This window comes from Clostridium beijerinckii (assembly GCF_036699995.1).
GTDB classification, from domain to species: Bacteria; Bacillota; Clostridia; order Clostridiales; family Clostridiaceae; genus Clostridium; species Clostridium helianthi.
In genome coordinates this window covers 4,165,001-4,222,671 of the sequence record NZ_CP144906.1, presented here as the reverse complement: position 1 = coordinate 4,222,671, position 57,671 = coordinate 4,165,001, and the positions used below count along the sequence as shown (strand labels likewise).

The following is a 57,671-nucleotide window of genomic DNA, read 5'->3' as shown; positions in this document are numbered from 1 at the left end:
TGCAATGGCAAATCCAACACCGGAAATTATGCCAGATGAAGCAAAAGCAGCTGGAGCTAGAGTTATAGGAACAGGACGTTCAGATTTTCCAAATCAAGTGAACAATGTTCTAGCTTTCCCAGGTATTTTTAGAGGTGCCTTAGATGTTAGAGCAAAAGAAATAAATGAGGAAATGAAACTTGCTGCAGCATATGCCATAGCTGGATACATTAGAGATGAAGATTTAAATGAAAATAATGTAATTCCAAGTGCTTTAGATAAAAATGTTGCTACAAAGGTAGCAGAAGCAATTGCAAATGCTGCAAGAGAAAGTGGGGTCGCAAGAAAATAAGATAATTCAATTTGTACATGTTGCTAAAAGGTAAGAAATCAGAATTAATGCATTTGTGACATGTACAAATTATAAGTAAAACATAATTATAAATAATTGTATCCCACAAGATTATAAATTAGAGTTGTTTATATAAAAATTTACTATGAGAAATATGTAAATGTTTAAAAATAAAAAAACAAGATTTTAGGAGGTATATATATGCAAATCCCAATTAAGAAAACACTCGATAAAATACCGGGTGGTATGATGCTTGTTCCACTTTTTTTAGGAGTACTAGTTAATACTTTTTGTCCGCAATTTCTTAAAATTGGTGGATATACAACAGCACTATTTAGTTCGACGGCATCATCAACAATTCTGGCTTGCTTTATGTTTTTAATTGGCTCGCAAATTAATTTCAAATTAGCACCTAAAGCACTAAAAAAAGGTGCACTATTAATATCTGGAAAATTTATAGTGGGTGCTGGTATCGGTATAATTGTAGGAAAAGTTTTTGGACCAGCTGGGGTATTAGGTTTATCACCACTAGCGATTCTTTCAGCACTAACAAATTGCAACGGTGGATTATATGCATCTCTAGCTTCACAATATGGCGATGAAACAGATGTAGGTGCTTATGCTTTATTATCTTTAAAAGATGGTCCATTTTTCACTTTGGTTGCATTAGGTGCATCGGGGCTTGCTCAAATTCCATTTATGTCGCTTGTTGCAGTGCTAATTCCAATAGGAATAGGAATGATTTTAGGAAATGCCGACCCTGATATGAGAAAATTTCTTGGAAGTAGTAAGTTGTTATTAATTCCATTCTTCTCATTCCCATTAGGTGCAGGAATGAATCTTGATACAATTGTAAAAGCTGGAGGTCCTGGTATATTATTAGGAGTGATAGCTGCCTTTACTGGAATAGGGGCATATATACTTTTAAAATTATTTAGAGAAGAACCTATAATTGGACTTGCAACAGGATCAACAGCGGGAAATGCAGTAGCCACACCAGCAGCTGTTGCAGCGGCAGATCCAACATTGGCTGCAATAGCAACAATAGCAACAGCACAAGTTGCAGCGGCATGCGTAGTATCTGCTATTGTTTGTCCATTCATTGTTTCTTATGTGTTTAAAATGCTCAGAGCAAATAAAGAAAAGAAATTGAGCAGAGAAGCAGTAGTACAATAATAAAATAATTATTAGTATTGGGTTAAGAGCTATAGTATGAATTAATAAAATTAATTTTAATATTGAAAAATACTTGCTAAAGCTGATACCTACAGAGTATAATTTAAAAACAGGTTTTGTATCTGTGTTTATAATAATAACAATAGATGCAAATACTATAATTAAATATAACGTAGGGGAGGAAAATGTGTGAGTCATAAATTATTAATTATAAATCCAGGTTCCACATCAACTAAAATAGCAGTATATGAAGGTGAAAAGGAAATTTTTGAGGAAACACTTAGACATTCATCAGAAGAGATAGGAAAGTTTAAGTACGTAGTTGATCAACAAAGCTTTAGAACAGATGTTATATTAAAAATACTAGAAGACAATAAAATAAATATAACTGAAATGGATGCAATAGTTGGAAGAGGTGGCCTTTTAAAGCCTATAGTTAGTGGTACCTACAGTGTAAACGATAATATGTTAAAAGATTTAAAAGAAAATGTTCAAGGAGAGCATGCATCTAATCTTGGTGCTATAATTGCCAATGAAATTGCTAGGTCTATTAATAAACCTGCTTTTATAGTAGATCCAGTAGTTGTAGATGAAATGGAAGATATAGCAAGACTTTCAGGAGTGCCAGAACTTCCAAGAAAAAGTATATTTCATGCATTAAATCAAAAGGCAGTGGCTAAGAGGTATGCGCAAGAAAATATGAAGAACTATGAAGATATAAATGTTATAGTTGCTCATATGGGAGGCGGTGTTTCGGTAGGCGCACATAAAAATGGAAGAATAATTGATGTAAATAATGCTCTTGATGGAGAAGGCGCATTTTCACCAGAAAGAAGTGGTGGTATACCATCTGGTGATTTAGCTAGAATGTGTTTTAGCGGGGAATATACTTTAGAAGAAATATTGAAGAAGATAACTGGAAAAGGCGGTTTTGTAGCATATCTTGATACAAACGATGGGAGAATAGTTAGACAGCTTGCATCAGAAGGAGATATGAAGGCAAAGTTAGTTTATGAAGCTATGGGATATCAAGTAGCAAAAGATATAGGTGCAGCAGCTGCGGTTTTATGCGGAAAAGTAGATGCGATAATTTTAACTGGAGGCATTGCCTACGAAAAAATGATGGTAGACATCATAAAAGAAAAAGTGGAATTTATTGCTCCAATAACTGTTTATCCAGGTGAAGATGAAATGCTTGCTTTAGCTCAAGGTGCACTAAGAGTTTTAAACGGGCAAGAAGAAGTTAAAGAATATAAATAGACTTCTATATATACTAAAGATTAGAAAGTAGTTGAAAAGATAGCATTTAGTATTACTATAATTATTGAGTATTAGTTTATTAGCTTTAATAAACTATGAATTAAGAGCGGATTCCTAGGGATACGCTCTTAACTTTTTGTGGGAAATTGCTTTGACAAACAGTAAGTAAACGTATTACTAAAGAAGTTGTACTATTTGGTAATAAGGAATTATTTATATATAATGTAAGTAAACTAAAATTTAGAATTAGATAGAGGGGATAAAATGAAGCTAAAAGGAAAAATAATATCTCTTGTAATAGCTATCCTTGTAATTTCAATTGGAAGTATAACAATACTTTCTTTTATCGAAATGAAAAAGTTATTAAGAGATCAAATAGATAAAAATATGTTGAATATAGCGGATTCATTTGCATCAACCTATGAAGTTAAAGAATATTTGAAAGGAAATAAGGCAATTCCGATTGATCTGTTAAATAGTGAGATAGAGAAGGCACGTATAAAGACAAATGTAGAGTTTATAGTAATTATGGATATGAATGGTATAAGATATTCTCACCCAGATAAAAGTAAAATAGGCGAAAGATTTGCTGGTGGAGATGAAGATAGGGTATTAAACACAGGAGAGCAATATATATCAACAGGAAGCGGTACACTTGGTGTTTCTGTAAGAGCATTTGCACCTATTTATGATGATAGTAATAAGCAGATAGGTGCAGTTGCTGTTGGTATGTTGTATAATAAATTTGATAACGAAGTCTATACGAAAATGTATAAATTTATTCCTATAATATTAATGGGATTAATATTGGGTATATCGGGAGCTATAGTTCTTTCTTATAATATAAAGAAGTCAATATTTGGACTTGAACCAGAAGAAATAGCCTTGGCTTTAAAGCAAAAAGAAACTGTAATTGAAAATATAAAGGAAGGTATAATAGCTTTAGATAATAATGGATGTATAACGCTATTTAATGGGCAAGCTAGTAAAATTTTGCATTTGAAAGAAAATGATATAGGGAAGCCGATTACTGATTTTACTTACGAAAGTATGGCTCTAAAAGTTTTAAACAGCGGGAAATCTATGACTAATATTGAAATAAAAGTTCGCCCTGGAGTAAACGTTATGTGTAAATACAGTATTATAAGAGGATTTAAAAAACAAATTCTTGGATTAGTTGTAACATTTGAAGATTTAAGTGAAGTTAGAAAAATGGCTGAGGAGTTAACTGGTATAAAGAAAATGGCATGGTCACTTAGAGCACAAAATCATGAATTTATGAATAAACTTCACACAATCTCAGGACTTATACAACTAGAAGAATATGATGAAGTAATTAAGTTTGTTAATGTAATAGTGGAAAGTAAAAAGAATATAACCACTATAATATCTGATAAAATAAAAAATGTATCTTTAGCAGCGTTAATACTATCTAAATACAGTAAGTGTGAAGAAGCTAGAATCAATTTGATAATAGATGATAACTCAAGAGTAATTAAATTACCACAATATATGACATCAGAAGAGTTAGGATCTGTTGTGGGAAATCTAATAGAAAATTCTATTGATGCAGTTAAAAATGATGGGTCTGGTGAAATATATATGAAAATCTTTGAGGAAGATGATCAAATGAAAATTATGGTGAAGGATAATGGCTGTGGGATACCAGAGAATATCAGAAATTCTATTTACAACATTGGAATCACAAGTAAAGAAGGGGAACGAGGATTTGGAATGTATATAGTGAAAAAGATCATTGATGAAGCTAAAGGAGCTATTAAATTTAAAGTTGATGATGGTACTGAATGGGATATATCTATACCTATGAGGAGGAGTTGAATATATGATTAAAACTATGATTGTTGAAGATGATCCGATGGTAAGACAAATTAATTCTAAGTTTTTGAAAAAAATAGAGGGATTTTCACTGGAAAAAGCGGTTGCAAACCTTTCTGAAGCAAAAGAATTTTTGATGCAGAAGCAGGTGGATTTAATTTTATTAGATATTTTTCTTCCTAATGAAAATGGCATAGATTTGCTAAAGTGGTTAAGGCAAAATGAAATATTATCTGATGTTATATTAATTACTGCTGATAAGAGTGTAGAAAGAGTAAAGGATGCTTTTAGATATGGTGTTGTAGACTATTTGATAAAACCCTTTACATTTGAAAGGTTTAACGAATCTCTAAATATTTTTAGAGAAAGATTAAATAGCTTTGAAAATAACCAGACTATGGAACAAAGTGATTTAGATAAGTTTATTTTGAGTAATAAAAATAAGAAAACAAACGGTAGTGAAACAAAACCAAATCTAGAAAAGGGTTTGAATAAGTATACTTATAATTCAATTGCTAATGAGCTTAATAATACTAAAGAAGAGTATGTTACTACTGAAGACTTATCAGAAAAGCTAGGCATTGCAAAAGTTACTGTAAGGAAATACCTTGACTATATGAGCAAACAAGGCGAACTAGAGAAAATCATAGAGTATGGAAAGATTGGAAGGCCATTGTATAAATATAAAATAAAAGGTCTATAATATTACGATTTATGAATTCACGGATACTCTAAAAATTAGTAATAGAGTATCCTTTCTATATTAAATTAAAAAAGGTTTTCTACTAGCTGCATTTATTTCAGAAATTGTTTGGTTTTTCCCATCATGTATGCAACTTTAATCATTGATTTTTCATCTTTAGTAAGTTCTCTATTATACATTTTTTCAAATTGTTTTAATAAAGCTTCAGTATCAATTATTTCTTTGGGTTCTGTATTTCTTTTTGATGGCGAAGGAACGTAAGTTTCAGGCTTCATGTATTTGTTATAAATACGCTTAAAAATTTCAGAAGTATAGTAAGCATCATTAAGTGCATCATGGAATTCACCATAAATTGGTATATTTAAAATTTCAACGGCATTTCTTAAACCAATTCTGGAATTTTTAGGTGCTTTAAGGTATTTTGAAGCATACTTTTGAATGTCAATATATTTTGAAATATATGAAGTAGATAGATTATAAAATCCCAAGTTTCTATAGAGTTCTTTAATATCCCCAACTCCCCATACACAGAGTAGTACATCATCATTTCCAATGAACTCTAAAAAGGATTCATGGACATTAATAAAATTCTTGCAAGAAGAAACTTTATCGTACGTTATTTTAGTTAAATTCTCAACATATGGATGAATGGTTTTATATAGAGTTGGTTTGACTAAGGAATTGAATGTAGATACTTCTTGAAAATTTTTATCTAGTTTTATAGCGCCAATTTGAATTATTTCAAAAGGAATAATTGGTGTGTTAGTATCGTTATTAGATTCTGAAAGTTTAATAACATCCGAATTTTCAGAGGCACTACTTTTTTGATTAAATTCTAAATCATATATTACATAATACATACTTTCACCTGCTTTTTGGTTAAGAATAAGAATACTATTTATATTATAGCCAATGAAGATGTGAATAATATAAACATAATAAAAAAGATTCAAAAATTTTTGAATCTTTTTAATATATTTATAATAATAATTTATATTTATCAAAGAATTTTATCTATTATTCCATAAGATAAAGCCTCTTGAGCAGACATAAAATAATCTCGTTCCATGTCTCTTTCGATTTCCTCTATTGGCTTTTTGGTTTTTTCACTATATATTTTATTTAGTTTATTTTTTGTTTTTAGCAGCCATTCAGTATGAATCCTAATATCTGTAGCTTGACCTTGAAAACCTCCATGTACAGATGGCTGATGGATTAGAATCTCACTATTTGGAAGAGCACATCGTTTTCCAGGTGCGCCTGCTGCAAGTAAAAACGAGCCCATACTTGCAGCTAATCCTAAACATATTGTTGATACGTCAGGCTTTATATATTGCATTGTATCATATATTGCCATTCCGGCTGTAATAGAACCACCGGGGCTATTTATATAAAAGTGAATATCAACATCTGGATTTTCTGATTCAAGAAATAGTAATTGTGAAGTAATTATACTTGCGGTAGAATCGCTGACTTGATCGCTTAGCATAATGATTCTTTCCTTTAGCAATCTAGAATAGATATCATAGGAACGTTCTCCCCGACTTGTTTGTTCAATAACCATTGGTACATAGCTCATAAAGATTCACTCCTTAAAAAATATTTTTGATGAATTCTAAGCAGTCATAGAAAGGTAAGTTGTAGAATTCTTTCTTAAATATATTGTTGTTAAATTTATTTTGTTTTTCCTAAATTCCTTAGGAGGGATTCCATAAAGCTTTTTAAAAGCCTTAGTAAATGATTCCTGATTACTAAATTGATACTTTAGCGCTATATCTATAATCTTATTTTCTGTAGTTAATAGTTCATTTGCAGCTTCCTCTAATCTTTTCTTACGGATATATTCAGCAACAGGTTCTCCAACAACTGAATGAAAAACCCTATGAAAGTGGTATTTGGATAAAAAGGCTTTGTCTGCAAGTTCCTTTAGCTGTATTTTCTTATTTAGGTTATTTTCTATATATTCAATGGACTTTTTTATACAAGAATCATAATTCATGTAAGGCACTCACCTCATTTAATCTTTTTCTATATTATATAGCAACATTTTATTTAAATCCTGTCTTTTTTTGCTCATTAAATATTTACGCAATGAACGGAGTGGAGATTTTGCGTTCACTTTTAAATTATAGTTTTCAGTTGTTATGAAAAATTAAAATAATTAATAAACTAGATATAGTAATAATAAAAGAAGATAAAAAGTAAGTATAACTATAGAAATGAATAATATGGAGAAATTTATGGGAAAGTCAAAGAAAGCCAATAGAATTGAAGAAGATAATATTATACAAATAAACAAGAAAAAATGTATTGGATGTACTGCATGTGCTTTTACGTGTGCTCAAGAAACTAAGATGGCGATATTAAAGGAAGTAGATTCAGGAAGGAAAACCGTGGATACCAAAAGTGGAGGGTTCGGAGCTTCGGGATGTTTATATTGTGGACAATGTACACTTGCCTGCCCAACAGAAGCGATTGATGTAAGAAATGACGTAGATTTAGTTAAAGAAGCCTTAAGCAGTGGGAAATATTTAGTTTTAACGGCATCTCCAGCAGTCAAAGCAACACTAGGAGAAGAATTTAATCTTCCAATAGGTACTTATGTTGGAGGGAAAATAGCTCCATCTGCAAAGAAATTAGGTTTTCAAAAAGTATTTAATACTGAATTTGGGAATGATATGACAGTTGTAGAGGAAAGTAGTGAATTCATTAAAAGAATTGCTAATAAAGAAAAACTTCCTATGTTTACGTCTTTCTGTCCTTCTTTCATACGTTACGCTGAAATATATCATCCAGAAATATTGGATAATATATCTACAGCGAAATCTCCTCAGCAGATGATGGGAGCAGGAATAAAAACATATTTTGCAGATGTTTATAATATTTTGCCTACCAATATAGTTATTGTATCTGTACAACCATGTAGTGCTAAAAAATATGAGGCTGATAAAGAGGATATGGGGAGAGAGGGTTACAAAGATATTGATATTGTCCTAACTGTAAAAGAATATGCAAATCTCTTAAAAGAGAAAGGCATAGATATAACTGCTATACCAGACGAAAAACCAGATGATTTTATGGGGGAATATACTGGGGCAGCAGCTCTTTTTGGTATAAGTCAAGGAGCAATGCAAGCAATTTTTAGAACCGTAATGAGTTATTTAAAGAACGATATATCTGAGGCTGAAAATATGATATTAAAACCAGTAGAAGGATATGAGGAAATAGAAGAAGCATCGGTTATTTTAGGTAATAAAAATTGTAAAGTAGCAGTGGTAAATGGTCTAAAAGAAATTGAGAAATTTTTAGTCAGTAACAAATGGAAAGAATATTATTTCATTGAAGTAGTGGCATGTAACGGAGGGTGCATAAATGGAGGTGGGACTCCTAGAATAGGTACAAAGTCTCAAATTAATGAAAATCTATGCATATCATGTGGTACTTGTATACAAAATTGCCCTGTTAATGCGATACAATATAATGTTAGAGGAAGGGCAGAGGTTAAAGAAGAAGAGTGTGTTGGCTGTAAATTATGTAATAACGTCTGCAGAGCTAAAGCTGTACAGGTAAAATATTATAATAAATCTTCAAATGAGTTGTTAGGAAAAGATTATAAAATATTGAGAGCAGATATTCTAAGGAACATTGATAAAAAATCAATAAAAAGAGTGTCAGACGAAAATGAAAATCTTGAAAATATGTATAAGAGCTATATAGGGGATCCTAATAGCACAAGGGCAGAATCTTTGTTTCATACCAGTTATATTGATAAATCCAATGAATTTAGAAATAATAATACAAAAAAGAGACGAAGGCATTAGCTGGATAAAGGAGAATGAATGTCGAAAAATAAAAAAGAATATATTAAAATATATGGCATTTATTGTTGAAATATGTTAAGATATAGTTATACAAAAGATATAAACCCTCTCCCATTTATACCCACGGATAAGATAGATTATTCTTAAATGACTAATCTATCTTATTTTTTATTTTACTTTATATCTAAGTTTTTATTATAGAATGTTTAATGATTTTTAAATATGTTTTTTGTTAAAATTTAATTTAATAATATATATTTGTGCTAGTATAGCGTTTATCCAATTAATGATTATTATAATAGGGTTAATAATGATGATATAAATAACATAAAGATAATATTATGGTAAAATAGATAGGTAAAGTTAGTGGAAAAAATATGTTATAATTTATTAATTCATATCAATAGTGATTTTGTTATTATATGCTTTTGGTGGGGGGAAATAACAATGAATAGTGAAGAAATCCAATATTGTATTAATAAGATATCTGAATTTTTAGCAGTTAGAGATATAAGCACGTTAAATTCTAAAGAACTAGAAAGAAAATTTGGATTAAAAAAAGTTGATGTATTAGTCTTATTAGGTAATTCTATCCCTTATACAGTACAGTGTGCTGTGAATGCATGGAAGAATAATATATGTGATAAAATCTTAATTAGTGGGGGGATTGGTCATTCTACCCAAATACTGAGAGATGAAATAAGGAGAAGTTCAGAGTTTAATTCGATTCAAGTAGATGGTAGGCCGGAAGCTGATATATTTTTTGATATAATGACTAAAATTTATGGTGTTAACTCAGATAAAATTATTATAGAAAATAAATCTACGAATTGTGGAGATAATGCTAAAAAGACAATAGAATTATTACGCAAATTAAATATAGAATATAAATCTTTAATTTTAATTCAAGATCCTACTATGCAACTTAGAACTTTTGCTTCGTTTTCCAGGTATACATATAGTAAAAATGTTAAGTTAATAAACTATGCTCCATTTATTCCTAATATTGATATGAATTTAAAATTAATTAATATTGGAATTAATGGAATTTGGGATTATAAAAGATATTTGGAACTTTTGATGGGAGAGATCCCAAGATTAAAAGATGACGAAAATGGGTATGGACCTAATGGAAAGGGATTTATAGTCCATGTTGATATACCAAGAGAAATAGAAGAAGTATACAATAGTCTAAAAACATTGATTAACAATGAAGATTTTTACCGTAGATGTTGATTTTAGCAATTAAAATATAATACATAATATATGGAAAGAGAGTTGTAAGTTTATGAATGATATTTTAAATGAGACCTTGCTGCTTTGCCCAGTTTGTAAGGAAAAATTAGTTAAGGATATTTCAAATAAGATGTACAGATGCAGTAACAAACATACATATGATATAGCAAAAGAAGGGTATGTAAATTTGTTAATAAGCAATCAGAAAAGAAGTAAGAATCCTGGTGATTCAAAGGAAATGGTTTTATCAAGAATAGATTTTTTATCCAGAGGATATTATAAACCATTGTCTGATAAGATAAATGAAATAATAGTTGATGGGATGTCAGATAAAATTAGCAAGAAATTGAATATTGTAGATCTAGGATGCGGCGAAGGATATTACTTAACAAACCTAAAAGATTATATGAATAAGAAAAATATTCAAGCTAATTATTATGGCTTAGATGTTTCTAAAGAAGCTGTAAAATATGCAAGTAAACTAAACAAAGATTGTGTTTGGGCGGTCGGAAACAATTTTAACATACCACTTGGCGATAAAACAGTGGATTGTATTATTTCAGTATTTAGTCCTATAGATATTGATGAGTGTAATAGGGTTTTAAAGGATGATGGAATATTTGTTAGAGTTTTACCTAGAACTAATCATTTAATACAACTTAGGAATATTATTTATTCTGAGGTTCATTTAAATGATAAAGTTTATAAAGCAAATGCAGAAGAAAATGATTATATAGAAGAAGCTAATGAAACATTTGATATAACATTGAATAAAGAAGAATTATTGAGCTTATTAAAGATGACACCTCATTATTGGAAGTCTACACCGGAGAATAAAGAGAAGCTAGAAGATTATGAATCCTTAGCTATAACTATAGATATGAGAATAGGTATATTTAAAAAGAAAATTTAAATTAATAGAACTGAATTCAAATTTGATATAAGCCTATATAGGTAGAGTTTATTTTAGTATTTTTATAACTAATTTATTAAATTTATCCTTTTGTAGGTAAAGATATAGAAACTGTACAAAATAGGTATTATAATATATATTAATATGCATAATAATTTACTTATAATTCATAATTATTTGTTTTCTTATGATGCATATTATTGTGAATTATAAGTAAATTTGATCACGGAGGAAACATGCCAGAAACAGTACTACTTACATTTTTTTTAGCAAAAATTAGAGGATACAAAATAAGTCCGTTGTTTAAATCATGGACTATTTATCCTCTAATTGGATTTGAAATACTTACGTTTATTGGACAAGTTGCTACTTTTTTTGGCAATTATGTGCTTATAAGAACTATAGGGGGATTAACATCTATCTATTTAATTACATATTTGTTACTGATATTAAAATATGAATTATACAAAAGTTCGATAATTGGATCGGTTTTTATGATTTTAGGCGGCGTATTAAATGATATTGCAATAAAAGCCAATGCGGGATTTATGCCAGTTTATCAATCATTATCGCACTTTACAGGTCGTACATTAGAAAATTTTCAAGGAACGAATGATATTCATATATTAGGAGATTCACAAACTAAATTAAAGATCTTAACTGACTTTATAGACTTAGGATACACTATCCTTAGCGTAGGGGATGTACTTATAAGAGTATTTGTGTTTGTAGTGATTTATAGTGCGTTAAGGAAAATTCATAATCAAAGGAGAAAAGAAAATGTTAAGATTAACAGTATTTGAATTTATATTTAGGTTAGTTCCAGAAGCATTTGTATTAATACTAGCAATGATAGCGTTATCTAATGTAAAACTTAATGCAAAAAGATATGTAATTTCGAGTTTATTATTAGCAGTATGTGAATATGGAATACGACTTCTGCCTATAAATTATGGAGTGCCAACCATACTTGATATATTTGTAATGATTATTATTATGTGGAGCATAAATAAAGCAGATATGGTTTTGTCTATAAAATCATCATTGATAACAACTATAGTTTTATTTATGTGTGAAGGATTAAATATTCTACTATTAAACATTGCGTTTAGAAATAGTTTGGATGTTATAATGTTAAATCCAGTATTAAAAGAAATATATGGGTTACCATCTCTAGTATGTTTTGTAATTATAACATTAATTTATTATTTAAAAAAAGGAATGCTTAGAGATGTTTAAAATTGAGAATATATGCAAAAAAATTTCTGGTTATATTGCACGTGAATTAAATCTTAATGATGATAGAAAATCAGTAATAAACTATGGAATATTTGCTTTTATCCAAATTATGATTTGCATAGCATTAGTTATGATATTTGGAGTTATTTTCAATGTAATGATTGAAGCACTTATCGTATCATTTACAACAAGTATGCTAAGGAAAAGCTCAGGGGGAGCTCATGCGAGTTCACCTGAAAAATGTGCTATTATAGGAACTGTTGTTAGTGTAGGAATGGGAATAACAGCGAAATATGCACATTTTGATTTGATTTTGATTATAGTGGTAGGAAGCATAATATTTGCATGGTCGTATTATATTATATATAAATTAGCTCCTGTTGATAGTGCGGCAAAACCAATTAGAAGTCATAAAATGAAAAAAAGGCTAAAAAAAGTGTCTATCATAACGTTGAGCGTTTACTTAGCTATTGTATTAATTTTAATTTTGTCATATTTGCTAACAGAGAATCTTACTTTATTAACCTATTCTTTGTGTATTTATATAGGCTTGTCGTGGCAGATTTTTTCTTTAACTAAAACTGGGCATTTAGCATTGAGGCAGTTCGGACATTAAAAAAACTAGGTTACTTAGTTTAAAGGAGGTGAAGTTAATGAAACGAAGAATTTTAATGGTAGTAGCAACAGCGGCAACACTTATCGCATCAATTGTTTCTACTTCTGCATGTATATGGGGACATTATCAGCCAGAAGAACCTAAGTGCTTAAGAGAAGAGTAATTTACAAAGTGAGACCAGCATATTGGCCTCACTGTAACTATTTATGAGGTATATTATATGAAGCGTGTAAAAGACGACAAAAAAAAACAAGTTAATGATATAATATCTGTAGTAAAATTATCTTCACTTTTATTCGTGGGTATAATTTTATGTAGAGAGTTTATTAAAAATACTAACTCGCAAGTATGGGAAATTAGTTACTATTATCAATATGTATTTCTTTGTGCTCCATTAATGATAATAACTTTAGTTTACTGCGCATGGACATTTTCAATAAAAAATAAGATTAGATGGAGGCGTGGAACTATATTCAATAAAATTGAAATAGCAGTATTTATAATAGTGTTTTCGATAATTATATTTATATGTGGAGTAAATGAAAGCCAATATAAATTTTTGTATTTGTTTATAATAATAACAACAACGATTCAATATGGAATGAAACAAGGTATTATAGTTTCCTGTATTTCATCTCTAATTATTTTAGCGATGGATATATTTATGGAACCTAATGTAATAGTAAATACATATTTTGAAAATGATTTGATCCTGGCAGGAGTATTTATTTTAACTTCATGGCCTTTGGGATTCTATGTAAAGATAGAAGCAGAACATATTAAAAAGTTAGAGGAGTTAATAAATATTGATGGGCTTACTGAACTTTATAACCATAGATATTTCTGTGACTCGTTAGCAGAGAAAGTTAAGAATGGAGATAGGAATAGCAAACCTGTATCCATGATTTTTATAGATATAGACTATTTTAAGCAATATAACGATACTCATGGCCATCAAAAAGGTGATTACGTCCTTAGAAAAATTGGTGAAATTATTAGAAGTAATGTAGGGAAAGAAGATATCGCAGCAAGATATGGGGGCGAAGAATTTGCGATAATACTGCCCGATACAAATGAGGAAGAAGCAATGCAGATGGCAGAAAATTTAAGAAAAAAAATAGAGTGTACACATTTTGAGGGGGAAGAAAGTCAGCCTAAAGGGAAAGTTACAGTTTCCATGGGTGTATCAGTTTATCCAAATAAAGCGAGAAATGATATAGAATTAATAAAAAGTGCAGATGATGCGTTATATAGAGCAAAATTTTTCAATAAGAATAGGGTTGAGGCGTATACCTCAATTCTAGATGAAATCAAAAAAAATATAGATGAAAAAGATATTGAACTTGTCGCTTCGATAAAAACCTTGATTAGTGTTATTAATGCTAAAGATAGATATACTTATGGTCATGTAGAAAGAGTTGTAGTGTATAGTAGAATGATTGCTGATAAACTCAAATTAAGCAAAAGAGAAAAAGAAATTTTAATTTATGGTGCCTACATGCATGATATTGGCAAGATTAACATTAATAAAGAAGTGTTAATGAAAAAAATGAGACTAACAGATGAAGAATGGGAATTATTAAAGCAACATCCTGCTAATGGAGTTGAAATAATAAAGTCTGTAGAATCACTTAAAGATATCATACCTTTAATTATAAGTCATCATGAAAGGTATGATGGAAACGGATATCCTAATAAATTAAAGGGCAAGGAAATACCTTACTTAGCAAGAATTCTGACAGTTGTTGATAGTTTTGATGCGATGACATCAAATAGACCATATAATACTAGAAAAACTTATGAGGAAGCAGCAGAGGAACTTGAAAAATGCAGCGGGACACAATTTGATCCTGAAATTTCGGCGGCTTTCATTGAAATAGTGAGAAGGAATGAGGGCGAGGCTTTTATAGAAGGCGTAAGCGATATATGATAAATACACGTATAAATAAATCATAAATATCTATTTTAATCAAATTGCATGTTAATATTAGTTTTAGAAACTTAATAGTAGTAATTCACCTATTTGTTGTAAAAGAATAAGCTGTTTTTAGAAAGAAAGTTTATTAATGGAGGCAATTTGCATGGGTTACTATATTAAAGTAGAACCAGATGTTAAAGTTTATGTAGAAGATCTTAATGAAGAAGGAAGAAATACAATTGTATTTTTGCATGGTTGGCCAGGAAGTCATAAATTATTTGAATACCAGTTTAATATCCTTCCTAAAATGGGATATAGGTGTATAGGGATAGATCAAAGAGGCTTTGGTGAATCAGATAAACCATATAGGGGGTATGACTACGATAGATTAGCGGATGATGTTAGAAGAGTTGTGGAAGTACTTAAATTAAAAAGCTTTACATTACTAGGTCATTCTACAGGTGGAGCAATCGCTATTAGATATATGTCAAGATATGATAATGACAAAGTTTCTAAGTTGGTTCTTTGCGCAGCGGCAGCACCAAGCCTTATTCAAAGATCTTATTTTCCTCATGGGTTACAGAAACAAGCTGTTATTGATATAATTAAAGGAACATATACTGATCGACCTAAAATGCTTCAAGATTTTGGAGATATTTTTTTCTATAAGCATATTACAGAGAGTTTTTCAAATTGGTTCTTTCAGCTTGGATTGCAGGCAGCAGGTTGGGCTACAGCAGAAGTTGCTAATACTTGGTTAGGCGAAGAAAGTTTGTTTTCTGATCTTGAAAAAATTAATGTTCCAACATTGATTCTTCATGGCATTCATGACCAAGTTTGTTTATTTGCTTTGGGTGAAGCTCAAAGGCAAATCATTAAGAATTCTAGAATTATACCATTTAATGATAGTGGACATGGATTATTCTACGATGAAAAAGAAAAATTTAATCAAGAGTTAACAAAATTCATTGAACAGTAATATTTATGAGAGGTAAGTGAATGTTATTAAGTGATATTTTGATTTTGAGTTGAAGATATGAATATGATATAGAAATTATACTTTTTTATAAGGTTACAAATTCTAAAGAATATATATTCTTTAGAATAGTACCTTATATTTTCTTTTATGATGATTAATATAACGTAAGTAAACTTGACTAATTCTTATTTTATTGGTAAGTTAAATAAATGGTTACTAAATTAATCTGTATATATATAGTAAAAGCAGAAATATTAATTATAATCTAGGAAGGATGATATGCTTTGGAAGAAAGTACTAAAATAGAAGAAAAAGGTAAGAAGAAAAGTAATTTTATTAAAGATTGGATAATACCAATATTTTGTGCTTTAGTAATAGCGTTTTTACTAAGACAGTTTGTATTTTTTAATGTATATGTGCCAACAGGATCAATGATTCCAACTATAAATTTAAATGATAAAATTTTAGTAACAAGAATACATAACTTTGATAATCTAAAAAGAGGAAATGTAATTGTATTTTATTCAGATGAACTTAAAGAAACTTTAGTAAAGAGATTAATAGGTTTGCCAGGAGATAAGATAGATATAAAAAATGGGATAGTATTTGTAAATGGAGAAAAGTTGGAAGAAGACTATGTAAAAAATAAGGATGATTATAATGGATCATTTGAAGTACCACAAGGAAAGTATTTTTTCTTAGGAGATAATAGACCTGTATCATTAGATGCAAGGTATTGGAAAGATCATTATATAGATAGCTCTAAAATAGAAGGAAAGGCTCAGTTTATATTTTATCCTTTTAAAGATTTTGGAATGTTAAAATAATGTAAGAAAACCACTCGAGAGAGTGGTTTTAACTTATGGTTATAAAATTAGCGGCTATTTCTCCAGTACCGATTATTGATACTATATCACCTTTAACCATAGGACCTAAGTTAATCGTTTCATTGATTGTATCGAATCTCTTGAAAAATTTTATATCTCCATCAGGATCTATAATAATTAAACTTGTAATGTTATTAGGAGTTATAAGTTTTGCAGTATAATTTTCTTTGCTGCTTTCAGAAATTTTATATATACCTTGCTTGTAAGTGTTTGCTATTGGAATCGTTGCATTAGCATTGCTTATAGTAAAGATAAAAAATATTAAGAGGGTTACTAAGAAGTTTTTTATTTTCATTATTTATACCTCGCTTTAATGCAGTTATAATTTTTTAAACGCAGCCAATAAAATACTGGCTGCGTCTTTAATTAAGTTAATTAGAGGAATAGAGATTAATGCATTAAATATATTCTGCAAAATCGTCATCTATTATACTTAAATATTAAATTTATAAAAATATAATAAAAACAATAGAATATTTTGTCGGATTATGTTAATATATAAGTGTACAAAAGAGTATGTCTCAAATTATATAAAACCTTAATAATCTCATAATCTCTTATAAATATAGATGCGGCTAAGTTAGGCCGCATCTTTTTTGTGCATTATTAATAATACTAATGCCATGGTATAGTTTGTAAGAAATTTTAATTTAACATTCACTAAAAATTATTTATATTATATTGTCATAAGAAAAGTGGATTTTAAGGTCGGTATTTCATAATATGTGTTATAAAATAATATTGAAGGAAGTATATAATGTTAAAAGCAATTTTAAAGCCAATGGAGAAAATTCTTACTAGCAGATTTAATAAATCTGGATTGAAGGAGGAATTAACAAAGCATCCAGATTATATTTCAAAAGCACGAGAAATTTGGGATATGATTGATGAGGATTTTGGAATTTCAAGTACGATTGAAAATGTGTTGAAATTAAAAATAGATAAGTTTGATAATACGTTAATATCTAAATTTCCAGAATTAAAAAAAGAGGATATTGAGGAATTAAAACAAAATATACTTGAGAATTTAAATCTAGGCAAAGATTTTACATTTGGTAATGCAAAAGTAATTAAGGAATTGAATGATATTAATTCTAAGTTACAAGAAGAAAATGAGAAACTAAAAAGTGAATTAAGGAAATTTGAATCACTACTTACTTCAAGTAGTAATTCGAATTTAAATGAAGCAGAAACAGCTGCTAATAAAGATGAAAAATAATAAATTTGTAACTTAATTAAGAGTAGCCATTTGGCTACTCTTAATATCATATGAATGAGTGTATTAATAATTTTAAATTCATTCATTTTTTATATTCGCTGTAAGGCATTTCTACTACAAAGCCGGTTTCGTTGAACTTATAGTTTGTATTACTAAGAGGTGGCCTATTATAAATTAAATTCATTCCAACTGTATAAAGAGCTTCTGCCATCGCAGATGGATCTTGGATAACAGTACCGAGCATAGAACCTTTTTTAATTAATTCTCTAGCCTCTGGTATTGCATCAGCTCCAACAACTGGTATTGATTTGTTACCTATATTATAACCATATTTTTGCAAGGCGTTAATAGCTCCTATAGCTAAAGTATCATTATTTGCAATTATAGCTTCAATTTTATCACCATACTTTAGAAACGTTGATTCCATAATCATTTGAGCGGCTTCTTTAGTTCCCTCTGAAGATATTCTGGAAAGTTCCTCAGTTTTTATTCCGGCGTCATTAATTGTTGATATAGAATACCTTGTTCTTGCGGTAGTTAGTGTGTTATTGTTTTTGTCTGTTAGCATAATATATTGAAGAATATTATCTTTATTTTTATCCATAGCTGCTTTATTAGTGTTCCATGCATTAACAATTAAATTTCCTTGTAAAATTCCAGATTGTTCAGCTGATGTTGCTATTACAAGAGCCTTAGGATAAGATTTAATTGAAGTTGTTACAAATGGAACTATATTAAATAGAATTACAGGAATATTTTTGGATTTTACCTTGTTAATAAATGAGTCTATATTATTTGCATCTAAATTAACTAAGTTTGCTAATAAAAGGTCAAAATCTGTTGAAAGTGTTGAATCTATAAGTTCATTTTGTATATCTGTATTGTTCTTCCCATCAAGAAATATAAATTCTACATTGTTAGCGTTTTCTTTTTGAATCCTTTCTAAGCTATCTTTAATCAAAGAGATATATGCGTCATTAAAAGAAGAGAGAAGTACTACTATTCTTTTTGTTTTTTCTGATTTAATTTGTGCGTTTGCATATATATTATTTTTTACTATATTTAATGATGCGACGATAAATAATGTTAATATAGTAGTGAAAATTATTATTTTTTTTAATACCTTCATTTGAAGCCTCCAGGTTCTTAATATAATTAATAGTTTTAGGTTGTCTTTTAGTAAAAAAAATATACTCTATTTTGTTAATGTAATTTATTAGATAGGATATGTAAGAATTGCATGTGATAATGGTATATAATTTTTATTTAATAAGATGATCTTTATTTTCTATAAAATATAAAAAAATTTCTGTAGGATCTAGGTTTAATTCTTTTGATAATTTTAAAATAAAATTAATATTAGGATTGCAAGTGGAAGGATGTTTTTCTAACTTAGATAAATAACTTTTGCTAATTCCTAATTTTTTTGCCAATTTCGACTGAGTTAAATTTAATTCCCTTCTTTTTCTCTTTAACATACTTATCACCTCATTCTATCGCTTTCGAAAAAAGTCGAAAGTTTCCTGGTAGTAAACAATATTTGTTATATAATGTAATTACTAATGGTATTAAATACAATATATAGCTAAAAAGTATTTTATTGGAGGTGGGGTATGGATAAAAAGAAAGAAATTGAAGAATTAAGGGATGAATTAAATAAAATAATTAGTGAAAGGCTGGACTATAATAAAATTTTAAAGTTGAGTCAGAAGTTGGATATCTATATAGTTGAAGCTATGAAAACAGATGTTGAAAGTATAGATAAAGAGTAGATAAAAATGAACTTAAATGGACAAACTTGATAAAAAGTCATTCCTCATAAGTGTATACAGATTTTGTTTTAGTAAGAAAAATAGTAGGGTTTAATTAATTGGAGAATGGAGAATATAAAATAAAATGAATTATTAATTGTTTATACTCTAACTTATTAAACAATATATGTTATAATGTTAATTAGTATTTAAAATAGTATTATATAGTAGTATACATACAATAACTTGGGAGGGAAATTATCAATATATGATTATAATATTAAATGTTATTATTGTAATTTTGCTTGTATTTATGAATGGTTTTTTTGTAGCAACAGAATTTGCAATGGTAAAGGTAAGAAAGTCAAGGATAGAAACATTGGCAATGGAAGGAAACAGAAATGCAAAGCATACATTAAAAGTTGTTAAAGATTTGAACTCATATTTATCTGCATGTCAATTAGGAATAACGTTAGCATCATTAGGACTTGGTTGGGTTGGAGAGCCTGCATTTGCAGAGATGTTAAGACCTTTAATAAATCTATTTAATTTGCCTGAAATAACATTGCATTCAATTTCAGTGGTTTTAGGATTTTCAATTATAACTGGTCTTCATATTGTACTTGGCGAATTGGCGCCTAAATCATTGGCAATTATAAACACGGAAAATATAGCAATGTATACAGCTTTGCCGCTTATAGCTTTTTATAGATTGACTTATCCGATAATGTGGACTTTTAACCATAGTACTAATTTGGTTTTAAAGATATTTGGAATTTCACAAATTGATGAACAAGAAGCAGCTCATACGGATGAGGAAATAAAGCTTTTAGTTGAAGATAGCTATAAACATGGATTAATAGATCAAACAGAGTTAACTTTTGTAGATAACATATTTGACTTTTCAGAAAAAACAGTAAGAGATATTATGATACCGCGTACTGATATGGCATGTATTTTTATTGAAGATACTTTTGATGAAATTATAAATTATGCTTTAGAAGAACAACTGACTAGATATCCTGTATGTAGAGATAGTAAAGATAATGTAATTGGATTCATACATATTAAGGACTTATATAAACTTAAATTTGAAGGCAGCGATAACATAGAAGGAATTATTAGAGAAATTAAATTTGTTCCTGAATCATTATCAATTAGTGAATTGTTTAAAACTTTTAAAAAGGAAAAAGCTCAAATGGCAATAATTATAGATGAGTTTGGTGGTACAGCAGGGCTTGTGACTACCGAAGATATTTTAGAAGAAATTGTTGGTGAAATTCAAGATGAATTTGATGATGACGGAGAAGAGGAAATAAGAGAGACTGATAATGGTAGCTATGTAGTTGATGGTAAAGTTTTAATCGGAGATATCAACGAACTCTTAGATACTAATATTGAAGCTGAAAATATTGATACTATTGGTGGATGGATTTACTCTCAATTGAAGTCATATCCAAAACCTAAAGAAAAGATAAATTATGACAAGTATGAATTTATAATTTTAAAATGCGATAGAAAAAGAATAAATCAAGTATTAATCAAAAATTTAAGTGAATAATTTAAAACAGTGCTTTTAGATATTTCCATATATCTGAGTGCTGTTTTTTTATTCCTTAGGAATTTATATTCCATTAAAATCTGTGGATAGCTTAAAAGGTCAGTTGAATAGTTTTGGTATTTTAAAAAGAATAAAAAAGAAATCTTATTCGCTTGCCAAACTTTTCTCACATGCGTTCCATAAGGCAGAAGTGCAGAAATATTAATAAACAGAGCTGCCTTTCATCTTGTTCTCAAGAATTAAAGCTATAAATTTATTTAAGGTTAAATTAAGCTTTTTAGAATTGTAAAAAAATAAATAAGATGTATAATTAATCTGAATTGGAAAAATTATCAAAATGGGAGAAGAGGGATTTTAGATGGGGAAAATAAAAATAAAAGGAGTCGTAGCAAGTATATTAATATTTTCATTTTTACTGTGTCAGGGAACTTATGCAAAAGCAGCAGAATCAGCTGATATAAATAGCGCAATCGTGCCTAGTTCATTAAGAATGCAAGATGATTTTTATTCATCAGTGAATAGGGAATGGTTAAATACAGCTAAAATTGATATTGGTAAAACATCTAATTCAACATTTATGGAAACTAGCAAGGTGTTAACAGAACAAAAAAAGCAAATAATAAATGATTTGTTAGCTAATGAAAAAAATTACGCAGAGAATAGTGATGAAAAGAAGATAATTAATTTATACAAAAATACTTTAAATATTGATGCAAGGAATAAGCAAGGAATTGAACCGATAAAAGAAATGTTGGAAGAATTGAGAAATATTAAAACAATAGATGATCTTTCGGTGTTTACACCTGAATCAAAAGTTGAAAGTCCTTTAATAGAATTTTCTTGCTCTGTAGATTTAAAAGATGCAACAAAAAATGCTCTTTATATAGAACCAACACCTCTTAGTTTAGGAAATTCAGATGAATATGTAAAGCCAACGGAAAATAGCGCAAGAATTAAAAGCTTGGCAGAAAATTATTATAATACAGTTTTAACATTAAGCGGGTATACAAAAGAACAAGCTAAAATTAAAGTGGACAACTTGTTTAAATTTGAAAGTACAATAGCATCATCAATAAAGGGGAAAGAAGAAACATCAAAAAATAATAATTCTATAGATGAACAGTATAATGTGTATACTCTAGATCAGCTTGATTCTTTGGCACCAAACCTAAGAATAAAGACAATTATGAAAAATTTTAAAGTAGATAATGCAAATAAAATAATTTTGACACAGCCGAAATGGTTTCAGGCTTTAAATGATGTATACAAACAAGAAAACTTGCAAATGATAAAAGATTATATTGAAATTAAGAATATAGCTAGAGCGTCACAGTATTTGGGAGAAGATTTTGAAAAGGCTGCAACTGACTTTAGAAATGCACTCTTAGGGTCACAAGGAGATATTTCTAGAGATGAAAAAGCTATTAATATGGTTAATTCTGCATTAGGGGAGCCCTTTGGTAAGATTTATATTAAAAAATATTTCTCAGATAAGGTTAAAGAAAATGTTAAAGATATGACTAATGAAATAATAGAAACTTATAAAAAGAGAATAAATAATCTTGATTGGATGGGCAGCAATACTAAGGAAAAAGCTATTGAAAAATTGGACAAACTTAATGTGCAAATTGGATATCCAGAAAAGTGGGAAGATTATTCAGGTTTGGAAATAAGATCGTATGAAAACGGGGGATCTCTTTGGGAAAATATTCAGAACTTAGGTAAGTTTGCGTATGAAAATTCAATAAGCAAGCTAAATCAATCTGTTGATAAATCAAAATTTGCATGTACACCACAAACAATTAATGCCTTTTATAATCCATCAGCTAATACAATAACAGTTCCAGCTGGAATATTACAAGGTGAGTTTTATGATGCGAATTCTAGTAAGGAAAAAAACTTAGGTGCAATAGGTGCAATTATAGGTCATGAAATAAGTCATGCATTTGATAATACTGGAGCGAAATTTGATGCAGATGGAAATTTAAATAATTGGTGGAGCGCAGATGATTATAAAAAGTTTGAAGAAAAGACTAATAAAGTTAGACAATTTTACAATACTGTCAAAGTAGATGATGGTAAAAATGTAAATGGAGATCTTACTGTGGGGGAAAATATAGCTGATATAGGCGGAGTGGCTTGCACTTTAGATATTTTAAAGAAAATGCCTAATCCAGATTATAAGGCATTCTTTGAAAGTAATTCTACTATTTGGCGTGAAATTGGCACAAAAGAATATGAGGATTATAAGCTTCAATATGATGTACATTCACCAAATAAAGTGAGAAATAATATAGTATTGGCACAATTTGATGAATTCTATAAAACATATGGAATTAAAGAGAATGATAAGATGTATATTAAGCCGGAAGATAGAATACAAATTTGGTAGTAGATTAGAATTGATTTTGTGAAAGAGGTTAAAGGAACAAGGTGCATAAATTTATATATTAGAATCGTTTTATATTACAGCAATAAATTGCTAATAAAATTATGCATATTGTAATTGAGGTTTTACATTTTAGTATTACTAATTTAATGAAAGATAAAGACACCGCTAATGGTGCCTTTATCTTTTATTGAATTATGATTTAGAAATTATTTTTGCAGATGATTTAAGAAAATCAGAATGCAATCGTTTTACATGACTTAAAAAGTATATATATGCAGTATCAAATATAAAACAGAAAATTCCTAAAGTAATGATTAATCCGCTATGCAAAATAATGCTAGATGAGATTGTAGTTGCTAAGGTACCAATACACTTATTAATAGCTATAGTTAAACTTTGCCCCTTTATATCGGGTCTACCGACAAACATTATTATGAATGATATAGACATTATGAGGTTTTGAATAAAAGCGGAATAGAATTTAGCTAAATCACCAAATTCTATGATAAAGAAATATTGGATAACAAAAGACATTATAAATATAATCAAAGTCCATGGCCAGAAGTATTCTTTATTTGTATGTTTTGGGAAATAGCGCTTCCCATATAATAGGTAAGTTAAGACGACTAAAATGTCTAAGCATAGCCAAATTAAAGTGATATAAGTTGTAATATTTAATATATTACCTTTTAAATCAAAATAAGAATTGACACTTTCCCAAGCAAAATTAAGAGCTAACGCAATAAATGGAATTCCGCAAGATTTATATCTAAAACCTAAATGAATTAATTTTACATAAACAATCGACCAACAAAATCCACAAACTAATAACAAAAATAATACCATAAAATTTCTCCCTTATAATTTTTCAATTATAATTATAAAAGTTAATTATATTGTTAATATATGATATTCAGAAGCTAAGAAAACTAGACTCGTATTTATTAATTTAAATTAGTAAATGCGAGTCTAGTTTTCTCTTTTTAGATCTTCTATTGGCTGATATACGTATAGTTCACAGTAATTGTCTTTGGATCTTGAATTGTCTATATATTCAAACCTGAAGGTGGCAGCAAATTTATAGCCAGATTTAAAAATCCATTTTCTATATAGCTGAACTAATAAACGGCCTAAATGTCTTCCATTAAGATCGTCAGGGCGAAAGAAACCAACAAAACGAAACACTACATATTTATGAGCCGGTATAGAAATACTAATCATTCCTTCGGGTATAGTATTTATATCGGAAACTTGGACACTTGGAATGTAATATATGAAGTCATCACTACCCCAATCTGTAAAACCAAAGTATTCGTGTGGGTTTATCAAATTATTAATTTTATGCTTATGATTATAGAAGAAATCTCGTCCATATGAATTTGCGCTTTTATCACCAGATTTACTTAATATCTTATGCTTTATTCCAATCAAATTGAATTTTTGTTTAAAGACAAATTGAGGATTATATGTAATAGAATTACCTATGGATAAGATATCATTACAATTAATTTTTTCTTTAAGTATTAAACTCAAAGAAATTTTATCAGATCTGATTTTAAGAGGTGTATGTCCAAAGCATTTTTTAAATGCTCTAATATAGGATTGTTCATAATCAAAACCGTACTCAAGAGCAATATCAATAATTCGCATAGTTGTATTAATTAATTCATTAAGGCTAGATGTTAATTTTCGACCTTGAACATATTCCATAATAGATTCGCCGGTTAAAGATTTAAAGATTCTGTGTAGATAATATTTTGATATCCCTGTATGTAGTGAGATATCAGCCAAAGAAATCTTATTATAGAGGTTATTTTCAATATAATCTACAGTTTCAATAATAGTTTCTTTTAAGTCTTTCATATTTTAAACACCTTTTCCAAAAAAATAGTTATTGAGATAAACGAAAGATAGTAAGGTAATAATTTTATATAATATATTTGATGCTGAACAAAATTAAATATATTAATTTATTCATTTTGGAAATATATCGGACATTAAAAAAGCAATATCTGTTCATTTTAATTAACAATTTACATATAAAATCATATTGAAAGACGATATTAAATTGTTTAGATTTATTATATCGATTAAAAGTTATAAAGTAAATACTTTGTAAATTAGAAAGAATTATGCTGTATTGGTTACAGAAAGTAGGAGGTTAAGTATGAGTAGAAGAGTAGTTATTACAGGGATTGGAGCAGTTACATCACTTGGAATTGGAGCAGATGAACTTTGGAAGTCAATAAAGGCTGGAAAGTCTGGAATTAGTATGATTGAGGGAATAGATGTTTCTGATCTACCTACTAAAGTTGCATCTCAAGTAAAAGATTTTGATCCAAGTAGATTTGTCGATAAAAAAGAAGTTAAAAGAATGGATAGATTTGCACAATTTGCTCTGGCATCAGCTCAAATGGCCGTGGAAGATTCAGCGCTTAATTTGGAAAAAATAAATAAAGAACGTATGGGAGTAATAATTGGCAGCGGCATAGGAGGAATTGGAACCCTAGAAAGTCAGTATGATGAATTGAAAGAGAGAGGTCCTCGAAGAGTGAGTCCATTTTTGGTACCAATGATGATAGCTAATATGGCTTCAGGACTCGTTGCTATAAAATTTGGAGCTAAAGGTTATAATGAATGTACTGTTACAGCGTGTGCAACTTCAACAAATGCAGTTGGGAACGCATTCAAAGTAATTCAAAGAAATGATGCAGATATAATGATTGCTGGTGGAGCAGAGGCTTGTGTAACGAAACTAACTTTATCTGGTTTTTGTGCAATTAAAGCTATGACAACAAATCATGATCCGGCTACTGCATCTAGGCCGTTTGATTCAGAAAGAAATGGATTTGTACTTGGAGAAGGTTCAGGTGTGCTTATACTTGAAGAATATGAGCATGCTTTAAATAGAGGAGCTAATATAATTGCCGAAATAGTTGGATATGGATGTACTAATGATGCATTCCATATAACTGCTCCGGCTGAAGAAGGGGAGGGAGCTGCAAGATGTATGAAAATTGCGCTTGAAGATGCAAAGATTACACCTTCTGATATAGGATATATAAACGCTCATGGAACATCAACAAAAGCAAATGACAAAAATGAAACTATGGCTGTAAAATCTGTTTTTGGGAAACATGCGTATGAGCTTGCTATAAGCTCAACAAAATCAATGACGGGTCATCTTTTGGGGGCTTCGGGTGCTATAGAGGCGATTATAACAGCATGTGCGCTAAGAGAGGGATTCATCCCTCCAACAATAAATTACAAAAATCAAGATCCGGATTGTGATTTAAACTATGTACCTAATGAAGGAAAGAATTTCGAATTTACTTATGCTTTGAGTAATTCATTTGGTTTTGGAGGACACAATGCAACTTTGGTTTTAAAAGCATTTAATTAGTTTAAATGATATAACGAGTTAAGCTAGTTTATTTTATTCAAAGAAGCTCTAGAAACGACTTTTATATTAAAATTGTTGAAGGTTCCTTATTTTTGTGAGATTTTACAAATGTATAAGAAAATATGGATTATTTTGTTATAATATGATAATGTAGACATAAGCAAAACAATTCAAACATAATAATCTGAAAAACAAAATTAAAGATAGGTAGAGCGTGGCTCGGCCTATCTTTAATTCTTTAAGAAAATTAGATTTAAAACTAGAAATATTAGGATAGAGTTTTAAAGAACGAAACCATATATGCGATAGTCTGTAATGATATCATAGTATGGAGTTATACTGTTTTTTTTTTTTTTTTTTTTTTTTTTTTTTTGAGTGGTATACTATGATTAAGCTAATTTTAGATATCTATATATTTAAACTTGGATGATTGGAAAATTTTCTGTGAGCGTAAATAGCAAATAAGCTTAAAAAAATCAACCCTAATAATCCTTCCCCATTAATAATTTTTACATTGCCAATAACAAATCCATAAGAAACATTATTATAAGAGTAGCCAAGTGTGGCTATGTTTATATTATTCCATAATATGTGCATTATACTTGGTAGAAGTACATTTGGTGACATTGTATAAAGATAAGTAAAGGAGTAGTTTAACGCAAAAATAGCTGCACATTGCAAAACTACATATGTAACGGCTTTAGGTAAGCCAAAATGCATATTTAGAATAAAGAATGCGGGAACATAGTATAATGACCAAATAATACCCATTATAAAATTAGTTCTTTTAATACTGTATCTTTTTAAGAGTCGAGGTAAAAGGTAACCTCTCCAACCATACTCTTCAAATAATCCTGCTATAAAAAGTGTTAACGAGATCAAAGTAATCTTTATAGCATCGAGAAATATGTACGATATATTTTCTGATAATACACCTTGTTTAGTTAAATATGCAGATGACCCGCATAGAAAGATCACAATTAATGGAAATGCAATAGCGAAAATTAAGCCCTTCAATGTGATTTTGTAAGTAAAGGGATTTAGTAATACTTTTAATGACCTTGATTCCATCAATATTGAAATTATAGCAGCGAAAGCTGGAATAACCATTATAATAGTTAAGGCTCCGATAAAACCTTTCGGTAAAAGTATTATACTTATAAAGTAAGTTAATAAAAAAGTGATTGATAGGAATGTTTTTTCGTATTTCATTTTTAAGCTCCTTTTAAAAACATAATTGTTTTAGTACTTCGATATAATTATATTTTGTTTCATAGAATAAATAACTTTGATTAATTATTATATCATATAGTTTAGAATATTATGTGGCAATGTTGGAATATTATATGAAAAACATGAAATGATTGCAGTACAATCTATATTTTTTGACTTTTTGTTATAAGGGTTAAAAGTTTTTTTATAGACAATGTACTGATTATCATTGAAGATATATGATAAAAAGGGCATCTTTAACAATCAAATGGACAGTGCTACTATAAATATGGGACTATAAAAGGAGTTGTTCTAAAGAGGTACCCTATTAGTTTGTGTGAATTGGACATTATAAAAAGGAGAGAGAGTTATGAAGAAAAAAATGATAATAATAAATGGAACTATGGGGGTTGGAAAAAGTGCAACCTGTAGAGAATTAAATAAAAAGTTGAAAAATTCAGTGTGGCTTGATGGAGATTGGTGCTGGATGATAAATCCTTTCGTGGTTAACGATGAAAATAAGAAAATGGTGATAAATAATATAAATTATTTATTGAGAAACTTTCTTACTAATTCATCATTAGAATATATCATTTTTAATTGGGTTATACATATGGAAGATATTTTTGATGATATATTAGAACCACTAAATGATTTGAATTTTGAGGTTATCAAGATAACTTTAATTTGTGATGAAGATGCTCTAAAGAAGAGAATTTTAGGAGATGTAAAGTTAAAGTTACGGGATGAAGAGTGCGTAAGTAGAAGTGTTGAACGTCTTGATTTATATAAAGAAATGTCAACTAAAAAGATTGATACAAGCAACATTTCTGTATTGGAAACTGTAGATAAAATAATGAAAATTATTTAAAAATAAATCTTATTTATTTTTAATGACATGGAATATATTTAGAGAAAAAAATGTATACTGTGTAGATACCCCATTAACTAATACTTAACTTTCTTATATTAATATTTTATAGGTGGATTATCCACCTGTATTTTTTTGTGAAACTATAAAATTTAAATATAGATAAATAATGTTAAAATTATTATAACAATTATGAATAAAATGTAAAAAACAAGGTTTTCAATTAGTAACATTTTTAATAATACTATTATATTTTTGAAAAAATATATAGGGGGGAGTCCTTTGCAGAGTCAGGGTTTAGAGCATATAAGGGCGGATGATGGAGTAAAAATAAGCAAAATAGAGAAAGTTACAGCTATTTTCTTTTCAAAGAGAATCTTTGAGGAAAATCGTGTTGAATAATGTCGAAAAGATGATAGTATTAAGGCATGGACTTCGTTGAAAGAGTAAACAAGTAAAGCAATTAATAAAGAAAATGTTTACTTTAAAAATTCAGAAGACAAATAAAAAAACAAAGGAGAAAAACTAATGAAGAAAGCTTTTTTAAGAAAGATAGTGACGGCTGTTATTGCTGCTACAACAATGACTAGTATTGCACCATTAGGAGTATCTGCAGCGACTACTAATTCAATGTTTAACAATTATTACAATGTATTCTCTAATGGAGGATTACAAACTGGTTGGGTTAATAACAATGGTCAATGGTCATACTTTGATAATAGTGGAGTAATGCAAACTGGTGTTATTAAAGTTAATGGTAAGACTTATTGCCTAAATCAGAATGGTATAATGGAGATTGGAAAGGTTTTAGTAAACAATAGAATATATACAACATCTCAAAGTGGACAAGTTATAGGGACTAAAGCTCCATCAAGTGATAAGGTATTCGATTCTGGAAATAACGTAGTACAAGATAATAATAAAACATCTACAGTAAAACCTTCAAATACGACAAGTACAACTTGCCCTACAACAGGAGGTACAACTAAACCCGCAACAGGAAGTACAACTGGTACTGTAACAACAAAACCTACAACAGGAAACACAAATAGTACTGGTACTACAACAACTGGAAATACAACAAATTCAGGAAGTACAGCTAATACTTCTACAAGTACAAGCTCGCTAGATGTTCAGGGGTTGCCTAAGTTACCTGCTAATTATTCTGTAACTGTACAAGCTGCTGCTGAACAAAAGATTCTTGAATTAATGAATGCAAAGAGAACAGAAGCTGGTTTAAAACCGTTAACATTAGATAATACTTTATTACAAGTGGCTAGGTATAAGAGTAATGATATGATCCAAAATAATTTCTTTGACCATACAAATCCAGATGGAACAAAGTGGACAAACTGGTTGCAAGCAGTAGGCTATAAATATACTACAACAGGTGAAAATATAGCATACAACACATATGACGCTGTTGAATTATTTACCCAATGGTGGAACTCACCAGGTCATAGAGCAAACATGATGAATTCCGCATATACTAAAGTTGGTGTAGGGGTTCTTTATGGAAATGGTAAATACATGGGAACACAAGAATTCTCAAACTAGTAAGCTATAATAATTACATGTGGCTTATCGAAATAAAGGACAATTATTTTATGAAAGTCCTTTATTTCTAGTTTTTGATATTTGGTTTAATCATAAGCTTAATTTAATTATACATAATCAATAGAATTGAACTGAGGAGAGTATACTCTAAAAGGTAATGTCTAAAAGACTGTGCCGTTTAGGGTATACTTTTTTGTCTTATTAGTACATATGTATATAATTTTAGGTTATGCTTATTATAGAATGTAACTATAATACCCAATGAAAAGTGTAATATTTATAGTTAACATCGAAAGAATTTTAGCATAATATTTGAATAAATTTCCGCAATTAAATAGTTAATTTGTTTGGGATTTTTAGCGAAATTTAAATATGCATTATATAGGAAGTATCATTGAGTTTTTATAATCATTAATTTTATTTATCGTATTAATGTTAATATTTATGCTTTAATAGTGAATTTGTATTTAGAATTGAAGTAAGCTAAATATTAAAATAAAATTAGAGTGTAGAAGCTCGATTATAATATAGTTATTTAAAAAATTATTTTTATATTGTAAATGTCAGGAGGAAGTTTTATGGCTTTTGGTAAAGATTTTTTATGGGGTGGTGCTGTTGCAGCTCACCAAGTTGAAGGTGGTTGGAATAAAGGAGGGAAAGGCCCGAGTGTCGCAGATGTAATGACCGCAGGAGCTCATGGAGTACCGAGAAGGATAACAGATGGAGTGGTTAATGGAGAAAATTATCCTAACCATGAAGCTATTGATTTTTATGGACATTATAAAGAAGATATTGCACTCTTTGCAGAAATGGGTTTTAAATGCTTTAGAACAAGTATTGCGTGGACGAGGATTTTCCCTAAAGGTGATGAATTTGAGCCTAATGAAGAAGGTTTGAAATTTTATGACAATATGTTTGATGAATTATTAAAGCATGGAATTCAGCCTGTTATTACATTAAGTCACTTTGAAATGCCTTATCATTTGGTCAAGAAATATGGAGGATGGAGTAATCGAAAAGTCATTGAATTTTTCGTACGCTATGCAACCACTGTAATGGAGCGTTATAAGAACAAAGTTAAGTACTGGATGACTTTTAATGAAATTAATAATCAGAAAAATACTGTAAATTCTATATTTGCATGGACTTGTTCAGGAATTCAGTTTAAAGAAGGCGAGAATAGAGAAGAGGTAATGTATCAAGCTGTTCATCATGAATTAATTGCTAGTGCATTAGTAGTTAAAAAGGGGCATGAAATAAATCCGGACTTTAAAATTGGATGTATGTGTTCATTTGTTCCCATATATCCTTTCTCCTGCAATCCAGATGATATGATGCTTCAAGTTGAATCAATGCATGATCGCTATTTTTTTGCTGATGTACATTGCAGAGGTCATTATCCTTCTTATGCATTAAAAGAATGGAGTAGAAAAGGGTATGATATCAAGATGGAACTAGAAGATGCTAAAATTTTAGCTGAGGGGACTGTAGATTATTTAGGGTTTAGTTATTATATGTCTGATGTAGTTAAATCAGGAGTTAATGAAGTTAATAAGGATTCGGTAAATGGAGGATCAAGTGCAAGTGTTAGGAATCCACATGTAAAAGCCTCAGATTGGGGATGGCAAATTGATCCTGTTGGTTTAAGATATTCTTTAAATTTATTATATGAAAGATATGAACTTCCATTATTTATAGTGGAAAATGGATTTGGTGCTATTGATGTTAAGGAGGCAGATGGTTCATGTAATGATAATTATAGAATAGATTATTTAAGGGAACATATAAAAGAAATGAAAAAAGCCATTGAATTAGATGGTGTTGATTTGCTTGGATACACTCCGTGGGGATGTATTGATTGTATTTCATTTACTACAGGAGAAATGAAGAAACGTTATGGATTTATATATGTGGATAAAGATAATGAAGGAAATGGAACGTTAGAGAGATCGAAGAAGAAATCATTTGATTGGTATAAGAAAGTAATTTCATCTAATGGCGAAGAAGTTTAAATAATGGACAGAGGTAGGAAGGATTAAGTTTAAAATACTGAGATCATATTAATGGTGCAATTAGAAGAACAACTGTAATTACTTAGATTAGTTAACAGAAGAAAAATATTTTTATGGTTTATATTAATAATCCATATATGATATCCTTTATAAATTTCCTATAGTAAGACATTTGCAAAAATATAAATGAATTAAGAAGATTTACTTTATTGGGAATTTAAACTTATTCTTAGAATGAAATATAACGAAAGAATAATGCAGAAAAATTCAAAATAATTTAAATTAAGAAAATTTAGGAGTAGAAATATACAAAATACTGTGGTAAAATATTACTTATTTTGTTGCATATGCTAATGATAATGGATAGCTTAGGAGGATACTATTATGGAATATAGAAGGTACCTTGAGTGCATAGAAGAGATTTCTTATATATTATTAAAAAATCATAAGGTTTTTAAGGTGAGTCAACAGTTTGCAGAAATTACGGAATATACAACTGCTGACTTGCTTGGAAAAAGTATCGCAGAGATATTTAAAATTCTAAGAGTCGGCCCAAGCGTTGATATAAAAAACATCGCTGAAAAGGCCGACTATTTTTTATTTACTAAATCTCTTGAATTTAGATCAATTTCAATAGAAATAATTAAGGAAGAAGATAGTCAATTATTTATTATTAGAGAAAAACCAAATTCAAGACTTGAAGCTAAACATACATATTTATCGGAATTATGTAAATCAAACTTCGTGGGAGTAGCTGTTTATAGTGTTCCTGATATGATACTTATCAAGGCGAATCAGCAATATTTAGATTTCTTAGAACATCCGTTTAATCAATCATATTATAGTATAGGAAAAAATATAGATAAGATTATATTAGGATGGAGCGGAAGTAAATTAGGAAAGTTTTGGAAGGAAGCTATACTTACAGGAAAAGCAGTTCAAGTAAAAGAATATGAACATATTGGATATGAAAGAGGAATTACATATTGGGATTCCATAATTATTCCAGTTACAGAAGGTGAAAGTATAAAATATGTGGTAAGTAATACATCTGAAGTTACAGAAAAGGTACTTAATAGAAAGAAAGTTGAAGAACAAATTGATGCCATTAACCTTCAAAACAAAGAAATGGAGGCTGTATTTGAAAGTATTCCAAATGGAGTATTCGTTAGATCAAAAGAAGGAGATATACTTCAGCAAAATGAGATATCGAGAAAATTGATTGAACACTCTAATGAGTCAAAGACTTCATATGGAAAAAATAGTGAAGCTAAATACTTTAATGAATCAGGAAAAGAAATTGATATTAAAGACATGCCATCATTTCGCGCTTTGAAAGGTGAGAAAATTAAAAATCAACGTATTACAGTTATAGATAATTGTAAAGAAAGTGTTTTAGATATGAGTTCTTCACCTATTTATGATAAAGAAAATACTGTGTTAATGTCTGTTACCGCATTTGATGATATTACAGAACTTGTAAGTAATGAGAAAAAAATTAGAAATAATAGAGAGCAATTAAAAGCGATTATCGATAACATGTCTGAGGGAGTTGTAGCTATAGGAAAATGCGGCAATCTGGTTATGCTTAATAAAGCAGCAGAGAAACATTTTAATGTTATAAAAATAATTGAAGGAAGAAATAAAAACGATGGTGAAATAAAATATTTTGATATTAATATGAAGGAATTGAATGAGGGAAGTCTTCCGTCAGATAGAATTTTAAGAGGAGAAGTAATTACTGAATATAGAATAATTATAAAGAGATATAGCGAAAATATATATATGTGTATAAGTGGTAATCCTGTATATGATGATAGTGGTAATTTCTTATTTGGAATGATGTGTATGAAAGATATAACGGAAAAAGTTAAACAGGAAAGAATCATAAAATCTCAACATGATTCAGTTTTGCAGGCGGAATTTGAAAGGAATGAAGCATTAGAAAAAACAATAGCTATGAAGGATGAATTTCTTTCCATAATATCTCATGAATTCAGAACACCACTAAATGTAATTAATTCAGCAGTACAAGCTATGGAGTATATTTGCTTTAATGAGTTATCAAATAATACTAAAAAATATTTGGGGATGATAAAACTTAATGCATTTAGGCAATTAAGGCTAGTAAACAATATTCTTGATATAACCAGTTCAAATTTGAAGAGTACCAAAATAAATAAAAAGAATATAGATATTGTTTTTTTCATAGATGCGATTGTTGAAGTTGTAAGATCATATGCTAGTAAAAAAGAAATTGATTTGATATTAGAAACATCATATAAAGAATTTGAGGTGGCTATTGATAATGAAAAATTCGCAAGGATACTTTTAAATCTTCTCTCTAATGCTATTAAATTTACTTCTGATAATAAGAAAATAACTGTACGGTTTAATGCTTTAAAAGAAAATATATTTATAGAAGTAAGCGATGAAGGTATAGGTATTCCAAGTGATAAAATAGATACAATTTTTGAGCAGTTTGGGCAGGTAGATAGTTCTCTATCTCGTCAAGTGGAGGGAACAGGATTAGGATTATCATTAGTTAAGAAATTTGTTGAGGATCTAGGTGGGAGAATTTTTGTAAATAGTAAAGTTAGCAAAGGGAGCGCTTTTATAGTAATGCTACCAAATGAAAAGGTTACCGAAACATATGAGTACAGATCATCAAAAGAGTTTTTTTATAATCATATTTTAGAAGCGACTAGGGTTGAATTTTCTGATATTTATCTATGACCATAAAAGAATTGCAGTAAAACTAATGGAGGAGATTTTTATGTTTATGTATGCATTTTCTATTATAATTGTTGTTGTATCAAATATGATTTATCATATTTGCTCAAAATCAGTTCCGGAGAAGGCTAACCCTTTCTCTTCTTTATTCATTACTTATTTAACTGGAGTAATTGTAGCCGCTATAGCATTTAGATTTTATAAATCAGATAAAGGATTTTTTGAATCCTTTGATGATCTGAATTGGGCAAGTATATTACTAGGGTTCGCTATTGTTGGTCTTGAATTTGGATATATAATGGTATATAGGTCCGGCTGGGATATAAGTATAGGATCTCTAGTATCTAATATTCTTCTTGCACTCATACTAATTCCAGTAGGTATAATTTTTTATAAGGAAGGCTTTAATATAAATAAACTACTAGGAATAATATTATGCATTATTGGACTAATATTTATAAATAAAAAGTAAAAATCAATCACTACAATCTTGTAGTGATTGATTTTTTTGTACTGATTAATATTTGTATAAATAGGATGGTCTAATTGTAGTGCTTATTCACATTAAAATTCATAAATATATTTTATATATACGTTGCAAAAACAATTCTTCATCATAATTCTAAAAAGATTACAAGGATTTTAGCCGCAATTGTGAATTGCAATATATATTTGATAAAAATTTTAATGTGCTAAGGTTATAATTTTAAAAAGGTAATCATATTAAAATACTATGAATTGAAATTTGAAAAATATATTCCTAGAATTTGTGTTGGAAAGTATTTTAATAAAATCAATACTTTAAGTTATATGAATCAAAATCAAGTTATGAAAGAGAGGAATATTTATGTTTCGGAGAAAAAATAAAATATTAGCTGGTATTCTTTCAATGTTACTATCTATATTGCTATTAAACGCTTGTGGAAGTACATCTGCAGAAATACCAACTAATTCATCAGCCGATAATCAATCATCAAGTGGTGAATCTGTATTAAGATATGCTGTAGAATCTTCACCTAAAGGTTTGTTTAGCCCATTGTTATCAAATACAACGTATGATAATAATGTAAATAGCTTGGTATATTCACCATTGATTTTATTGGATGAGAATAATGATTTTAAGCCTGGACTTGCAGATAAATATGAATTTTCAGGTGATAATCTTACTGTGACATTCAATTTAAGAAAAGATGTCAAATGGCATGATGGAGAAGATTTTACAGCAGATGATGTTGCATTTACATTTACTAGTATGGCTGATCCAAAGTATACAGGATCAAGATTCAATGAAATTTCCAAAATAGTTGGTGCGCAGGATTATCACGATGGTAAAGCAGATTCTATAAGTGGAATTAAGGTTATTGATAAATATACCATAAGCTTTACATATTCTAAAGTTTATGCGCCAGCATTATCAAATTTTTCACAACGTGGAATTATTCCGAAGCATATTTGGAGTAAAGTAAATGTTGCTGATTGGGATAAGCAAAGTGATTTGCTTAATAAGCCTGTAGGAACCGGACCATATAAGCTTATAGATTTTAAACCAGACCAATATGTTGAATTAGCTAAAAACGATAGTTATTTTGGAGGAGCTCCTAAAATAGATAAATTTATTTTTAAGGTTGCTAATACAGAAACAGAGCTTTCGGAGTTAGCAAAAGGGGATCTTGATATTGTTGAACTTTCAAGCACAAAAGAAGAAGATTTAAGGATGTTAAAAGATGCAGGTATAAAAATAGAGGAGAAACCAAGTGCGAATTATCAATTTATGACTATGAATAGCAATAGAGATTTCTTTAAAGATAAAAGAGTACGTCAAGCAATCACTTATGCGATAAACAGAAAAGGCATAGTTGATAGTTTACTAGGTGAACATGGACAAGTAATAAATGCACCTATATCTCTAGCTGGATGGGCTTATCCTAAGTCAGGACTTAATACCTATGATTATAATGCAGATAAGGCTAAAGAATTACTAAAAGAAGCTGGATGGATTGAAAATAATGGAGTTCTTGAAAAGGATGGTAAGAAATTTGAAGTGGATTTAATGGTTCCGACAGGAAATAAGGTTCGTGAACAAAGTGCTCCAATTATTCAGCAAAATTTAAAGGATGTAGGTATTATAGTAAATATCAGTACTATGGATGTTGCTTCTGCTATGGCAAAAACTAAAGGACAAGGAGATTATGACATGGGATTATTAGGATTTACCTTAGAAGTTGATCCAGGTGATGCCGATCGTTATTGGTCTTCAAGCATTGCAAATAATTCTCAATTTAATTTTTCGAATTTTATAAATGCTAAAAGTGATGAATTTATAGAAAAGGCTGCAACTACTATTGATCGTAATGAACGTAAAGAAGTTTATGCAAAATGGGGACAATTATTGAATGATGAAGCCCCATATGTATTTTTATATTCACAAAATGCTATTCGTGCTCATAATCCCAAATTGCAAGGATATAAGTACTCAGCATATTCTGTATTTCCAGACATACAAAACTGGACGATTTCAAAATAGTAAGTTACTGCGCAAGAGTGATATAGAAGTGAAATATAAAAATTGAAAATTTGATGTATTGGTTAGGGTAAAAGCCCTAACCGATATGATTTTATAGGAGGAGGTGATCGTTCTGCAAAAATATGTATTTAGACGTTTAATACAAACAATACCTGTATTGATTGGAATTTCTATAATTGTTTTTATGCTTGTAAAGCTGCAACCAGGAGATCCATTTTCATCTATGATGGATCCTAATCTTTCACAAGAAATGAAAGAAAAAATGTTGGAACAATTGGGATACAATGATCCCATATTAATTCAGTATTTTAAGTGGCTAATGCAAGCTTTACAGGGGAATCTTGGATATTCTATTCAATTTAAACAGCCGGTTTTAAATGTTATAGGCAGCCGGCTGGGCAATACAGTTATCTTATCTATATGCTCAATGATTCTTAGTATTTTGATAGCGATTCCATGTGGAGTTATAAGTGCCACAAAACAGTTTACTAAAACTGATTACATTGTCACAGTATTTGCATTTATAGGATTATCTATTCCATCCTTTTTCTTTGGTATGATTTTGATTAAAGTGTTTTCTGTAAATCTAGGATGGCTTCCTATATCGGGTATGGTGACTACAGGCGTTGATTTAACTGGCTTATCATTTGTAATAGATGTTGCAAAGCATATGTTATTGCCGATGATAGTTCTTGCACTAATGAATACGGCTAGTTTAATGCGTTATACACGTTCTGATATGATTGAAATTTTAAAAACAGATTATATACGTACAGCACGTTCAAAAGGAGTTCGGAAGAGGAATGTTATATACCAGCATGCCTTAAAAAATGAATTATTGACTTTAATTACAGTAATAACTATGCAGATACCATCATTATTATCAGGCGCTCTTCTTACAGAGACAATCTTTGTTTGGCCAGGGATTGGAAGGTTGAACTACAATGCTGTTATTAGCAGGGATTATCCACTTATTATGGGCATAGTTATGATGGTTGCAATAATAAGTTTATTTACGAATTTATTGGCAGATATACTTTATGCAGCTGTAGATAAACGTATAGAATTTGATTAAAGGAGGGAAAGTGTGCTAAAACATGCAATTTTAACGAGGTTTCTAAAGAATAAGCTGGCCGCAATTGGCTTTTGTCTTTTAAGTATATTTGTATTAGCAGCGATTTTTGCACCCTTTTTGTCAAGTTATGGGAGAGACTCGATAGATTTAATGAATATAGAAAGTCAACCAAGCTTAAGGCATTTATTTGGAACAGATGAACTTGGAAGAGATGTATTTACTAGATTATTATATGGTGGACGTATTTCATTGGGGATTGCAGTAAGTGCAACTGTTTTGCAGCTGCTAATAGGAGTTACGTTAGGCTGCATCAGCGGATTTTATGGAGGCTGGATTGATAATGCAATCATGCGTATAGTCGATACAATTATGTGTTTTCCTTTCTTTGTGATAGCAATTACAGTTGCTGCGCTAGCTGGACCTAGTGTTTGGAACGTAATTTTGATTATAGGTCTTTTACAATGGACGGGAGTTGCTAGAATTGTAAGAGCTGAAATTCTTTCTATTAAACAAAGTGTATTTATTGAAGCTGCACGAGCTATGGGGCTTAACGGTTTTGAGATTATTATTAATCATTTGCTACCCAATACATTATCACCGGTTATAGTGAATGCTACGTTAGCTGTTGCACAAGGGATTTTAATGGAAGCTGGTTTAAGCTTCTTAGGATTAGGAGTAAAACAGCCTGAGCCAAGCTGGGGGAATATATTATCAGCAGCTCAAAGTATGCGTGTATTGCAATACGAATGGTGGTTTTGGATTCCGGCAGGAGTATTGGTATTTTTATCAGTTCTATCAATTAATTTTGTAGGGGATGGACTTAGGGATGCTCTTGATCCCAAAATGAATATAGGTAGTGTAAAAAATATATGAAAAATCAATCCAACTACCATTTAATGTTAAATTATGTTTGCTAGTTGCCCTTGACACACCTAAAGATAAATGGTCTTAGGCAGTTAAGGACGGGTGAATGATAATTTTGAACATGACTAATAGACCCGCCTATTGAGATATTTTACCATTTATCTTTGTGGGCGTGTCAAGGGTGCGTTTCACCAACTGCTTTAGATCATTAGGCAGTTATTGTACAGTTATTTAGAACAAAGTCTTGAGATAGTTCAATAAATTTGCACCATCTAGTAGGCATGTTGGACATTGACTCTAACTCTTCAAGGATTACAGGAGTTTTGCCTTCAAGGGCAGAATGTGGTCTTAGAAAGTTAAAGTATGCCACAAACATAGTTACAAATGCAACCGACCCGTTAGGACTTCCGAAGCCAGTAGTAGCTCTATAATTGCCTTTAAAGGTTCGGTTAAGACGTTCAATAATTTGCTTCAATGGCCTATATTCTTTTGAAACTTCATCTTTATTGGTTAAGCCTATAACTTGAGTAACATCGAATTTTATACTATGGCTTGCAAAGAAGTGCTGTGCAAGAAGATATATAGGGTTACCATCAGTTATAAGATTAAGATCTTCAGGTATTTCTTTTAACTTACTTAGAACATCATCGATGGCTTTTACAGCCGTTTCGGTATCTCTATGTGGTGATACTCTGTAAGATAGAATAATCTTTTTAACAGCATCAAAAAAGAAGAAAATATAGTTCCACTTACCGTTAACTTTTATGTAGGTTTCATCGCCGCAGAAAGAGTCAGAAAGTTTATAATCGTAGTTATCTATAAATGGCTTAACTACAATTGAAACGGCATTAACATAGTTTAAAATTGCTTGATGAGATATTTTAATATCATGAATATCTTTAAGCAATGCAGCTGTCTTTCTGGAAGATAAACCGTAGTTAACGTAGTAAGTTAGAATGAGTCCTAAGGTGTAAGAAGAAATCATAATGTTTGGAAGAGAAACCTTTGATTTTACCGGACTTTCTTTAGAAAGTGGCTTAAAGTCAAAAGTGAAATCTCTAAATATGTATCTAACTTTGAACTTACCAGGATTCTTCTTAAAATCTTGTTTTTCAGATTTTGTCATTGATTTAAGATTATTTTGGTAAAAAGAGCAATTATCATTCTTACACTTATAAACGTAGAAATCCTTACGCGCCTTGATTCTTTCAAGTGTTTTACTGCAGTGAGGACATCTTAACACTATGGATTTCTGATAGTAATTTTTAGGATTGAATGTGGTATCACAGACTTTGCAAAGATATTGTCCTCGGCCTCCGTTATTATCGTAAAGATAGGTATGTGGAGCACCACACTTAGGACAGATAACATCCTTAGGAGCTAACGCTTTGTTTTTGCGAGGTTTCACAGGAGCAAATTCTTTGCCGTGCTTAAACTCATATTCAGCTATTAGAAGCTTATAGTTAAGTTTTTCGGGAACATCAAAGATTGGTTGATCATCTACTTGAAGCTTTCGGTATTCTTTCTTAACAGGTTCGTCCGAAATGCTTTTAAGCAAGTTTTTGCCAACCAGCAAAGTCATGAGATACTTTATAATTTCAATAAGATAAATTACAGTTTCAAGAAGAAACTTATTAATCATGGTAATAGCTTGCCTCCTTTTTTAGTTCAGTGTTTTTGTTTTGCAAGTATAAAATATCTTAACTTTTTGGGGGTGGCAAGTTATTTATATAAAAAATAAGAAAAATTAAAGGGTTGCTGCCTTAGTTAGATAAAAAACTTTGACAGTACCTGAATATATAGGAGGGGTGCAAATATGGATAAACAAATTCTCCGTATTAATAATCTATCTGTTAGTTTTGGGGAAGGAAAAGATAAAGTAATAGCTGTAGATGATGTAAGCTTTGCTTTTGAGAAGGGCAGAATATTAGGAATTATTGGGGAATCTGGTTGTGGTAAGAGTACTTTAGCTTTATCTATCATGGGACTGCTACCAGATAAGATAAGTAAGATTGAAAATGGAGAAATATTATTTAATGGAAATGATTTAAGTAAGTTTACAGAAAAACAATTTGAATATTTTCGTGGAAATGAAATATCTATGATATTTCAAGAACCAATGACTTCGTTAAATCCAGTATTTAAAATAGGAAGGCAAATAGCAGAGCCGCTAAAGATACATAAAAGTTTGTATGGGAGAGCACTTAAGGAGAAGGTAATTGAGATTCTTAGAGCAGTCCATATTCCAAATCCAGAAAAAGTTTATAATTCTTATCCACACAACTTGAGTGGAGGGATGCGTCAGAGAGTAATGATTGCAATGGCTCTAAGCTGTGAACCAGAAATATTAATCGCAGATGAACCTACAACAGCGCTAGATGTAACTATTCAGGCTCAAATTCTATTTCTATTAAAAGAATTAAATAATAAAGTTAAAATATCTATTTTGTTTATTACCCATGATTTATCGGTAGTTGCTGAAGTCTGTGATGAAGTTATGGTATTGTACGGAGGAAAGGTGGTTGAGCAATGTAATGTATATGAGTTATTCGATAATGCTAGACATCCTTATACTCTTGGATTATTGGAGTCACAACCGCATAGGTGTGAAAGTGGAAAACCTCTAAAAAGTATTGAAGGAATAGTACCATCTTTATCAGATATGCCCTCAGGGTGCCGATTTAGTAATAGATGTTCTAAAAAGTTTTGTGTAAAATGCGAAAGCGAAATTCCACCATTATTTAATATTAGAGATAATCATAAAGTAGCATGTTGGTTATATGAGGAGGGAAAGGATTTTGATTGACACCATTTTAGAGGTAGATCGGATTAGAAAGAAATATGTAATTGAAAAAAGCTTTTTGGGAAGAGAAAAGATTGTTTTAGATGCGGTAAATGATATTTCATTCTCAATAAAAAAGGGAGAATGTTTTGCGTTGGTAGGAGAATCAGGATGTGGAAAGTCTACAACAGCCAGAACTATATTGAAATTAATAGATGCTGATGGTGGAAAAGTAATATTTGAAGATAAGACTTTATTTGATGTTGAAAATAAGAAATCAATTAGTAACAAAGAAATGTGCAGATTAAGAAAAGATATGCAGATTATTTTTCAAGATCCATTTGCTAGTTTAGATAAAAGAATGAAAGTTGGACAAATTATAGCAGAAGGAATTAAGAAACATAGATTGATACATGGGAAAGATGCATTTAATATAGCAGAAGAATACTTAAGGATTTGTGGTATGGATAAAGAAGCTATAAATCGATATCCTCATGAATTTAGTGGTGGTCAACGTCAACGAATAGGAATTGCTAGGGCTTTGGCTGTTCAGCCTAAATTTGTGGTTGCAGACGAACCAGTAGCTGCATTAGATGTTTCTATTCAAGCACAGATTATAAATTTACTGAATGAATTAAAAACACGATATCTACTAACTTTTTTGTTTATATCTCATGACTTAGGCGTTGTAAAATATTTCTGTGATAGAATTGCAGTTATGTATTTAGGGAACATTGTTGAGTTAGCTGAAAAAAAAGATTTATTTGATAATCCGATGCATCCATATACAAAAATGTTACTTGAATCTATGCCGGTTAGTCATCCAAAATTGCGAAAGCAGAGGCTTAGTATAAAAGAATCAGAGATAACATTGAAAGATAGAGAAAATGGGTGTAAATTTTGCAATCGCTGCGTATATGCATATGAGCGATGCAAAAATGAAATTCCTGTTTTTAAAGAAATTGAAGGTGAGCATTTTATTGCATGTCACTTATATGATTGATTGGTAAACTTGATATATCAATCCATTAATTTCATGTATCATTACACCATTTAAAATAGAGGAATTTGAACATTTTTGTGGAAATATAGAATTTATGAAATATATTAAATTTAAAGTAAAAGTTTTTTTATACTAATATGCTGAATTTTCTTGGTTTACAGAATGAAAACGCTGCTTAAACATAAAAATTAGCAATAATATATTCATATTATTATGCAAGAGAGTGAGGTGTAAAATAGGAAGGTACAATCTAGATAATAAGTATCTATCCTATTAAGTGAATGAGTGAAACAGGCATATGTGGTTGGTTATCAAGAGATGGAAAATTTTATGAATGTGGTGAATCTAAACATAATCTTTTAGCATCCAGGTTAGAAAAAGAATTGGGATTAGAAATGTTTGATCAGGAGAAATCAATTTATCTTCATGATACAGCATTGCTAGAGACTCTTGGGTTTATTAAATTTACTCAATCTACCTATGGATTAGTAGGAGATAATTATGACAATCAATTTATGTTATTCTTTGGAAAAAGATTTTCTTATGAACAGCGAAAATGGATGGAAGAAAATATATTAAAGATGTCATCATATCAAAGATCAGAGTGCAGGCAAAGATTAATTTTGGGGTACTAAAATAATCATATAACTATGTACATATTCTTAATGTGCATATGAATGTTATAGAAATTATATATTGGGAATTTGAAATGCATAATTTTTAACTATGCGTATTTTATTAAAATATTCGGGATATATCTAAAAATAAATAAACATAAAAATAGAGCTAGTATCATAGATGTTAGAATACTGGCTCTATTTTCTAATTAACATTATTTAATTGCAATTTTATAATATTGAAAAATAAACATTTAAACCTGTATAGTAAAATATAAATACAATGACTAGATTTTTTGTGTAAAACTGTTTTGTAACATATTTGAAAAAAAGATGAAGTAATATACAATTATGTTATAAGTATTGAAGGGAGGAATAAAATGAAAAGTCTAAGATTAAGAAATATCATTATTTGTACATTGGTTGCAGCGTCGATTACAGCGCTAACCCCAATAGGAGTTTCAGCAGAATGGAAATCTAATTATAAGGGCTGGTGGTATACAGAAGGTAATTCATATGCCATTGGATGGAGAAAGATAGATGGCTTTTGGTATTATTTCTACCAAAATGGATATATGGCACAGAATACTACTATTGATGGATATTACTTGAATTCTAGAGGAGTGTGGATTGACTCAGTAAATACATTAATAGGACAAGAAATATTAAAGAATGTCAGTATTCAAAATCCATCATTTTATATAGAGTGTCCAAGTAGTGGTGTGGATATTAACAACCTAGAAAATATTATTAAAGATGAAATAAGTAAGTTGAAAATCACTAACTCTTATGAAATGTTTAATGTATCTGATTACGATGTAACCATGACAAGTGATGGATCAGGTAATATTGGAATACAGGTTAAATGCAATTATAAAATGACAGCAGGAATGGAAGCAGATTTGGATTCGAAAGTGAGATCTATAGTTGCACAGATTGCTCCAGATAGCATGAGTCAGCCAGACAAAGAACGTGCGATACATGATTGGATAATAAATAATACAAAATATGATCAATCTTTAACTATATATGATCCCTATAATACTCTAATTAAACATACTGGAGTCTGCGAGGGATATTCTCTTTTAGCTCAAAAAATGTTTACTGTTGCAGGAATTAAATCAATGGTTGTAGAGGGTACTGCTGATGGACAGGCCCATGCATGGAACTTGGTTTATATAAATAACAAATGGCGTCATGTGGACTGTACGTGGGATGATCCTGTATCTAATTACGGTGATGTTATACAATACGACTATTATAACTTAACAGACCAAGAAATAAGTGCAGATCATTCATGGGATACTTCAGTTTATCCAAATGCTAATTAGGTATACAATTCAATTTAAATGAAAATATATATTATGCAATATAAAATACTAAATGTTTATGATAGTTCTGATTTAGGTAGTTTATTTTTGCATAATATATTTTAAACAATCTAAAAATCATTAAGTGAATAAGTAAATTCTTGATCTTTAATAATTGTTGAAAATGCAAGACTTAAGTCCCATTATCCCCAAATAGTGCAAGACTAACTTCGGCTAAGATGAATTTACCCTTTCAAACAAGAAATTAACTTTTCATTTTAGAAATAATATAAAAATGTAATATTGACTTAAAGTTAACTTTAAGTGTTAAAGTAAAGTTATAAAAACAAAGGAGTTGAGAGAATGAAATATCAAGCATCAAAAAATAGATATAATGAGATGAAGTATAGTAAATGTGGGGAAAGTGGTTTAAAGCTTCCTATGATATCCTTTGGCCTTTGGCATAATTTTGGAAGCAATGCAGATTATAATAACATGAAAGAATTATGTTTTACTGCTTTTAATAATGGTATAACTCATTTTGATTTAGCAAACAACTATGGGCCAGTTCCGGGAAGTGCAGAAGAAAATTTTGGACGTATTTTAAGAGACGATTTAGCGACATATCGTGATGAATTATTAATTAGTACAAAAGCAGGTTATAAGATGTGGGAAGGGCCTTATGGAGACTGGGGAAGTCGTAAATATATATTAGCGAGTTTGGATCAGAGTTTAAAGCGTATGGGATTGGAATATGTAGATATATTCTATCATCATCGAATGGATCCTGATACTCCATTAGAAGAATCTATGATGGCTCTTGATACAGCTGTAAAAAGTGGAAAAGCACTTTATGCAGGAATTTCGAATTATAATGGAGAGACAATGAAAAAGGCAGCTGCAATTTTAAATGAGTTAAAATGTCCATTTATAATTAATCAAAATAGATACTCTATATTTGATAGAACTATTGAAAACAATGGACTTAAAAGAGCAGCAAAGGAAAGTGGAAAAGGAATTATAGCATTTAGTCCCTTGGCACAAGGAACATTAACAGATAAGTATTTAAATGGAATTCCAGACGATAGCAGAATAAAAGTAGATGGAAGGTTCTTGAAACAAGATATATTGACAGAGAAGAAATTAGATCAAATTAGGAGATTAAATAATATTGCTTTGAATAGAGGGCAAACTCTTGCTCAAATGGCACTTAGCTGGGTATTAAAAGATTCAGAAGTAACAAGTGTACTTATAGGAGCATCAAAACCATCGCAAATTATTGAAAATGTGGGTATAGTTCATAAGATTGAATTCACAGATGAAGAGCTAAGGATGATTGATGAAATAAGTGCTAACTAGGATATGGGTAAAAAATAAGTTTTATGTATACATTTTCTTTTTCTTTCGATTCTAAAAATAGTGATTTTGGCGTATAATGTATCTTAGAAATTTCTAGTATAAGGAGAGAAACTATGAAATATTCTATTATGCCCATTGAGCAGATAAAAGAATTCGTTGTTTTAAATAGCCAAGGTGATTGTACATTATATAAAAGGTTGGAGTTAATATTAAAGCACAGGGAAAATGTTCAAAAGAAGATAGATGAATTAAATAAATATATGGAACATATTAATTACAAGGTTGATTATTTCACCATGGCGTGTGAATTGGGGACTGAAAAGGAACTTAAAAAAGAGCGATATCCAAATCATTTCTATATAAAAGAAGATAAATAATGTGAGTTAAGGAAAAATATTTAGTGATACATAAAATATCAAAAATTAGGAACTCTAGAAATAGGGTTCTTTTTGTTATGGTTTTAAAATTATGATAAAAATACTTAAGAATTCTGATTAAAATGAAAAAAATGTTGCAACTTTATTAAAAATGTATTACTATATAACAGTAAAATCTAAAAGTTCAGATGAAGATAGCGGGAGAGTAATGACTATAGTCATTCACCGAAGAAGTAAATCTTTCAGGTACCTATTTAATTAGAGATGACCGCTATTGGATGAAACCTTGGAGAGACTCGAAAAGAGCACCGAAGGAGAAAGCTGTAAAGGCGAAACTCTCAGGTAAAAGGACAGGGGACAGATAACATATCTTATCAAAGTAATATATTATAGATTACTTCATTTAGATCTTATCTATTCCCATTTATATCTCAAATCACAAAATATTTATATTAGTAAAGGGCTTTTTAGTACATGCCTTTTAACTAAGATGGAGGGATAAAATGGATCAATTAAAATCAGAAAATCAAAACTTATCAAGAGGACTAAAAAATCGTCATGTTCAATTACTCGCAATTGGAGGAGCAATCGGTACTGGATTATTCCTTGGTTCAGGAAGGTCTATTCACTTAGCAGGACCATCTATATTGTTTGCGTATATGATAACAGGAATAATTTGTTTTTTTATTATGCGTGCCCTTGGGGAATTATTACTTTCTAATTTAAACTATCATTCATTTGTAGATTTTGTATATGATTATTTAGGAGAGAGAGCAGCATTTATTACTGGATGGACTTACTGGTTTTGTTGGATTTCACTTGCGATGGCGGATGTAACTGCTGCAGGTCTTTATATACAATACTGGTTCCCGAATGTAGCTCAATGGGTTCCAAGTCTTATAATTCTTATCGTTTTATTGATTATGAACCTTACAGCAGTAAAGTTATTCGGCGAAATGGAGTTCTGGTTTGCTTTAATTAAAGTTGTTGCAATTTTAGCTCTAATTATAATAGGTATATTTATGGTTATTAAAGGATTTTCTACAGATGCTGGTGCAGCTAGCTTTACAAATCTTTGGAGTCATGGCGGATTGTTTCCAAAGGGTGCAACTGGATTTATTCTTTCATTCCAAATGGTTGTGTTTGCTTTTACTGGAATTGAATTAGTAGGACTTACAGCTGGTGAAACAGAAGATCCAGAACGTGTTATTCCAAAGGCTATTAATAATATTCCGATTAGAATTATTATTTTCTATGTTGGAGCACTTTTTATTATCATGAGCATATATCCATGGACTTCAATTAATCCGGATAAAAGTCCATTTGTTCAAGTGTTTTCAGCAGTGGGAATTGCTGCAGCAGCAAGTATTGTAAATTTCGTTGTATTAACATCAGCTGCTTCTGCATGTAACAGCGGCATCTTCAGTACAAGCCGTATGGTTTATTCTCTTGCAAAAGAAGGTAATGCGCCAGAGTCGATGAATAAATTAACTTCTAATCAAGTACCTGCTAATTCCACAATGTTTTCAGCAATTGTTATCTTGATTTCAGTTATTTTGAATTACATTATGCCAGAAGGAGTATTTGTTCTAATTACAAGTATATCAACATTTTGTTTTATCTTTATTTGGGCAATTATTGTTGTTTGCCATTTGAAATATCGCAAAACTAATCCTGAACTTGCAGCTAAGAACAAATTTAAAATGCCACTTTACCCAATTATGAACTATATAATCCTAGCATTTTTAGCTTTTGTTATAATTACATTAGCATTTAATAATGAAACTCGTGTAGCTCTATTTGTAACACCTGTATGGTTCATTATGCTTTGGTTGATTCATAAAGGACTTAAATCAAAAGCAGAAACAAAAGAAGTTGTTAAAAGAAATTTGGCATAAGATTTTAATGCTGTGATAAATCTGTTAAAGAATCATGGTTTTGATATAACAGCTATTTCTAATAAGTCTGATTATATTAATTTTATGTTTTATAAAGTATAACTTTAAGAAATATTTAAGATAAAAGATAATAAACCACTTTATTCTAAATTAATCAGAATAAAGTGGTTTATTATATTGTTAACAATACATCTAAGTTTGAATTAGTCTTGATACTCAGATAATTGTTGGCATGCAGAATTAAGAGAGTTTATTGCTTGTTGAATTTTATTCTTATTATCTTGTTTTTCTGCAGAGCTAAGTGCTTGTTGTAGTGAGTTAATAGTATCTTTACAAGAAGAGACGCTTTGATCAACATATTGTTTAGCTGTTCCTGGCATATTTAACACCTCCTATATAAATCATTCGAAGTTAGTATTTGCATAACTTAATTAAATATACGGAGTTAAGAGGATGAATTTGAATTGTAAATATTACCATGATTTTTTACGTAGTTGTGTTGTTATGATATGGATCCCAAAGAAAAGGTAGAGATTGCTTCAGGGAAATAGCTGCAGGTGATACTGCGCTGACATTAGCGATAAAAATGGTGGACGAATTGTAAACTAGTAATGATACTTTTTTCTATTAATTCTTGAATTTTTTCTAGATGATCAACTTTAAATATCTCAATATATTTCTAATTATAGAATATATTTCTCTACATAATCCCTGTATTATTTGAAAGCGAAAAAGTATACAAAAGTATAATATACAACAAATGAAAATAACTTTAGAATAAGAAATGTAACTTAGTACATAGGGGGATAAAAATGTTGAAAAAAATATTAAGAACATTAGCAGCTTTAACTATATTTACGTTTATTCCAATTATCTCATATGCTTATGATTCAATAGGTGTTCCAGGAATAAATTGGACTAAAGGTTCGAAGACTGTAAATGTAGGAACTGACTTAGCGAAATTAAATCTGCCTAGTGAGTACATTTTTGCGGATGGAGAAGATACAAAGGAATTAATGGCAGCAGTTAAACCTAAGTTAGAAAATATTATTAAAAATTATGCTTATAAAGAAGGAAAAATATACTCAGGCTACATAAAAGGTGATAAAGTAGCGGAAGTAGGATTGGCAGCACTAATTGTTGGAGGTACAGTGTCTAAGACAGGTTTGCTTAACAAAATACTAATAATATTTAAGAAAGCATGGATATTTGTTTTAGCCGGTATAGTAGGTCTATTTGGTAAAGTGATAAGGGTATTTAGGAAAAAGCCATATATACATGATGAAACTGAATTGAATTCGGATAAAATTTTATTTAAAGAAAATTCTGAAGCAGATATAAGAGGTTGATATATAGTTAAGATTAATAGATTCTTAAATTAAAAATGATATAAAAAATACTAAATTTACACTTATTTTTCTTAGTCTAGATATAAGCAGTACTTATTGAAATTGAGAATCTCTATGATATAATATTTAAGTGGAAATTTGTAAAAATAAAACATTAGATACTTTATTTTTAAAGTTTTACAAAAAATAAAAAAGGGGTAAAATTTAAAATGAAAATTAATAAAAAAATTGTATTAATGCTAATTACTTTATTATGTATAGGAATTATACTGACAACAGCTGGATGCAGCAAAAAACCAACTGCTAGTGAAAGTGGAAAGTTCTTTTTCAACTTTTTAATAAAACATGATAAAACAGATATAGGTAAGTTTGGCATTAAAGAAGATGATGCTAATAACATAATCAAGACTCAAATGGATGCAACTAAAAACCAAACTAGAATGAATTTTACTAAGGCTGGGATTCTTATTTCAGATGAAGAATTGGACAAGATAACAGAAGCTCAATATAACGCATTAAAGTCATTAGATGCAACTGTTGAGGCAGGTTCTGAAAATGGAAGTGAAGCAACAATAACAATAACAACACCATACATTGATTTTAATGCAATGGATACCAAAGCAACTAATGATGCACAGGATTCAACCATTGCCTTAGGCATTACTGATCAAAAAGAAGCAATTAATAAATTTAAAGATAAATATATAGAAAATTTATTAGCTGAATTAGGTAGCGCTAAACCTTCATCTGAGACCAATAAGGGTACCTATAAATTTAAGAAGGATGCACAATCTGGGCTATGGGTACCAGATATGAAAGCAGAAGAATTCGGTGAACAATTAGTTAAATTAGCAGAAAAATAGAACTAGATTTGTATATTGATTAACTTATAACTTTGAATTTAAGTTGTATATTTTTTCTGGCAAAATTAAATTAATAAATAACTAAGAAAAATTACCTTTAAAAATAATTTGTATGAATTTTATTATTTGCAAATATTCCAACATAAAATAAAAGTACATGTGAAGATTTACTAAAAGTAACTTATTCCCATGTACTTTTATTGGTATATGGAAAAAACTTTATTGTATGGATAGTTAGAAGGCAAAGAAGGATTTGTTATAGGAAATGAGTAGAAATAAAAGCCATAAGTAAATTTATGTAAATTTACCTATGGCCATTAAATAAAGAATATAACAGTATAACTCACACTAATATGGATAACTTAGTATCTAATTATAATCTTTCGACCATAATTAAACAGTGCAATACCCATATTAATATTTTGTTCGACTAAATAAGATACTTACACGACCATATATAATCTTTTGACTATATATGATTATTACACTACCAAATATAATCTTAGCTTGACCTTATAAGATAAGTTGGAATCTTATTATAATAAAATTAATCTACTATAATAAGACTTTTCCTAACCCTATAAAATCGCATCTAATCTTAATACAAGTCTTTTGACTTGTATTAAATTCTGAAAAACAAATATATTGTTTTTCAAACATATTTGTTTGCTTAACTGTTATATCCTTTATGATATTAGCATATCCTAAAGGATATATTTGATACTATGAAATTCATGGTAGGGTTATATAAATTTTATTTTTATATCAAAAGATTGTATAAAAAAAGTATTTTATTAGATAGAATACGCTTATTATAAAAAATATAATATGTTATTATGGAAGTAGATGAAATAATTTGCAGAAAAGTAGAAGGTGATAGACTTGATAGATTTTGATTACAGAGGATTGACCGGAGATATCATTACAAAAGAGGAATTTAGTTATGAAGAAGAACGAAAAGCTTGGAATAGAGCTATAGAAAAATATCCATTAGCAATTGTATATTGCCATACTAATGATGATATCATAAATGCAATAACTTGGGCTAAATTGCATTCAGTAGAAATTAGAATAAGGTCAGGCAGACATCACTACGAGGGATATTCAATAGGGAATGATGCTTTGGTCATTGATATTAGTAAAATGAATGCGATTATTGTAGATGAAGAAATAGGAATAGTAAAAATACAAGGCGGAGTTAGGAATAGGGAACTTTACGAGGTTTTGGGAGAACTAGGCTATCCATTTCCAGGAGGAGGATGTCCAACGGTTGGGGTTTCTGGACTAACTTTAGGCGGCGGATGGGGTTATTCAAATAGATTACTTGGATTAGCCTCTGATAACTTACTTGAAATTGAATTGATAGACTATAAGGGGGAAAGAATAGTTGCTACAGATAAATCTAATACAGACTTGTTTTGGGCTTTAAGAGGTGCTGGTGGAGGAAATTTTGGAGTAGTTACTAGCATGATATTTAAACTTCCTGAGAAAATTAAGATGGCAACTTTAATAGATATAGATTATATAGGTGCTGATGATCATGAGATATTAGATATATTTGAGACTTGGACACATTTATATATGAGTTTAAATAAAAGAGTTAATTTAAAGATGGGGATATATAATTCAAAAATAAAAGGAAGAGGAGTCAGAATTACAGGAATATTATATGGTACCAGAGAAGAGGCAGATGTAATTTTAGGCGACTTTAAGAATATTTCTAAAAAAGGAGTATTTGATTTTAACTATACTTCAGTCTTAGATGTAAATAGAAGAATTCAAGATAGTCATCCTCCATATGAAAAATATAAATCGGCAGGAAGATTCGTATATAAGGATTATAGTAGAAGTGAAATGAAAAAAATCATAGAACTTGTTGAAGAGAGGGCTAAAGGTGCAGTATATGCAGCTGTTTCTCTATATGGATTAGGTGGAGCAATTATGGAAAAAGATAAAAATGATACAGCTTTTTATTATAGAGATGCGAAATTTATAATGGGACTTCAATCTGTTTGGGAAGAAGCTGAATGTGCACCTATGAATATAGAATGGGTTAAAGAAAAGCTTGAATACATAAATAGTATAACAACAGGTTCATATATTAATTTTCCATGTGCAGATATTGAGGAATATGAAAAAGAGTATTATGGCGAAAATTTAGAGAAATTAAGAGAAGTTAAATTGAAATATGATCCGTATGAGGTGTTTAAGTTTCCTCAAGGAATACGAATTGGAATCAGGCAAAATTTAAATTAAAGAAATTACTTATAATAAAAGATTATTTGGAAGCGAAAAAAGACTATGTATAGGAAAGAATTGTTTTAAACTTATACATAGTCTTAAGTTTTTTATACTATTTTCAAAAAGAAGATATTAAATAATTTTGTGTACATTTAAAATATCTTGAAAAATATTTTTCCAATAAGACTTTATATTGAATTATATTACATAATTTGCTAAGATTTATACATAGAAATAAATTAAATTTTAAATGCAAATGCAAAGTTTTTCTGATTTTAATGGGAGGATATTATTGTTTAAACATTAATGTATTATTATGTAATATTTTAGGAGGTAATTATTTGGTTAATTTTGAGATGGAGATTAAAAAAATAAATCCAATCAATATAAAGGAAATGGAATTGAATAGATATAAGATTAATAATGACATTAAGAAATCCATTATTCTATATAATTCGGCAATAGGAGAAATAAAAAAAAGCAACTTTGAGTTGGCTGTAAATGATTTGAAAAAAGCTTTATCTTATAATAAGGGGTTCTCAGATGCAATTAAGCTTATTGGATTGTGCTATGTTAGCATGAAGCAATATAGAAATGCAGAAAAGGTCTTTAAGAAACTCAAAAAATACGCTATATACGATAGTTTAGCAAATGATTATATACAAAGCCTAAAAATAAAATCATCTAGAGGAAGAAATGTAAATAATATGGAGGTTATAAATCATATTAATAGTGATATATGGAATGAGTACTCTACAAAACCAAAGCGTTCGACAGGGAAAATAATTATGGTTATATTAAGCACATTAATCATTATGGGCGGTATTGTAATGAATTATTTTTATCCAAAGTTTATTCAGATAGCAATAGCGAAGGTTCCTATCGAAACTCAAGAATTTTTGCATAAGCTTAGTATAAATAATAAACTAATAGTAAAGCAAGAGGAAGTTGATAAAGATCAGAACAAAGTAGATGATTCGTTAGAAGAGAACATGGTAAATCTTGAAAGTAGTGAGAAAGCTAAAATAGATTCAGAAGATCAGAAAATAAAAAGCGATAGCTATAAAGATAGTATCGTGGGTATGCTAAATGATGCTGAGAAATCAATTGGAGATGGAAAATATGAAATGGCAGCTGAGGATTTAATAAATTTGAAGAATGAAAATTTTGATAATGATACGAAAGTGAAGTATGATAAATTGTGGCAAGATTTAAAAATAAGTGGAATCTGGCCTATATACAATGATGGAAATAAGCTATATAAACAAAAAAAGTATGCGGAAGCACTTCCTAAATTAAAAATGACTTCACAAATTGATTCTGACATAGATATTATGCCTTGGTTAATGTATCAAATAGGAACATGCTATAAAGAGACAAATGATTATTCAAATGCTCTTACATATTTTAGGCAGGTAAAAGATAAATATCCCAAAACTGAGTATGCTTCATATGCAGATTATAGTATAAAGGAAATGGGCAATTAGATGGATTTGTTTCTGAAAAAATAGTGACTTTTATATAATTAATTTTAGAAAAAATTTAATAAGAATAATTATAATTAAAACGTGCTGTATTAGATTAAATAGTCTATACAGCACGTTTTATCACTGCCTTTAAAGAATAATAAATAAAAATTACACAAAAGTGGGATAATTGTATATAATTATATAATATTGTATTATATAGGTAGAGGCGTTTTAATAATCTAATAAAAAATAAGATTAAGTGAAATTAGCCTTTAACCTCATGATTATATGAGACAGTATTATTGACATATTTTTTAGATTGTATATGGATTGGAGAGTGGTACTTTTGTATTCTATTATTATAGTAGAGGATGATTCTATACAAAGAGACATTTTAAAGAGAATGATATTATCTGTATGTGACTTTGTAGAAATTTATGAGGCTGATAGCGAGATGTCAGCATTAGAAATAATTTTGAATAATGATATTAATATGTTTTTAATAGACATCAGTTTAAAACAATCTTCAGGATTGGATCTTGCTATGAAGATTAGAAGCATAGCTAAATACGAATTTAGGCAAATCATATTTTTAACAACACACATGGAATATATAACCCAAGCATTTAAACAAACCCATTGTTATGACTATATTGTAAAACCATATGATAAAAATGATGTACAAGCTATGTTGAATAAGATTATTCTTAATGAAACAAGTGATTTGAATAACAAAGTTGATAATTATAGCAAGGAAAAAGATAAAGAGATTGTAATCACATTAAAAAATGGCGTGTACGTTGGAATAAAGGTAAATGATATTATATTTATAGAAGTTGATGGTAAAAACTGCGATATTAATACTTACAATGGAGTTTATACTGCATATAACATAAGTTTAAAAAAAATATTGCAGTTAATTGATAGCAATTATATAGTTCAAAGCCATAGAGCATTTGCAATAAACACGAATTATATATACAAAATAGAAAAACTAGACGTTAAACTTAGTGAAGTATATTTTAATGAATGCAGCAAGACAGCATTTTTAGGATACAAATTTAAAAATAGCATTATGTCTGAATTTAAAAAAGGAAAAGTGATAATATGTTAAATAGTTTTATTATAAATAGCTTGGATACATTTAATATAATTTATTTATGGGCAGCTTTAAATAAGAAAAATAATAATATAGCTAAACTGTTATCTATTATACTTATCGTATCTATTTTAACCACAATTGTTGAACAATTAGGAGTAAACTTTATTATTACATATATAATGATTGTTGTAGTAATTAAAGCCATATACAAGATAGGTTTAAAAGAAATTATATTAGGATTTCTTTTTGTATTACTTGTAGAGATTAGCTTACAGTTAATGCTTTCTTTAATTGTCGATAAACTTTTTTATAATAATAATTTTGGAATAATAATTATAGAATTAATAACATTAATTTGCATAATCATTTTTTCAAAAGTAAGCTTTTTAAATAAGACATTTTCTTTTGAAAAGATAGATAGTAATATTTTAATTTATCTAATTTTAACATGTGGAATATATGCTGTGGTTTTTAAAATTATTTGGAATTATGACAATAAAATGATTTTAAATAACTTATTTATTGCAACATTAATATTGAGTGTATTAGTAATTTCTCAGATTTTAACATATTTATATATTATGAAAGTAATAAGGGAAAAAGAAAAGTTAAAACTGTCTAATGAATATAATGCCGTCATTGATGAAATAATCCAAGAGATAAAACAAAGGCAGCATGATTTTATTAATTATAAAAATACAATAAGAGGGATAGTAGAAGTTGTAGATAATAAGGATCTGAAATCAGCAATTACTAATTATATCAAAGATGAAGATACGTATGATAATAAAGTAAATGAACTTATATACATTGATAATATAGTTGTAAGATCTATAATATACAGAAATATATGCAAAGCAAAAAAAGATAATGTTAATTTCCAATACAAGATAGAAAATAATGTTTTAGATAATATATTGAGTTATCATGAAATATCTAATGTACTAAATAATTTATTAAATAATGCATTTGATGAGGTAATGAAGGAAAAATGTATTAAAAAAAATATTGAAGTTAGAATTTTAAATGAAAAAAATGCATCTCATTTAATAGTTAAAAATCAAATAGTAAATTCTAGTGATCTTAATTTAAATGAGATGTTTACAAGAGGTTATTCTACTAAAAATATAGGTACAAGAGGTTATGGATTGTACAATGTACAACAAATAATTAACTCACATAAAGGATATATAAAAATCAACTTCGAATATG

At 29.4% G+C, this 57,671-nt stretch carries 52 protein-coding genes and 1 riboswitch (2 of these 53 running past the window's edge); of the genes, 41 read left to right on the top strand and 11 right to left on the bottom strand.

All coding sequences use genetic code 11. The annotated features are described in order from the left end of the window. The 5 genes from PZA12_RS19530 to PZA12_RS19510 form a co-directional block, all read left to right on the top strand. On the top strand, nucleotides 1-331 hold the end of the coding sequence (locus tag PZA12_RS19530; RefSeq protein ID WP_077844045.1) for an NAD(P)-dependent malic enzyme. 842 nt of this gene lie to the left of the window's left edge; the window shows 331 of its 1,173 coding nt (coding positions 843-1,173); its start codon lies off the left edge, out of view; it ends in the stop codon at nucleotides 329-331. A 201-nt stretch (nucleotides 332-532) separates the two neighbouring features. Next, nucleotides 533-1,507 (top strand): 2-keto-3-deoxygluconate permease, encoded by a 975-nt coding sequence (locus tag PZA12_RS19525; RefSeq protein ID WP_012060164.1) that lies wholly within the window; start codon nucleotides 533-535, stop codon nucleotides 1,505-1,507. A gap of 189 nt (nucleotides 1,508-1,696) precedes the next feature. Then, nucleotides 1,697-2,767 (top strand): butyrate kinase, encoded by a 1,071-nt coding sequence (gene buk / locus PZA12_RS19520; RefSeq protein ID WP_078114716.1) that lies wholly within the window; start codon nucleotides 1,697-1,699, stop codon nucleotides 2,765-2,767. A gap of 264 nt (nucleotides 2,768-3,031) precedes the next feature. Then, on the top strand, nucleotides 3,032-4,606 hold the full coding sequence (locus PZA12_RS19515) for an ATP-binding protein (protein WP_078114717.1): 1,575 nt from the start codon (nucleotides 3,032-3,034) through the stop codon (nucleotides 4,604-4,606). Nucleotides 4,607-4,610: 4 nt separating this feature from the next. Next, entirely contained in the window at nucleotides 4,611-5,306 is a 696-nt protein-coding gene (locus PZA12_RS19510) for a response regulator (RefSeq protein WP_077844042.1), read from the top strand. A gap of 92 nt (nucleotides 5,307-5,398) precedes the next feature. On the opposite strand, the gene PZA12_RS19505 is transcribed toward PZA12_RS19510, so the two are convergent. From PZA12_RS19505 to PZA12_RS19495, 3 genes are all read right to left on the bottom strand, one after another. Further along, on the bottom strand, nucleotides 5,399-6,166 hold the full coding sequence (locus tag PZA12_RS19505) for a 3'-5' exonuclease (RefSeq protein ID WP_103699209.1): 768 nt from the start codon (nucleotides 6,164-6,166) through the stop codon (nucleotides 5,399-5,401). Between the two features lie 140 nt (nucleotides 6,167-6,306). Next, nucleotides 6,307-6,885: an ATP-dependent Clp endopeptidase proteolytic subunit ClpP gene (gene clpP, locus PZA12_RS19500; protein WP_103699210.1), complete on the bottom strand. Its 579-nt coding sequence runs from the start codon at nucleotides 6,883-6,885 to the stop codon at nucleotides 6,307-6,309. Between the two features lie 36 nt (nucleotides 6,886-6,921). Beyond that, the gene (locus PZA12_RS19495) at nucleotides 6,922-7,305 is read right to left on the bottom strand and encodes a helix-turn-helix transcriptional regulator (protein WP_078114719.1); all 384 of its coding nucleotides are present in this window, start codon (nucleotides 7,303-7,305) and stop codon (nucleotides 6,922-6,924) included. A gap of 241 nt (nucleotides 7,306-7,546) precedes the next feature. Between PZA12_RS19495 and PZA12_RS19490 the strand changes: the two genes are divergently transcribed. The 10 genes from PZA12_RS19490 to lepB all read left to right on the top strand — a co-directional run bounded on the left by PZA12_RS19490 (nucleotide 7,547) and on the right by lepB (nucleotide 16,855). Next, a complete protein-coding gene (locus tag PZA12_RS19490; protein WP_242964247.1) occupies nucleotides 7,547-9,127 on the top strand; it encodes a [Fe-Fe] hydrogenase large subunit C-terminal domain-containing protein in 1,581 nt (526 codons plus the stop codon). Nucleotides 9,128-9,574: 447 nt separating this feature from the next. Next, nucleotides 9,575-10,363 carry a YdcF family protein gene (locus PZA12_RS19485; protein WP_078114721.1) on the top strand — a complete coding sequence of 263 codons (789 nt, stop codon included), beginning with the start codon at nucleotides 9,575-9,577 and terminating at the stop codon, nucleotides 10,361-10,363. 52 nt (nucleotides 10,364-10,415) lie between these two features. Next, nucleotides 10,416-11,276: a putative RNA methyltransferase gene (locus PZA12_RS19480; protein ID WP_078114722.1), complete on the top strand. Its 861-nt coding sequence runs from the start codon at nucleotides 10,416-10,418 to the stop codon at nucleotides 11,274-11,276. A 236-nt stretch (nucleotides 11,277-11,512) separates the two neighbouring features. Continuing rightward, complete coding sequence (locus PZA12_RS19475) at nucleotides 11,513-12,079, top strand: DUF5317 family protein (RefSeq protein ID WP_078114723.1); 567 nt, start codon at nucleotides 11,513-11,515, stop codon at nucleotides 12,077-12,079. Then, nucleotides 12,057-12,515: a hypothetical protein gene (locus tag PZA12_RS19470; RefSeq protein WP_078114724.1), complete on the top strand. Its 459-nt coding sequence runs from the start codon at nucleotides 12,057-12,059 to the stop codon at nucleotides 12,513-12,515. Before PZA12_RS19475 ends, PZA12_RS19470 begins: the two co-directional genes overlap by 23 nt. Beyond that, on the top strand, nucleotides 12,508-13,131 hold the full coding sequence (locus PZA12_RS19465) for an accessory gene regulator ArgB-like protein (RefSeq protein WP_078114725.1): 624 nt from the start codon (nucleotides 12,508-12,510) through the stop codon (nucleotides 13,129-13,131). The genes PZA12_RS19470 and PZA12_RS19465 overlap by 8 nt, the downstream gene beginning before the upstream one ends. A 37-nt stretch (nucleotides 13,132-13,168) precedes the next feature. Further along, nucleotides 13,169-13,294, top strand: a complete 126-nt coding sequence (locus PZA12_RS19460; RefSeq protein ID WP_078114726.1) for a cyclic lactone autoinducer peptide — start codon at nucleotides 13,169-13,171, stop codon at nucleotides 13,292-13,294. A gap of 57 nt (nucleotides 13,295-13,351) precedes the next feature. After that, nucleotides 13,352-15,061 carry a bifunctional diguanylate cyclase/phosphohydrolase gene (locus PZA12_RS19455; protein ID WP_078114727.1) on the top strand — a complete coding sequence of 570 codons (1,710 nt, stop codon included), beginning with the start codon at nucleotides 13,352-13,354 and terminating at the stop codon, nucleotides 15,059-15,061. A gap of 151 nt (nucleotides 15,062-15,212) precedes the next feature. Further along, complete coding sequence (locus tag PZA12_RS19450) at nucleotides 15,213-16,028, top strand: alpha/beta fold hydrolase (RefSeq protein WP_078114728.1); 816 nt, start codon at nucleotides 15,213-15,215, stop codon at nucleotides 16,026-16,028. Nucleotides 16,029-16,312: 284 nt separating this feature from the next. Next, on the top strand, nucleotides 16,313-16,855 hold the full coding sequence (gene lepB / locus PZA12_RS19445) for a signal peptidase I (protein ID WP_078114729.1): 543 nt from the start codon (nucleotides 16,313-16,315) through the stop codon (nucleotides 16,853-16,855). Between the two features lie 28 nt (nucleotides 16,856-16,883). Here the strand turns inward: lepB and PZA12_RS19440 are convergent, their stop codons facing one another. Then, nucleotides 16,884-17,210, bottom strand: a complete 327-nt coding sequence (locus PZA12_RS19440) for a hypothetical protein (protein WP_077844034.1) — start codon at nucleotides 17,208-17,210, stop codon at nucleotides 16,884-16,886. A gap of 462 nt (nucleotides 17,211-17,672) precedes the next feature. Here PZA12_RS19440 and PZA12_RS19435 point away from each other — a divergent pair, with 462 nt between their 5' ends. Beyond that, the gene (locus PZA12_RS19435; RefSeq protein ID WP_077844033.1) at nucleotides 17,673-18,134 is read left to right on the top strand and encodes a hypothetical protein; all 462 of its coding nucleotides are present in this window, start codon (nucleotides 17,673-17,675) and stop codon (nucleotides 18,132-18,134) included. 82 nt (nucleotides 18,135-18,216) lie between these two features. On the opposite strand, the gene PZA12_RS19430 is transcribed toward PZA12_RS19435, so the two are convergent. Both PZA12_RS19430 and PZA12_RS19425 read right to left on the bottom strand, forming a co-directional pair. Next, nucleotides 18,217-19,263: a substrate-binding domain-containing protein gene (locus PZA12_RS19430; RefSeq protein WP_078114730.1), complete on the bottom strand. Its 1,047-nt coding sequence runs from the start codon at nucleotides 19,261-19,263 to the stop codon at nucleotides 18,217-18,219. A 133-nt stretch (nucleotides 19,264-19,396) separates the two neighbouring features. Then, the gene (locus tag PZA12_RS19425) at nucleotides 19,397-19,612 is read right to left on the bottom strand and encodes a helix-turn-helix domain-containing protein (RefSeq protein WP_077844031.1); all 216 of its coding nucleotides are present in this window, start codon (nucleotides 19,610-19,612) and stop codon (nucleotides 19,397-19,399) included. A gap of 135 nt (nucleotides 19,613-19,747) precedes the next feature. On the opposite strand from PZA12_RS19425, the gene PZA12_RS19420 reads away from it, so the two are divergent. From PZA12_RS19420 to PZA12_RS19410, 3 genes are all read left to right on the top strand, one after another. Beyond that, on the top strand, nucleotides 19,748-19,906 hold the full coding sequence (locus tag PZA12_RS19420) for an aspartyl-phosphate phosphatase Spo0E family protein (RefSeq protein WP_077838692.1): 159 nt from the start codon (nucleotides 19,748-19,750) through the stop codon (nucleotides 19,904-19,906). Nucleotides 19,907-20,153: 247 nt separating this feature from the next. Beyond that, nucleotides 20,154-21,446 carry a hemolysin family protein gene (locus PZA12_RS19415; protein WP_077308835.1) on the top strand — a complete coding sequence of 431 codons (1,293 nt, stop codon included), beginning with the start codon at nucleotides 20,154-20,156 and terminating at the stop codon, nucleotides 21,444-21,446. A gap of 358 nt (nucleotides 21,447-21,804) precedes the next feature. After that, entirely contained in the window at nucleotides 21,805-23,838 is a 2,034-nt protein-coding gene (locus PZA12_RS19410; RefSeq protein ID WP_078114731.1) for a M13 family metallopeptidase, read from the top strand. Between the two features lie 192 nt (nucleotides 23,839-24,030). On the opposite strand, the gene PZA12_RS19405 is transcribed toward PZA12_RS19410, so the two are convergent. Both PZA12_RS19405 and PZA12_RS19400 read right to left on the bottom strand, forming a co-directional pair. Next, nucleotides 24,031-24,684 (bottom strand): hypothetical protein, encoded by a 654-nt coding sequence (locus tag PZA12_RS19405; protein WP_078114732.1) that lies wholly within the window; start codon nucleotides 24,682-24,684, stop codon nucleotides 24,031-24,033. Nucleotides 24,685-24,807: 123 nt separating this feature from the next. Next, nucleotides 24,808-25,701 (bottom strand): AraC family transcriptional regulator, encoded by an 894-nt coding sequence (locus PZA12_RS19400; RefSeq protein WP_041899086.1) that lies wholly within the window; start codon nucleotides 25,699-25,701, stop codon nucleotides 24,808-24,810. Nucleotides 25,702-26,005: 304 nt separating this feature from the next. On the opposite strand from PZA12_RS19400, the gene fabF reads away from it, so the two are divergent. Next, on the top strand, nucleotides 26,006-27,241 hold the full coding sequence (fabF, locus tag PZA12_RS19395) for a beta-ketoacyl-ACP synthase II (protein ID WP_078114733.1): 1,236 nt from the start codon (nucleotides 26,006-26,008) through the stop codon (nucleotides 27,239-27,241). A gap of 408 nt (nucleotides 27,242-27,649) precedes the next feature. On the opposite strand, the gene PZA12_RS19390 is transcribed toward fabF, so the two are convergent. Beyond that, nucleotides 27,650-28,453, bottom strand: coding sequence for a CPBP family intramembrane glutamic endopeptidase (locus PZA12_RS19390; RefSeq protein WP_078114734.1), 804 nt, complete (start codon nucleotides 28,451-28,453; stop codon nucleotides 27,650-27,652). Between the two features lie 370 nt (nucleotides 28,454-28,823). On the opposite strand from PZA12_RS19390, the gene PZA12_RS19385 reads away from it, so the two are divergent. From PZA12_RS19385 to opp4C, 8 genes are all read left to right on the top strand, one after another. Further along, a complete protein-coding gene (locus PZA12_RS19385) occupies nucleotides 28,824-29,324 on the top strand; it encodes an AAA family ATPase (RefSeq protein WP_077843950.1) in 501 nt (166 codons plus the stop codon). Nucleotides 29,325-29,852: 528 nt separating this feature from the next. Beyond that, the gene (locus PZA12_RS19380; RefSeq protein WP_077843951.1) at nucleotides 29,853-30,881 is read left to right on the top strand and encodes a CAP domain-containing protein; all 1,029 of its coding nucleotides are present in this window, start codon (nucleotides 29,853-29,855) and stop codon (nucleotides 30,879-30,881) included. 578 nt (nucleotides 30,882-31,459) lie between these two features. Then, on the top strand, nucleotides 31,460-32,893 hold the full coding sequence (locus PZA12_RS19375) for a 6-phospho-beta-glucosidase (protein ID WP_078114735.1): 1,434 nt from the start codon (nucleotides 31,460-31,462) through the stop codon (nucleotides 32,891-32,893). 384 nt (nucleotides 32,894-33,277) lie between these two features. Beyond that, nucleotides 33,278-35,629, top strand: coding sequence for a sensor histidine kinase (locus tag PZA12_RS19370; protein WP_078114736.1), 2,352 nt, complete (start codon nucleotides 33,278-33,280; stop codon nucleotides 35,627-35,629). A 40-nt stretch (nucleotides 35,630-35,669) separates the two neighbouring features. Then, nucleotides 35,670-36,098 (top strand): EamA family transporter, encoded by a 429-nt coding sequence (locus tag PZA12_RS19365; RefSeq protein ID WP_041899076.1) that lies wholly within the window; start codon nucleotides 35,670-35,672, stop codon nucleotides 36,096-36,098. Between the two features lie 375 nt (nucleotides 36,099-36,473). Then, the gene (locus tag PZA12_RS19360; RefSeq protein WP_078114737.1) at nucleotides 36,474-38,150 is read left to right on the top strand and encodes a peptide-binding protein; all 1,677 of its coding nucleotides are present in this window, start codon (nucleotides 36,474-36,476) and stop codon (nucleotides 38,148-38,150) included. Between the two features lie 103 nt (nucleotides 38,151-38,253). Then, entirely contained in the window at nucleotides 38,254-39,225 is a 972-nt protein-coding gene (locus PZA12_RS19355) for an ABC transporter permease (RefSeq protein ID WP_078114738.1), read from the top strand. Between the two features lie 12 nt (nucleotides 39,226-39,237). Then, nucleotides 39,238-40,098: an oligopeptide ABC transporter permease gene (gene opp4C / locus PZA12_RS19350; RefSeq protein WP_103699208.1), complete on the top strand. Its 861-nt coding sequence runs from the start codon at nucleotides 39,238-39,240 to the stop codon at nucleotides 40,096-40,098. A 199-nt stretch (nucleotides 40,099-40,297) separates the two neighbouring features. On the opposite strand, the gene PZA12_RS19345 is transcribed toward opp4C, so the two are convergent. Continuing rightward, entirely contained in the window at nucleotides 40,298-41,731 is a 1,434-nt protein-coding gene (locus PZA12_RS19345) for a DDE-type integrase/transposase/recombinase (RefSeq protein WP_168983577.1), read from the bottom strand. Nucleotides 41,732-41,905: 174 nt separating this feature from the next. Here PZA12_RS19345 and PZA12_RS19340 point away from each other — a divergent pair, with 174 nt between their 5' ends. From PZA12_RS19340 to PZA12_RS19310, 7 genes are all read left to right on the top strand, one after another. After that, nucleotides 41,906-42,895, top strand: a complete 990-nt coding sequence (locus tag PZA12_RS19340; RefSeq protein WP_078114740.1) for an ABC transporter ATP-binding protein — start codon at nucleotides 41,906-41,908, stop codon at nucleotides 42,893-42,895. Beyond that, nucleotides 42,888-43,874, top strand: a complete 987-nt coding sequence (locus PZA12_RS19335; RefSeq protein ID WP_078114741.1) for an ABC transporter ATP-binding protein — start codon at nucleotides 42,888-42,890, stop codon at nucleotides 43,872-43,874. Before PZA12_RS19340 ends, PZA12_RS19335 begins: the two co-directional genes overlap by 8 nt. 281 nt (nucleotides 43,875-44,155) lie before the next feature. Beyond that, on the top strand, nucleotides 44,156-44,509 hold the full coding sequence (locus PZA12_RS19330; protein ID WP_012060134.1) for a hypothetical protein: 354 nt from the start codon (nucleotides 44,156-44,158) through the stop codon (nucleotides 44,507-44,509). 362 nt (nucleotides 44,510-44,871) lie between these two features. After that, on the top strand, nucleotides 44,872-45,822 hold the full coding sequence (locus tag PZA12_RS19325) for a transglutaminase domain-containing protein (RefSeq protein ID WP_041899063.1): 951 nt from the start codon (nucleotides 44,872-44,874) through the stop codon (nucleotides 45,820-45,822). Nucleotides 45,823-46,164: 342 nt separating this feature from the next. Further along, nucleotides 46,165-47,160 carry an L-glyceraldehyde 3-phosphate reductase gene (gene mgrA, locus PZA12_RS19320; RefSeq protein WP_078114742.1) on the top strand — a complete coding sequence of 332 codons (996 nt, stop codon included), beginning with the start codon at nucleotides 46,165-46,167 and terminating at the stop codon, nucleotides 47,158-47,160. A gap of 113 nt (nucleotides 47,161-47,273) precedes the next feature. Continuing rightward, on the top strand, nucleotides 47,274-47,537 hold the full coding sequence (locus PZA12_RS19315) for a hypothetical protein (protein ID WP_241415092.1): 264 nt from the start codon (nucleotides 47,274-47,276) through the stop codon (nucleotides 47,535-47,537). Nucleotides 47,538-47,813: 276 nt separating this feature from the next. Then, nucleotides 47,814-47,901, top strand: a riboswitch (glycine riboswitch). Between the two features lie 139 nt (nucleotides 47,902-48,040). Beyond that, complete coding sequence (locus tag PZA12_RS19310) at nucleotides 48,041-49,435, top strand: amino acid permease (protein WP_078114743.1); 1,395 nt, start codon at nucleotides 48,041-48,043, stop codon at nucleotides 49,433-49,435. Between the two features lie 203 nt (nucleotides 49,436-49,638). On the opposite strand, the gene PZA12_RS19305 is transcribed toward PZA12_RS19310, so the two are convergent. Next, a complete protein-coding gene (locus PZA12_RS19305) occupies nucleotides 49,639-49,815 on the bottom strand; it encodes a hypothetical protein (protein WP_171772376.1) in 177 nt (58 codons plus the stop codon). 432 nt (nucleotides 49,816-50,247) lie between these two features. Here PZA12_RS19305 and PZA12_RS19300 point away from each other — a divergent pair, with 432 nt between their 5' ends. From PZA12_RS19300 to PZA12_RS19275, 6 genes are all read left to right on the top strand, one after another. After that, nucleotides 50,248-50,784, top strand: coding sequence for a DUF2167 domain-containing protein (locus tag PZA12_RS19300; protein WP_078114744.1), 537 nt, complete (start codon nucleotides 50,248-50,250; stop codon nucleotides 50,782-50,784). 209 nt (nucleotides 50,785-50,993) lie between these two features. Then, complete coding sequence (locus tag PZA12_RS19295) at nucleotides 50,994-51,647, top strand: hypothetical protein (RefSeq protein WP_026888620.1); 654 nt, start codon at nucleotides 50,994-50,996, stop codon at nucleotides 51,645-51,647. Between the two features lie 882 nt (nucleotides 51,648-52,529). Beyond that, a complete protein-coding gene (locus PZA12_RS19290) occupies nucleotides 52,530-53,903 on the top strand; it encodes an FAD-dependent oxidoreductase (protein ID WP_078114745.1) in 1,374 nt (457 codons plus the stop codon). Nucleotides 53,904-54,229: 326 nt separating this feature from the next. Next, nucleotides 54,230-55,375, top strand: coding sequence for a tetratricopeptide repeat protein (locus PZA12_RS19285; RefSeq protein ID WP_078114746.1), 1,146 nt, complete (start codon nucleotides 54,230-54,232; stop codon nucleotides 55,373-55,375). Between the two features lie 328 nt (nucleotides 55,376-55,703). Beyond that, nucleotides 55,704-56,471, top strand: a complete 768-nt coding sequence (locus tag PZA12_RS19280) for a LytR/AlgR family response regulator transcription factor (RefSeq protein WP_078114747.1) — start codon at nucleotides 55,704-55,706, stop codon at nucleotides 56,469-56,471. Next, on the top strand, nucleotides 56,465-57,671 hold the 5' portion of the coding sequence (locus PZA12_RS19275) for an ATP-binding protein (RefSeq protein WP_078114748.1). Its footprint extends 59 nt past the window's final position; the window shows 1,207 of its 1,266 coding nt (coding positions 1-1,207); the start codon lies at nucleotides 56,465-56,467; the stop codon falls past the right edge of the window. Before PZA12_RS19280 ends, PZA12_RS19275 begins: the two co-directional genes overlap by 7 nt.

What these genes read in the sequence shown, in the direction of transcription:
- PZA12_RS19525 (WP_012060164.1), top strand. Translation starts at nt 533, where the DNA reads ATGCAAATCCCAATTAAGAAAACACTCGATAAAATACCGGGTGGTATG.
- PZA12_RS19515 (WP_078114717.1), top strand. Translation starts at nt 3,032, where the DNA reads ATGAAGCTAAAAGGAAAAATAATATCTCTTGTAATAGCTATCCTTGTA.
- PZA12_RS19510 (WP_077844042.1), top strand. Translation starts at nt 4,611, where the DNA reads ATGATTAAAACTATGATTGTTGAAGATGATCCGATGGTAAGACAAATT.
- PZA12_RS19505 (WP_103699209.1), bottom strand. Translation starts at nt 6,166, where the DNA reads ATGTATTATGTAATATATGATTTAGAATTTAATCAAAAAAGTAGTGCC.
- clpP (WP_103699210.1), bottom strand. Translation starts at nt 6,885, where the DNA reads ATGAGCTATGTACCAATGGTTATTGAACAAACAAGTCGGGGAGAACGT.
- PZA12_RS19495 (WP_078114719.1), bottom strand. Translation starts at nt 7,305, where the DNA reads ATGAATTATGATTCTTGTATAAAAAAGTCCATTGAATATATAGAAAAT.
- PZA12_RS19490 (WP_242964247.1), top strand. Translation starts at nt 7,547, where the DNA reads ATGGGAAAGTCAAAGAAAGCCAATAGAATTGAAGAAGATAATATTATA.
- PZA12_RS19485 (WP_078114721.1), top strand. Translation starts at nt 9,575, where the DNA reads ATGAATAGTGAAGAAATCCAATATTGTATTAATAAGATATCTGAATTT.
- PZA12_RS19480 (WP_078114722.1), top strand. Translation starts at nt 10,416, where the DNA reads ATGAATGATATTTTAAATGAGACCTTGCTGCTTTGCCCAGTTTGTAAG.
- PZA12_RS19475 (WP_078114723.1), top strand. Translation starts at nt 11,513, where the DNA reads ATGCCAGAAACAGTACTACTTACATTTTTTTTAGCAAAAATTAGAGGA.
- PZA12_RS19470 (WP_078114724.1), top strand. Translation starts at nt 12,057, where the DNA reads ATGTTAAGATTAACAGTATTTGAATTTATATTTAGGTTAGTTCCAGAA.
- PZA12_RS19465 (WP_078114725.1), top strand. Translation starts at nt 12,508, where the DNA reads ATGTTTAAAATTGAGAATATATGCAAAAAAATTTCTGGTTATATTGCA.
- PZA12_RS19460 (WP_078114726.1), top strand. Translation starts at nt 13,169, where the DNA reads ATGAAACGAAGAATTTTAATGGTAGTAGCAACAGCGGCAACACTTATC.
- PZA12_RS19455 (WP_078114727.1), top strand. Translation starts at nt 13,352, where the DNA reads ATGAAGCGTGTAAAAGACGACAAAAAAAAACAAGTTAATGATATAATA.
- PZA12_RS19450 (WP_078114728.1), top strand. Translation starts at nt 15,213, where the DNA reads ATGGGTTACTATATTAAAGTAGAACCAGATGTTAAAGTTTATGTAGAA.
- PZA12_RS19440 (WP_077844034.1), bottom strand. Translation starts at nt 17,210, where the DNA reads ATGAAAATAAAAAACTTCTTAGTAACCCTCTTAATATTTTTTATCTTT.
- PZA12_RS19435 (WP_077844033.1), top strand. Translation starts at nt 17,673, where the DNA reads ATGTTAAAAGCAATTTTAAAGCCAATGGAGAAAATTCTTACTAGCAGA.
- PZA12_RS19430 (WP_078114730.1), bottom strand. Translation starts at nt 19,263, where the DNA reads ATGAAGGTATTAAAAAAAATAATAATTTTCACTACTATATTAACATTA.
- PZA12_RS19425 (WP_077844031.1), bottom strand. Translation starts at nt 19,612, where the DNA reads ATGTTAAAGAGAAAAAGAAGGGAATTAAATTTAACTCAGTCGAAATTG.
- PZA12_RS19420 (WP_077838692.1), top strand. Translation starts at nt 19,748, where the DNA reads ATGGATAAAAAGAAAGAAATTGAAGAATTAAGGGATGAATTAAATAAA.
- PZA12_RS19415 (WP_077308835.1), top strand. Translation starts at nt 20,154, where the DNA reads ATGATTATAATATTAAATGTTATTATTGTAATTTTGCTTGTATTTATG.
- PZA12_RS19410 (WP_078114731.1), top strand. Translation starts at nt 21,805, where the DNA reads ATGGGGAAAATAAAAATAAAAGGAGTCGTAGCAAGTATATTAATATTT.
- PZA12_RS19405 (WP_078114732.1), bottom strand. Translation starts at nt 24,684, where the DNA reads ATGGTATTATTTTTGTTATTAGTTTGTGGATTTTGTTGGTCGATTGTT.
- PZA12_RS19400 (WP_041899086.1), bottom strand. Translation starts at nt 25,701, where the DNA reads ATGAAAGACTTAAAAGAAACTATTATTGAAACTGTAGATTATATTGAA.
- fabF (WP_078114733.1), top strand. Translation starts at nt 26,006, where the DNA reads ATGAGTAGAAGAGTAGTTATTACAGGGATTGGAGCAGTTACATCACTT.
- PZA12_RS19390 (WP_078114734.1), bottom strand. Translation starts at nt 28,453, where the DNA reads ATGAAATACGAAAAAACATTCCTATCAATCACTTTTTTATTAACTTAC.
- PZA12_RS19385 (WP_077843950.1), top strand. Translation starts at nt 28,824, where the DNA reads ATGAAGAAAAAAATGATAATAATAAATGGAACTATGGGGGTTGGAAAA.
- PZA12_RS19380 (WP_077843951.1), top strand. Translation starts at nt 29,853, where the DNA reads ATGAAGAAAGCTTTTTTAAGAAAGATAGTGACGGCTGTTATTGCTGCT.
- PZA12_RS19375 (WP_078114735.1), top strand. Translation starts at nt 31,460, where the DNA reads ATGGCTTTTGGTAAAGATTTTTTATGGGGTGGTGCTGTTGCAGCTCAC.
- PZA12_RS19370 (WP_078114736.1), top strand. Translation starts at nt 33,278, where the DNA reads ATGGAATATAGAAGGTACCTTGAGTGCATAGAAGAGATTTCTTATATA.
- PZA12_RS19365 (WP_041899076.1), top strand. Translation starts at nt 35,670, where the DNA reads ATGTTTATGTATGCATTTTCTATTATAATTGTTGTTGTATCAAATATG.
- PZA12_RS19360 (WP_078114737.1), top strand. Translation starts at nt 36,474, where the DNA reads ATGTTTCGGAGAAAAAATAAAATATTAGCTGGTATTCTTTCAATGTTA.
- PZA12_RS19345 (WP_168983577.1), bottom strand. Translation starts at nt 41,731, where the DNA reads ATGATTAATAAGTTTCTTCTTGAAACTGTAATTTATCTTATTGAAATT.
- PZA12_RS19340 (WP_078114740.1), top strand. Translation starts at nt 41,906, where the DNA reads ATGGATAAACAAATTCTCCGTATTAATAATCTATCTGTTAGTTTTGGG.
- PZA12_RS19330 (WP_012060134.1), top strand. Translation starts at nt 44,156, where the DNA reads ATGAGTGAAACAGGCATATGTGGTTGGTTATCAAGAGATGGAAAATTT.
- PZA12_RS19325 (WP_041899063.1), top strand. Translation starts at nt 44,872, where the DNA reads ATGAAAAGTCTAAGATTAAGAAATATCATTATTTGTACATTGGTTGCA.
- mgrA (WP_078114742.1), top strand. Translation starts at nt 46,165, where the DNA reads ATGAAATATCAAGCATCAAAAAATAGATATAATGAGATGAAGTATAGT.
- PZA12_RS19315 (WP_241415092.1), top strand. Translation starts at nt 47,274, where the DNA reads ATGAAATATTCTATTATGCCCATTGAGCAGATAAAAGAATTCGTTGTT.
- PZA12_RS19310 (WP_078114743.1), top strand. Translation starts at nt 48,041, where the DNA reads ATGGATCAATTAAAATCAGAAAATCAAAACTTATCAAGAGGACTAAAA.
- PZA12_RS19305 (WP_171772376.1), bottom strand. Translation starts at nt 49,815, where the DNA reads ATGCCAGGAACAGCTAAACAATATGTTGATCAAAGCGTCTCTTCTTGT.
- PZA12_RS19300 (WP_078114744.1), top strand. Translation starts at nt 50,248, where the DNA reads ATGTTGAAAAAAATATTAAGAACATTAGCAGCTTTAACTATATTTACG.
- PZA12_RS19295 (WP_026888620.1), top strand. Translation starts at nt 50,994, where the DNA reads ATGAAAATTAATAAAAAAATTGTATTAATGCTAATTACTTTATTATGT.